We start from the raw sequence: 57,671 nt of genomic DNA on the forward strand, positions 1-57,671 counted from the left end.
GCGACCGCGTCCGCGTCGTTGCCCACGATGTCGCCGATTAGCACCATCTTCGGAAACGCGTTGCGCTTGCTCTTGGTCGCGTAGCCGACCGCGCGCAAATAGCGCTCGTCCAGATGCTCGAGGCCGGCGAGAACCGCGCCGCCCTGCTTCGACGTTTCGAACAGATAGTCCTTGATTTCGACGATGCTCGGAATCGCGTCGCGTGCCTGGCCGAAGAATTCGAGGCAGACGGTGCGCGTGTGCGCCGGCATCTTGTGCAGCACCCAGCGCGCGGAGGTGATGAGCCCGTCGCAGCCTTCCTTCTGGACGCCCGGCAGACCGGCGAGGAACTTGTCCGTGACGTCCTTGCCGAGACCTTCCTTACGGAACACGCGGCCCTTGATGTCGAGCGCTTCCGTGCGCAGCAGTTTTTCGCCCGGCGCGTAGTTGCCGTCGAACCATTTGAGCTCGAAACGCGCGACTTCGATGTCGTGAATCTTGCCCATGTTGTGCTCGAGGCGCGTGACTTCGAGCCAGTTCCCTTCCGGGTCGACCATGCGCCACCAGGCGAGATTGTCGAGCGCCGTGCCCCACAACACCGCCTTCTTGCCGCCCGCGTTCATCGCGACGTTGCCGCCCACGCAGGATGCATCCAGCGAGGTCGGATCGACGGCGAACACGAAGCCGGCCTGCTCGGCCGCTTCGGTCACGCGGCGCGTAACCACGCCCGCGCCGGAGAAAATTGTCGCGACTTTACGGTCGACGCCCGGCAATTCGGTCATTTCGACCGCGCCGAGTTGTTCGAGCTTTTCAGTATTGATGACGGCCGAGAACGGCGTGAGCGGCACCGCGCCGCCTGTGTAGCCCGTGCCGCCTCCGCGTGGAATCACGGTCAGACCGAGTTCGAAACACGCCTTGATCATGCCGGCGATCTCGGCTTCGGTATCCGGCGTGAGCACGACGAACGGGTATTCGACGCGCCAGTCGGTCGCGTCGGTTACGTGCGAGACGCGCGATAGACCGTCGAACTTGATGTTGTCCTTTTCCGTGACCTTGCCCAGAACCTTGGTCGCACGCTTGCGCAGGTCATAGGTCTTCTGAAACTCGCTGGCGAATTCGTCGACGGCGCGGCGCGCGGCCTGCACCAGCGTTTCCACGCGAGCGGCGCGGTCGATGCCCGCTTCATCGCCGTGTTCGGTCAGATCGGCGCGGCGGCGCTTTTCGATCTCGCTCAAACGGTGATGCAGCGCTTCGATCAGCATCGCGCGGCGCTTCGGATTGTCGAGCAGGTCGTCTTGCAGGTAAGGATTGCGGCGCACTACCCAGATGTCGCCGAGCACTTCGTACAGCATTCGTGCCGAGCGGCCGGTGCGGCGTTCCGCACGCAATTCGGCAAGCACAGCCCAGGCTTCGTCGCCGAGCAGACGGATGACGATTTCGCGATCGGAAAACGACGTGTAGTTGTAGGGAATTTCGCGCAGACGCGCTTCGGGATCGGTGGCCACCGCGGCGGCGGCCCCGTGCGGATCGAAAACTTGAGGTGCGTTCATGTCGGACGACTCGGTAGGTCAACCCGGCGCGCTCATCGATGAGGCGTCGGCTGACGGTGCGCGTGGCGCGCAATGCTGGAAATCTTCTTGGGGAGCGAAGCACGACCGACGGCCAAACCCACACCGGTCGCTTCGCGGCGCTCAGATATAACTACACGATCGTGCGTGGCGGACGTGACGCTCCGCCGCGGGGCAAGACTCACGCGGGGCGGGCATCAAGTGGGCGATCCGAGGCTGCCAGTGCATCTTCCGATCCTTATTCCAAAATGGAATTCTACCGCATGATCCCGCCACGCGTTGACGGCTGAAATCGGAACAGCGGCGGGGGTTTGGGCACTTTCGTGGCGAATCGTAAGGTGGCCCCCACCTGCCGGATTGACCAACCGAACGGTCGGGCGGCGCTGTACGGCGCGGCGCCAGTGCATCAGCCGAGGGCCTGAGCGTACACCGTTGGCGCTATCATTGACCCTTTCCCGTCTCACCAAGCGCTCCGCGCCGCCCGCATGGCTTCCCACGACTACCTGAAAAAAACCCTGACCGCGCGCGTCTACGACGTGGCCCGCGAGACCGAACTCGAACGCGCGCCGAATCTGTCGGCACGTCTGCGCAATCCGGTTTATCTGAAGCGCGAGGACAACCAGCCGGTGTTCTCGTTCAAGGTGCGCGGCGCGTACAACAAGATGGCGCATATTCCGGCCGAGGCGCTGGAGCGTGGGGTGATTACGGCGTCGGCGGGCAATCATGCGCAGGGCGTGGCGCTGTCGGCGGCGCGCATGGGCGTGAAGGCGATCATCGTCGTGCCGGTGACGACTCCGCAGGTGAAGGTCGATGCGGTGCGCGCGCACGGCGGTCCCACTGTCGAAGTCGTGCAGTTCGGCGAATCGTATAGCGACGCCTACGGACACGCGGTGAAACTGCAGGAAGAGCGCGGCCTGACCTTCGTGCATCCGTTCGACGATCCGTATGTGATCGCCGGCCAGGGCACCGTCGCGATGGAAATTCTCAGCCAGCATCAGGGCCCGATTCACGCGATCTTCGTGCCGATCGGCGGGGGTGGACTGGCGGCGGGCGTCGCCGCGTACGTGAAGTCGGTGCGCCCGGAGATCAAGGTGATCGGCGTGCAGACCGATGATTCGTGCGCGATGGCGGCGTCGCTGAAAGCCGGTGAGCGCGTCACGCTGAACGAGGTCGGGTTGTTTTCGGACGGCACAGCGGTGAAGCTCGTCGGTGAAGAAACCTTCCGCCTGTGCAGCGAATATCTCGACGACGTGCTGCTCGTGAATACCGATGCGCTATGCGCCGCGATCAAGGACGTCTTCCAGGACACCCGCAGCGTGCTGGAACCCGCCGGCTCGCTCGCGGTGGCTGGCGCCAAGCAGTATGCGGAACGCGAAGGCATCGAGAACCAGACGCTGATCGCGATCACGTCGGGCGCGAACATGAACTTCGACCGCATGCGCTTCGTGGCCGAGCGCGCCGAAGTCGGTGAAGCGCGCGAAGCGGTGTTCGCCGTGACGATTCCTGAGGAGCGTGGCAGTTTCCGCCGCTTTTGCGAACTGGTCGGCACGCGCAGCGTCACTGAATTCAACTACCGCATTGCGGACGCGAACTCCGCCCATATCTTCGTGGGCGTGCAGATCAGGAATCGCAGCGAGTCGGCGCAGATCGCGGGCGCGTTTGAAGCGCACGACTTCGCCACAGTCGACCTGACGTTCGACGAACTCTCCAAGCAGCACATCCGCTACATGGTCGGCGGGCGCTCGCCTTTGGCACACGACGAACGTCTGTTCCGCTTCGAGTTTCCCGAGCGTCCGGGTGCGCTGATGAAATTCCTCTCGTCGATGGCGCCGAACTGGAATATCAGCCTGTTCCACTATCGCAACCAGGGCGCGGACTACAGTTCGATTCTGGTCGGCATCCAGGTGCCGGACAGCGAGAATGAAGCGTTCAACAAGTTTCTCGCCACGCTCGGTTATCCGAACTGGGAAGAGACGCAGAACCCGGTATATCGCCTGTTCCTCGCTTGATTACTTAGGACTGAAACGCGCAGATGGCTCTTTCGCTTGTCGACAAACTGGTGGTGGCAATCTCGTCGCGCGCGCTGTTCGACTTCGAGGAAGAGAACCGCGTGTACGAGGAAGGCAACCTGCAGGCCTATGAAGCGTTGCAGCGCGACCGCCTGACCGTGCCCGCCAAACCGGGTGTGGCGTTTCCGCTGATCCGCAAGCTGCTGGCCTTGAACACCAGCGGTCATCGCGTCGAAGTGGTGATTCTTTCGCGCAGCGATCCGATCAGCGGACTGCGCGCGTTCCACTCGTGCCGCGAGCATGGGCTCGCCATCGAGCGCGGAGTGTTTACGCGCGGACGCGCGCCGTTCGGCTATCTGAAGCCGTTGAACGCGTCGCTGTTTCTGTCCGCGAATCAGCAGGACGTGCGCGACGCGCTGGCCGCCGGATTTCCCGCCGCGCGAGTCTTGCCCGAATCGGCGAGAATGGCGAGCAAGTATCCGGACGAAATCCGCATTGCCTTCGACGGCGACGCGGTGCTGTTTTCCGACGAAGCCGAGCGCGTATTCCAGAAGGACGGCTTGCGCGCATTCGTCGGCCACGAGATTCACAACAAGGATCTGCCGCTCGCGGACGGCCCCTTGAAGCCGTTACTCGAAGCGCTGCACCGGTTGCAAAAACTCGCGGACGAAGCCGCGCCGATGCATATTCGTACGGCATTGGTGACGGCGCGCTCGGCGCCCGCGCACGAGCGCGCGATCCGCACCTTGATGGCATGGAACATCGAAATCGACGAAGCGATGTTCCTCGGCGGCCTCGACAAGAGCGCATTCCTGCGCGAGTTCGAGCCGGACTTTTTCTTCGACGACCAAATTGGCCACTGCGAATCGGCCCGCGTCGTGACGGCGACGGGGCACGTGCTGAGTGGCATCGTGAACGCATCATGACACCCGAACAATCACCGCTGGGTAAGGCCTCCACTTACACCGAACAATACGACGCTTCTTTGCTGTTTCCGATCGCGCGAAAAAATGCGCGCGAGGCGATCGGCATCGGCGCGCAGTTGCCGTTCTTCGGCACGGACATCTGGAATGCGTACGAGTTGTCGTGGCTGAATGCGCGCGGCAAACCGCAAATCGCGGTGGCGACGTTCTTCGTGCCGGCGGATTCGCCGAATATCGTCGAGTCGAAATCGTTCAAGCTCTACCTCGGCTCATTCGCGCAGACCGCGTTCGAGTCGATGGAGGCGGTGCGCGACACGATCAAGCGCGATGTGTCCGCGTCGTGCGGTGCGAGCGTGTCCGTTCATCTGGCCGCGCCGTATGAGTTCGGCAAATTGCAGATGGAAGAATTCGAGGGTTTGTCGCTGGATCGGTTGGATCTCGATACCGACGTTTATCAGCCGGACGCGTCCTTGCTGAAAGCGGCGCTGGATGAGGCACCGGTCGAAGAAACGCTGTTCTCCAACTTGCTGAAATCGAATTGTCCGGTGACGGGGCAGCCCGATTGGGGTAGCGTGCAGATTCATTACGTGGGCCCGCAGATCGATCACGCGGGCTTGCTGCGCTACATCATCTCGTATCGGAATCACACTGGTTTTCACGAGCAGTGTGTCGAGCGGATTTTTATCGATGTGCTGAAGGCCTGCAAGCCGGTGAAGCTCGCGGTGTATGCGCGTTATACGCGGCGCGGCGGGTTGGATATCAATCCGTTCCGCACGAATTACAACTTGCCGATGCCTGACAATATGCGGCTGGCGCGGCAGTAAATAGCAGCGTGTTCGCCGCGGAATCCGATGCGATTCCGCGGCGAATGAAACTGGCTAAGTATTCAGAGCTAGGCCGTGGGCTTCTTATAAGCCACACAGTCCACTTCAACGCGACAGTCGATCACCATCGAAGAAACGACACAGGCGCGCGCCGGCGGGTTCTCGCCAAAATACTCGCGGAACACCTTGTTGAACGACGCGAAGTCGCGCGGGTCATCCAGCCACACGCCGCAGCGGACCACATGCTCCGCGCCATAGCCGGCTTCCTTCAGGATCGCGAACACGTTCTGAATCGCCTTGTGCGATTGTTCGACGATGCCGCCATTGATCACTTCGCCGTTTTCCATCGGCGTCTGTCCGGACACGAACAGCCAGCCGTCCGCTTCGACCGCACGCGCAAACGGCATATGCTGACCGCCCGTTCCCTTCCCGCCTTCAACACCATATCGCTTCATCATCACACTCCTCAAAAAGTCCGGCACGCGTCCGGCAGAATCGCCGCGCGCGCCGCAATCAATCAATTAATCATTCAATCGGGCAAATAATCAGAACGCGCCGTGCGCGTCACCCTTCGATGCCGCGCCGCGCGCCACGAAGTGCCCGGCGCGCTCGCCCGTCACTTCGCCATTGCGATACGTCAAGACGCCGTTCACCCACACCGCGTCGATGCCGTCGGCGGCCTGCTGCGGGTTCTCGAACGTCGCCGCGTCGCGCACCTTGGCCGGGTCGAACAGCACCAGGTCGGCGTGATAGCCGATGTGCACCTCGCCGCGCTGCGCCAGACCAAAGCGACGCGCCGACAAGCTGGTCATCTTGCGCACCGCCTCTTCGAGCGGCAGCAAGCCCGCGTCGCGCGCGTAGTGGCCGAGCACACGCGGAAACGCGCCCCACAAGCGCGGATGCGGCAGCGGATCGTTCGGCAGCCCGTCTGAGCCGACCATGGTCGCGGGATGCGAGAGGATGCGCCGCACGTCCTCTTCGGACATGTTGTGATACACCGCGCCCGCCGGTTGCAGACGCTTGCCCGCTTCCTGCTGCGAGACGCCCCACTCCGCCGCGATCTCCTTCACGAGCTTGCCCGCCATCTCCGGATGCGGCTCCGACCACGTAATCGTGATGTCGATATCGCCCGTCACCTGCTTCACGTCGAGCGTCGACGAACTGCGGTTGTACGGATAGCAATCGCAACCGATCGGCTGCAGACGGCGCGCGCCTTCGAGCGAATTCAGCACTTCCTCGCTGCGTCCCCAGTTCGACGGACCCGCGCACTTCAGATGCGAAATCACCACCGGCACGTGCGCGTGACGGCCCACGCGATACGCCTCGTCCATGGCGTCGAGAATCGCGTCGAATTCGGTGCGCATGTGCGTGGTGTACAACGCGCCGGCCGCGGCGAGCGGTTCGGCCAAGGCCATCACTTCTTCGGTCGGCGCCGAAAATGCCGAGCCGTATGCGAGCCCTGAACTCAGACCCAGCGCGCCGTTGGCCAACGCTTCTTCGAGCTGTGCGCGCATGCCGTCGATTTCCTGCGGTGTCGCCGCGCGGTCGAGCCGGTCCATCTGGTTGCTGCGCAACGCCGTGTGCCCGATCAACGCGCCGACGTTCACCGCCGGCCGCGCCGCGTTCACCGCTTCGACATACGCGGCGAAGGTCGGGTACTGGAATGCGTCGCGCTCGCCGAGCAGGTTCATCGGATCGGGCGGATCGCCCTTCAGCGCAACCGGCGACGCGCTGATGCCGCAATTGCCGACGATCACCGTCGTCACGCCTTGCGTGATCTTCGGCAGCATTTGCGGCGAGCGGATCACGTGCGTGTCGTCGTGCGTGTGAACGTCGATGAAGCCCGGCGCCAGCGCGCGGCCTTCGGCCTCGATCACTTCTTCGGCAAGCCAGTTCGACAGATTGCCGATCGCGACGATGCGGCCGTCGCGAACCGCGACGTCGCGTTCGACAGGCGGCGCGCCCGTGCCGTCATACAGTTGCGCGCCGACGATCAGCGTATCAGCGGCTTCGGGATGCGAGTGCATGGATCAGTCTCCTAACGGTTGTCGATCGCCGCCGCCGCGGTGCGTGTCGAGTGCATGCTTCATGCGGCGCAGCAATTCGCGGCTCTCGTCACCCTGACTGACGGCAAGTTCGGTGACGAGCACATCGAGCGCCATCATCATCGCGTAGCGCGACGACGACGGCTTGTAAATGAAATCAGTTTCAAAGGCCACGATCGGAATCACCCAATCGGCGAGTCGCGCCAATGGCGACGCCGGCGCGGTCAGCGCGATCACGGTTGCGCCGTAGCTGCGCGCGATCTTGCAGTTCTCGACCATCTCGGGCACGCGCCCGGTGGTGGAGAGCGCGATCACCACGCATTCGCGCGACACGGTGCTCGCCACCATGCGTTGCAGCAAGCCGTCCTGATAGGTCGCCACGGGCCGCCCGAGACGCACGAGCCGGAAGCGCATCTCGTCGGCGAGCGCGGTCGAGCCGCCGCCCATGCCGAACACGTAGATCATGCGCGCGCCGCGCAAGGCGGCGGCCGCGTCGCCGAGCGGCGCCTGGCGCAGCAATTGATGGTTGTGCGCCAGCGCGGTTTGCAATTCGTCGAACACGCGGGTCGCGATCGGCTCGGGCGCGTCGTTCGGACCGCCGGCCTTCAGGAAACGCTGCCCGACGGCGGCCGCCTGCGCGAGCCGCAGTTTGAGCTCGCGCACGTCGCGGCAGCCCACCGCCTTGGCAAAGCGCGTCACGGTCGCGACGCTCACCTCCGCCTGCTGCGCGAGCGCGCCGATGCTGGCGCGCGAGGCGCCCGTCAGATCGTCGAGAATCAGCGCGGCGACCTTGCGTTCAGCCGAGCGCAATTCCGGCGCGCATTCGGCAATGCGCGCGACGATGTCGAAAGCCAGCGGTTCGGCGGTTAAGTTCATTGCAGACTGTGGGAGGCCGCGCGAAGGCTTATAACCCGCCTCCGCCCAACCGTGGTACTAAATAACATTTCTTCATCCATCGTACTTTCGGTAACATGGTAAAGTCAACTTTGATTCAATTTAACTGGACGATGGAGCAGGGAGACATGAAAGTTACAAACTATCAGGGCGCAACGATTGATCCTCATAGCAAGGGCTTGGGCATGGTTCCGGGCACCAGTATCCAACTCACGGATGCCGCGCGCCTCGAGTGGAACCTGCTGAACGAAGACGTGAGCCTGCCGGCCGCCGTGCTGTACGCGGACCGCGTGGAGCACAACCTCAAGTGGATGCAGGCATTCGTCGCGGAATACGGCGTCAAGCTCGCGCCGCACGGCAAGACCACCATGGCGCCGCAGCTGTTTCGCCGTCAGCTCGAAAACGGCGCGTGGGGCATCACGCTCGCCACCGCGCATCAGGTGCGCGCGGCTTATCACGGCGGCGTTTCGCGTGTTCTCATGGCCAACCAGCTAGTCGGCCGTCACAACATGATGATGGTTGCCGAGTTGCTGAGCGATTCGGATTTCGAATTCTTCTGCCTCGTCGATTCGGTTGAAGGCGTCGAGCAGTTGGGCGAGTTTTTCAAGTCGGTGAACAAGCAGTTGCAAGTGCTGCTCGAACTCGGCGTGCCGGGTGGGCGCACGGGCGTGCGCGACGCGGCGCAGCGCAACGCAGTGCTCGAGGCGATTGCACGCTATCCGGACACGTTGAAGCTCGCCGGCGTCGAGTTGTATGAAGGCGTGCTCAAGGAAGAACACGAAGTGCGCGAGTTTCTGCAAAGCGCGGTCGCGGTCACGCGCGAACTCGTCGAGCAAGGCCGTTTTGCGCGTACGCCGGCGGTGCTGTCGGGCGCGGGTTCGGCCTGGTACGACGTGGTCGCGGAAGAATTCGTGAAGGCGTCGGAGACCGGCAAGGTCGAGGTCGTACTGCGTCCCGGCTGCTATCTGACACACGACGTTGGCATCTATCGCAAGGCGCAGACGGAAATTTTCGCGCGCAATCCGGTCGCGAAGAAAATGGGCGAAGGGCTGCTTCCCGCGCTGCAATTGTGGGCGTATGTACAGTCGATTCCCGAACCGGATCGCGCGATCATCGGTCTCGGCAAGCGCGATTCCGCGTTCGACGCCGGCATGCCGGAACCGGCGCGCCACTATCGTCCGGGCACCGAAGCACCGCGCGATATCGCTGCGAGCGAAGGCTGGGAGATTTTCGGCTTGATGGACCAGCACGCGTATCTGCGGATTCCCGCAGGCGCTGACCTGAAAGTGGGCGACATGATCGCGTTCGACATCTCGCATCCGTGTCTGACGTTCGACAAATGGCGTCAGGTGCTGGTGGTCGATCCGGCGTATCGCGTCACGGAAGTGATTGAAACGTTCTTCTGATGGGTTTTGCGAACGGCGCGTTCTCGGGCAACGAGGCGCGCCTTTCGTGGTGTTGCGGAAGGGCGGGTTTTTCGCGCCGCTCCGACGAGGTGACTTTGTTTAACCGTGCCCGTCCGGCAGATCAAGGCTGGCGCGGCGCTTCATTGCCCACTATCTCGGATGTTTGAGCGACAGCCTCAACTGCGCTAGCCGTCGCCGCCACTTCGCTGATCCTCGCCTCAAGCATCTTCAATGCACCCGACAGCGCGTTCAGCGCGTCGTCCGGCAACACGGCTATCGTGTCATGCATAAACGCGTTGCGACGCGGCAAGCTGGCTTCCGTTGCCGACTGCCCCGCTTCGGTCAGGCGCACGTTGGTCACGCGGTTATCGCGCGTATCCATGCTGCGAGCGATCCAGCCCATACCTTCCAGCGTTTTCAGTTGCCGTGTCAACGCGCCCGGATCGACGCGCAAGCGCTCCACCAGCCGCTTCTGCGACGACTCGCCTGCCTGCTCGTGCAGCGCGAGCAGAATGCGCCAGCGCGGCAACGGATGGCCGACGTGCGCCTCGAAAGCCGACATGAACGCCCGATATGTGCGGCCGAATTGCTGCATGACGGCGACGCGGTCCTGTTCTTCCATGATCTGTCTGTAAAACGGTGAGTCGAAAAATCAGTCCGCGTGAATCACGGGTTCGAGCTTGCGCTGGAGTTTGATCGGCGGCACACGGCGGCTTTGCCAGACCGACACCACGGCGATGATCGCCGCCATGGCGAGACCCAGATGAATCGCTGACACGAGCGCTTCTCGCGCGCTCTCGAGCAGCATCGCGCCGTTGTGGCCCGCATGCGTCAACTGGCTGAGCAAAGTGGCTTGCGCATCGCGATTGATGAGAATTTGCGGGTCGCCGAGATCCGCGAACCAGTGCGACGCATGATCGTTGTCCAACGCGCTGCGCACGCCGCTCGCGTACATATGGCTGACCAGCGTGCCGGTCAGCGCCGTGCCGATCATGCCGCCGATCATCCGCAGCGACTGCAGCAGCGCTGTCGCGATACCAAGGTGTTCGCGACCGGCCGTTTGCTGCGCGAAGATCGTCAGGTTCGGCATGACGAAACCGAGCCCCAAGCCGCCGACGATCATGAACGACATCAACAGCCATTGCGGCATGGCGCGCGTCGCAACGACCACGCCGAGGCACGCCAGCGCGAGCAGCGTAAAGCCGATATACAGCATCAGATTCGGATTGCGCACGCGCGAGACGATGCGCCCATTGGCGATACTGCCGATCGTGATGAACACGACCAGCGGCGTGATGACGAGGCCCGCTTCTTTCGGCGACATGCCGAAGCCGCCCTGGAACAGCAACGGCGCGTAGAACAGCAGCGAGAACATCGAAAAGCCGCCCAGCACGGCCAGCGTGAAGAGCGCGGCGAGACTGCGGTTGCGGAACATGTCGACCGGCAGGATCGCCGTCGGGCAGCGCTTTTCCCACTGCCACAACGCGTAAGCCGACGCGACGCTCAAGATGAGCAACGCCAACGCGCTCAAGGTCACGCCATGCTTCGGCAGCAATTCGACGAACAGTTGCAGTGAGCCGAGCGCCACGGCGATCAACACGGCGCCGGGCCAATCGAGGCGCATCTTGCCTTCGTGTTCGACATGACGCAGATGCGGCAGGAAGCGCCAGACAAAGAACAGCGACAGCAGGCCGACAGGCAGATTCACATAGAAAACCGAGCGCCAGCCGTAATACTGCGTGAGGAAACCGCCGAGCGACGGTCCCACAGCGTTCGCGATACCGAACGCCGAACTCATCAGCACTTGCCAGCGCAGACGCACGACCGAGTCGGGAAACAGATCAGGAATGCAGGCGAATGCGGTGCCGACCAGCATGCCGCCGCCGATGCCTTGCAGGCCGCGCGCGAGCACGAGGAAGAGCATGTTGTTGGCCGCGCCGCACAGCACCGACGCGCCCGTGAACACGACGATCGACGCGATGACGAACGGCTTGCGCCCGTAGTAATCGCCAAGCCGGCCGAAAATCGGCACGGTGATCACCGAGGTCAGCAGATACGACGTGGCGACCCACGCGTACAGCTCGAAACCCTTGAGTTCGGCGACGATCGTGGGCAACGCGGTGCCGACCACGGTCTGGTCGAGCGCGACCAGCATCGTAACGAAGGAGATGCCGAGCATCGCCAGTAGCGATTCACGGAACGGTAAAACTTGCCCACTCGAGTGGTGGGCCGCGGTATGGACAGCCATTTTTGATGGAGCAACAGTTGACACGTCAAACGATTGGGAATCATACCACGCTGCGACGCTCTAAGCGGGACAAGCCGTCGTGGTTCGCCGCATCGGCAGTCGACTGAAGAATGGATATCACATGACGCCAGGGAGGCACATGGAGCCGAGTTCGCTCGCAACACAATCGTTATCGGACGACGACCTGAAAGCGCTGCGCCGCGCAAAACATGAACTGGAGAGCCCCGCTCTGGCGATGAAGCTGGCGAGCATCGTCGGCGCGCCGCTGGAGAAACTGCTCTCGCGCATGCCGGCGTTCGCCAACGAAAAAGTCACCGACGCGACGGAGCTGGCCTTGCGCAAGTGCCTGTCGATCGCGCTGCGCACACTGGGGCGGCAGGACGGCGCGACGCCGCTCGTGGTGCCCGACAAGCCGAGCAACTTGCTGCACAAGTTCGCCGTGGCGACTACAGGCGCGGCCGGCGGCGCATTCGGGTTGTTCGCGCTACCCGTCGAGTTGCCGGTCACGACCACGCTGATGTTCCGCTCGATCTGCGACATCGCGCGCAGCGAGGGCGAGGATCTGACGTCGATCGACACGCAGCTGCAATGTCTGACGGTGCTCGGCATGGGCGGCACGTCGAGTTCCGACGACGACGCCGACTTCGGCTACTTCATCATGCGCGGCGCGCTCGCGCAGGCGGTGTCGAAAGCGTCGTCTGAAATCGCGACCAAAGGCTTCACCGCGCACGGCTCCGCGGCCTTGCTGCGCCTGCTCAACACGATCGCCGCGCGCTTCTCCGTGCAGGTGAGCGAACAGATCGCCGCCAAATCCATCCCGGCGATCGGCGCGGTGCTCGGCGCGATGGTCAATACGGTTTTCATCGACCACTTCCAGCAGGTCGCGCACGGTCACTTCACCGTGCGTCGACTGGAACGGCAGTACGGCCAGGAAACGGTCGAAGCCGCCTATCAGGCGATCGACATCGCGCTCGACGGCTGAGCCGCGCGGCTCGTCACGCGCCGCACGAAGGCCGCGGCGCGGTCGAGCGCGCGATTTCCTTCGGGGATGAACGGCGCGAAGATCGGCCAGACGTGCGGCATCTTGTTCCACACTTCGAGTTCGCAGTCGACACCCGCCGCCCGCGCGTTGTCGGCCACGCGCCGCGAATCGTCGAGCAACACCTCGGTGCTGCCCGCCATGATGAAGAGCGGCGGCAAGCCGCGCAGGTCGGCATAAACCGGAGAAGCGTAGGGATGCGTTGCTGGCATGTCGCCGAGGTAGACCTTTCCCGCTAGGGCGATCGCCGAGCCGCTGAACATCGGATCGAGACCGTCGTTGGTGCGGATGCTGGCGCCGGTCGCGGCCAGATCGGTCCACGGCGAAAATAGCAGCCCGCCTGCCGGCATGGGATCGCCGGCGTCGCGCAACGCCACCAGCGTGGCGAGCGCAAGACCGCCGCCCGCTGAATCGCCCGAGATCACGATCGACTCCGGCGCGATGCCCCCGGCGATCAACCGACGGTACGCCGCGGTCGCGTCGTCGAGCGCCGCCGGGAAGCGATGCTCTGGCGCGAGACGGTAGTCGAGGGAAAAAACTGGCGCATAGGCGCGCGTCGCGAGACCGAACACGATCGAACGATGGGTACGCGGTGAACAGAAGTAGTAGCCGCCGCCGTGGCAATACAGCACGGTCGGTCCGGCGTTTGCGGCTGGCGCACCGTCGGCGCGCTCGATCCACTCGCCGCGCAAGGGCGCATCGTCCGCGCCGTACAACTCACGCAGACGCCAGCCGCCCGGCACTCGCGGCGACCAGACCCGCTTGGCGGTCAGCGCGCGCGCTCTTTCGACATCGATGCGTGGCTTGAGGGTCTCCGGTCGAAACTGTCTACGCAGATACCAGCACGCGAGTGCACTTTGCCAACTCATCGGGACACGCTCCTTCGATTGTGTCCTGTCATGTTACGTGCGTTCACTACTACGCCGGTGGATGGCCGCTTCTAATCTCAAAAGCGCCCGCGTCGCCGCGGTAAGGCTTTCCGGTCGCCTAGTTCGCCGGCAAAACCTGCCCGCGAATTTCACCCATCGGGTTCTGTGCGGTATGGACGTTGAAATACCACTGCCCTGCCATCAGATCCGTCACCTGCTGTTCGGTCAGCGCCGCCGAGCCTTTGATCGGGCTGGCGAGGGCACCCTTGTCGATCGGCACCTGAATCTTGGCGTTCTGGCCCACCGGCGCGGGGCCGTGGAAATGCGCGGCGGTTGCCGGGCCGCTCAAGCCTTCGTAGCTGACTGTCCATTGCAGGGATTTTGTCGACGTGTCGAACGTGGCGTCCAACATGCCGTGCCCGTGGCTCACGCGAGGCGGCACTTCGCTCGAAGGCTCGAGATCCGCCTTCAACGCCACCGTGTCCGCGAAGGCAACGCCCGACGCCAACGCCCACAGCACCACGGCAAGATTCAGTTTTCGAAGCGCAATCATGGTCTTCTCCAGACTTGATGCACCGCCGCACCGACACTCGGCCGCGCGCGAAGCCACCACATACTAGTGCAAATCCGCCGAACCTGTTTTTGCTGGGGAGCGCGAGGCCATCGCGCCTTTTTAGTCAGTCACTTTCGCGCACTGCACCGCGTTTGCGGCAACCGAAACCCGTGGCACTTTGTAGTTGTCCGTAGTGATCCCGGGCTTTTTTCCGACGCACAAACGGGCTTGCGATATCGCTCCGAAAGCACCTCGACGGCGTTTTAATCGATTTCCTCAAACAGTTAATTGCGCATTTTGTAATGAATAACCGGCAATATCCCGGTTATGCTTCTTCTCGCGAGAAGTGACTCCTTCATCGAGGGAAGTCTCCAAATCTTTAACGCGGCTTCGGCCGCGTTTTTTTTCGTCTTTTTGTCGCGCCCCCTGCTCACACAGGCGCTGTAGCGCTTTGATGCGGTCACATCTGCGAAAGCGGTTTTTTATACGAGCAACGCGGCCTGCTGTTCGATTCCGTCCAGCATGGCATTGCATTTGTCGATTAAAACCATCCCATCGTCGCGCACCCGTTCCGGCGGCTTGACCGTGATTTCGCGGCGATAGTCTTCAAGTGCCTTGAGCAGCGGTGGATATTGCAGGACGCTCGCCGCCCCCGCCACGCGATGAAGCCACTCGCGCACGCGGTCCACCTCGATCCGCTCCGTCTCCACGCGCTCGAGCAACGGCGACAAGGACAGCACATCCTCGCGAACGGACGACACGAACGAGTCGAGCAACGCCTTGACGGTCGATTCACTACCCCACAGTTGCGTCATGTGCCCGAGATCGACCGGGACGAACGGCTCGGCGCCACCATGAACATCCGGCACTGCGACTGCCGGCGTGTTGACGGCCTCCGAAGGCGCGGCTTGCCACGCGCTGTCGGTGCCGAACCAACGGCTCAGATAATCACGCAGCGTGGCGAGCCGTGTCGGCTTCACGAGGCTGTCGTCCATGCCGGCGTCGCGGCACAGATTCAGGTCTTCGGGCGCGGTGTTCGCCGTGATACCCAGAATGGGCAGGCGATAAGCGCCGCCCTGCTCGCTTTCACGAATGCGCCGCGTGAGTTCGTAACCGGACACCTTTGGCATGTGGCAATCCGTGATCAGACACCCGTAGCTCGTATGTTCCAGCGCGGCCAGCGCCTCGGCGCCATCGTTCGTGACGTCGCACGCGAAGCCGAGCAACGCGAGCTGGTGACGGATCAACTCCTGATTGACCGGATGATCTTCAGCGACGAGGATCAGCCGGCCACTGGCGATGGCCCGCTCGCGGTCCGGAGGCGAAGTGGCGCCCTCGGGCGTACGCGAGATACCTGCCAATCGCGGCGTCACCGATGGCAGCCCGGTCATCGCGGCGGCGCACGCGGCGCCGAGGCCGCGCCACGAAATGGGATTGATGCTGACGCGCACGTTGTCGTCGAGAATGCGGTAGCCCGTCGGCTTCGGCTTTTCGGTCAGACAGATGACACGCGTGCGCGGCCTGATGTCCGCGGGCAAGTCCACATCTTCATTCACGAACAGCAAATCCACGTCGGCCAGTGCGGCGCGATCGTGCAGTTCGGGTGCGTCAGGGGAAACGCGGCGCAATTCGAGGCCGAGCGCTTCGCCGAAGTGCATCAGCGCCTGGGCGATGCGCGCGTCGCCGGTTGCCACGATTCCGCGCTTGCCACGCAAGCCGTTCACGGAATAGTGCTGAGTCTCGAACGGCATGGCAAGCCGCACGGTCATGCGCGTGCCGCTACCCGGTTCGCTGTGCAACGTGAGCGAGCCGTTCATGAGGTCGATCAGCTTGCGGCAGATCGTCAAGCCAAGGCCCGTGCCGCCGAACCGGCGCGTGGTGGACGATTCCGCCTGCACGAACGGCTCGAAGAGCTTGACCTGCACCTCCGGCGCGATGCCGATGCCAGTGTCCTCGACGATCATTTCGAGCGTCTGAATGCCGTCGCTCTGCGCGACGACCGACACGCACACGTCGACCTCGCCTTGCGGTGTGAACTTGATGGCATTGCCGAGCAGATTAAAGAGAATCTGCCGCAATCGGACGCTATCGCCGCGCAGCGTGGCGGCGACGTCCGAGCCGATATCCACGCGCACTTTGAGACCCTTTTCATGGGCGCGGCCGGCCAACAGGCCGACAGCGTTGTCCACCAGGTCACGTATGTCGATGGATTCGGCCTCGATGGTCAGCCGACCCGCTTCGATTTTCGAATAGTCGAGCAAGTCATCGAGAATCTGCAGCAACGCGCCGGCCGACTCGTGGATCATGCCCAGCATTTCGCCTTGGTCCGCGTTGAGCGGCGTGCGCTCCAACACTTCCACGAGACCGAGCACGCCATTCATTGGCGTGCGGATTTCATGGCTCATCATGGCGAAGAAGTCGTCTTTGGCGCGCGAGGCCGCTTCGGCCAGGTCACGCGCGCGCGCAAGCTCGTCGGAGCGCGCGTGCTCCACGCTGGCGTCCACCCAGTAGCCGCTCCAGACGACGCTGCCATCCGATTCGCGATGCGGTACCAATTCGGCACGCGCCCACTTGATGTCCTCATCGCCTGCGAAACGGAACTCCATGTCCACCGGCGTTTCGCAGTGCGCCGAGCGCTCGAGTTCAGCCAGCACGAACGCCCTATCCTCTTCGCACACGCGCTGGAAATCAACGTGATCGCTGCTGCTCTGCGAACCGTCTCGCACGCCCAGCAGATGACGCGTGTCGCCGCCGATATACGGAAACGAATACACGCCATCCGCAGTGCGGCGCAGTTGAAACACCACCGCCGGCAGCGATCGCGTCACGTCGAAGAGGCGCCGCTCGGTTTCGCGCGCGAGCATTTCGGCGCGCCGGATATCGGTGATATCGACCACCGTGCCGAGCACGCAAACGGGCTGACCGTCACTGCCGCGGCAGATGCGGGTCCAGAAAAGACCATGCCGCACATTGCCCGCGCTGCGCTCGAACTGCAACTCCACCTCCGCAGTCTCGCCGCCGTTCAGCATCTCGCGTGTAATGTCGTCCAGGATGCGGCTATTGGCCTCGCCCCATGTCCGCACTTCGATGGTGCTTCGTCCGATGATCGCCTCGCGGCCCAACCCGCAGGCTTGCTCATAGGCCTCGTTGACGGCGATATACCGGCCATCGAGGTCCTTGGCGACGAGCGGATAGGGCACCGTCTTCATCAAGGTTTCCTGGAAGTTCAGTTGCAGTTCCAGTTCACGCTCGGTTTTCTTGCGCAACCTGACTTCCCGCTGCAGCAACAGATAGGCGCGCAAGGTGATCAACAGCGCGACGCCGATGCCGATCAGCACCGGCAGCAGACGCACCGCGGTCACGCTCCACATGCCCGACTCCGGCGCGTTGCCGGTGACCCATTTCTGCCGGATGCGCTGCTTTTCCGCGGGCGGCATAGCCAGCAGCGCACGGTCGATCAGCCCAGCGAGCGGGCTCAGGTCGGGGCGTACAGCGAAGTCGAGCGCGTCGGAGTCGCCCACCGTGCCGAGGATCTTGAGGACGCCGTCGTACCGTTGCTTGAGCAGGATATCCACGGCGGCCACGTTGCCCACCAGAACGTCCGCCTCGCCGGACTCCACCATCCTGAGCGCGTCGTCGAGACTGGGCGCGACCACGACGTGGTCCGCCGGAATTCGCTGGAATGCGAGCGTGACCGAACCGGCGACATGCGACGAAACGACGATGCGGCGCGACGCGAAATCGTTCAGCGAGCGAGCGGCCGGTTCGTCCTCACGCCCGACGATCACCAGCGGATAGCTCTCGTATGCGCTGGTATGCCGCGCCTTCGTGAGGCGTGGATCGTGACTGGAAGCTGTGGCGAGAATTGCCAGTTCGCCGCGCTGGAAAGCTTCGATCGTGGCAGGCCAATCGGCGGTTTGGGCGCGGTTGAAGACGACGCCTAGAGTGCGGCTCAGATACGTCAGATAATCGGCGGCGATGCCCGCAGGTCGGCCGGAGTTGTCGACGTAGCTGAAGGGCGGCCAGCGATTATCGAAACCAACCTGCAATGGTGGCAGCGAACGAAGCCAGGCCTGCTCTTGCGGCGTCAGCGCGAGACTCGGCGCGGCGGGCACAGGCTTCGCGTCGAAGTTGCCGGATAGCCAGCGCATGCGAATCGCCACTTCGTCGGCCGGGTTCATCGACGCGAGCGCCTGGTCGAGCTGGTCCCGCAATGCAGTCTGTTTGCGGGGCACCGCGAAGCGCAAATTGGAGGTTTTGCTGTTCTCCTCGAAGGCCACTCGCAAGCCGCGAAACTCGTCGGTGGACAATGCATATTGCACGACAGCAGTGGAGCCGAGATAAACATCGGCGTCGCCCTGAATAACTGCGGCGAGTGCGGCGTGCGTCGCGGTGAACGTGGTGATCTGGGCGTGTGGGAAGCGTTCGCGTGTCACACGCTCGAGCGCAAAACCTTTCTCCAGCGCGATACGCGCTCCCGCCAACTGGGCGGGACTTCCATAACTGTTACTGTCCCGGCGTACCACGACAGACGTGGAAGAGCGGAAATAAGGCGCGGTGAAACTCAAGCACCGCTCGCGCTCGGGCGTGCGGGCAAAGCTCATCAGCAGATCGACATTTCCGGCGCATGCTGCGACAAGCAGTTGCGGCAGGTCCGGGAACGCCTTGGCTTCGATGACGACGTTCGGCCCGACGAGGGCGCGCAGATAGTCGACACTCATGCCGGTGAGCTGTCCGTCTTGCAGAGCGTCGAACGGCAGCCAACTGTTGGCGAGCACGCCGACGGTCAGTTTCGCGGGGAAACTGGCAACAACCTCAGTGTTCGAGCGATTGTCGAACGATTGAGCAAACGCTGTTGTTTGTGCGGCGAAAAATAAGAGCCCTGCGAGCAGACCCAGCGAGAGGCGTTCAAGCGCACGCCTCATTGCAACGCCTGGCATGAAATTGACGGCAGACACGGTAATGGCACCCGGCGACGCTCAGGCAACTTCGCCACGCCCGCCGGCGAGCGTCGCGGCAGCGTGGTCGGCCTTGCCGTGCAGAAACGAGAACAGCGCACCGGCCATGACCCCGCCTGACAGAGGCGCAGCCCAGAACAACCACAGCTGGTCCAGCGCCCAATCGCCGACGAGCAATGCCTGGGCCGTGGAGCGGGCGGGATTCACCGAACCATTGGTAACCGGAATCGACACGAGATAGACCAGCACCAGACAGGCGCCGACGACCAGCGGCGCGATCGACGCCATGTCTTGCCGGCGGGCGATCAGCAGGCTGGCCATGACGAAGCCGAAGGACAGCACGAACTCGATGGCCAGCGCTGAATGCATCTGATAGTCGGCAGGAGAATGGTCGCCGAAGCCATTTGCCGCGAACTCGCTCGCGCCAAGATCGAACCCGGGACGGCCGCCCGCCACGTAAAGGAGTAGCGCAGCGGCCACGATCGCGCCGAGAATCTGCGAGGCAATGTAGGGAAGCAGATCCCTGACCGGAAAACGTTGCGCGACAGTGAAGCCCACTGTGACAGCGGGATTGAAATGACCGCCGGACACGCCGCCGAAACAGTAAGTGGCCGTGGCGAGCGCGAGACCGAACGCCAACGCCACCTCCAGCACGCCACCTGCCTGCTGGACCGCACCGACGTTCAACACAATGCTGCCGCAGCCGACGAACACCAGCCACGCCGTTCCAACACCCTCGACCAACAACCGCTTAACTAACGCATCCATGCCGCCTCCTGATTCTGCTCCCAGGCAGACGGCATCGCACGATTGCCATCAGACATCTGCCTGAATTCTCTCGGCCCGGGAATCGCTCAGCTTGACGAAATGATCGATTTCGTCAGGAGAGTACGGAATAAAGCCGTAGTGAATTCAGAACTATGAGACGCCAACGTCCCGCAACCAATCAGAAGACTCCTAAATTTCTGGTTCGCCAAGATCATCCGCGCGACGGCGCAATGCAATATTGCTCGCCAGTTGTCAGGCCAATCCGATCTGCCGCGCATAGCCGATCAGGTCAGCTTCCGTTTCCAGCCCGAGCTTGCGCATCGCACTACGTTTCTGGGTACTGATGGTCTTGCCGCTGCGCTGCAAGCGTACCGCGATTTCATGGACGGCAAGGCCTTGCACATAAAGCTGAAAGACTTCCCACTCGCGCGCGCTCAGCATGCCGGCGCGCAACTGCAACGGCGTGTCGGCCGCCTCCATCGCGACACGCGCGTGTTGCGACAGATAGACGCGCCCGGCAAACGCTGCCTCGATCGCATCGATCAACGCCGTGACGGTCTCGCGTTTATCGACGATGCCGCCCACGCCGATATGCAGAAGACCGGACAGCATGTGAGCGTGGCAGATCATGGTGAGGACGACGACGCAAGGACGCGACTGGCCCCGCAACAGACGGCGCAGAAACGACACCGCGTTGCTGCCGCCATGAATGCCCGGCATGTTGATATCGGAAACGACGACGTCGCACGCGCAGGCGTCGAGTAATTCCGCCAGTCCGTGAGTGTCGGCCGCCTCGCCGACACATTCGATGTGCGGCGCGGCTTGCAACACGCGCTTGACGCCGACGCGAACGCAGTCGTGATCGTCTGCGATGATGACGCGGATCTTCTGTCTCATTTTCTATTGTCTTATCGATTGGTATGCCCTGCACAGGATGTGCGTCCCCGGGCGATGCCAATACATCTTCTATTCGTCGCGCGACGGCGCGACACGTGGCCGACTTATCGCCGGCTCATTGTCGCTTCGGCACGCGCTCCTCAGGAATCACACCGTACTCGACGGCGAAGCGAAACAGTTCCGCGTCGCTGTGCAGGGCCAGCTTGCGCATAGCCGTGCACTTCTGCGCGCTGATCGTTTTGACGCTGCGTTCCAGACGCGCGGCGATCTCGGTCACGCCATACCCTGACGCATATTGGGTGAACACTTCGAGTTCGCGGCGCGAGAGAATCTTCCGGACGTAATCGAGCCGCTGGGTCGCCGATGCGTCGGCGATCAATGCGCGCACGGCCGGCCCGACATAGCACTCGCGTGCCAGCGCCGTGATGACGGCCACATGGATCAGGTCGATCCGGTCCCGCTTGCTCACCAGTCCCTCGACGCCGAGCGAAATGACCTTTTGAAGTTCGGCCGCCTCGGTTTCCATGGTGAGCACGACGAGCGCGATGTCGGGGTAGCGCGTCTTGAACTGCCTGACGACTTCCAGTCCGCTGCCATCCGAACCGCCCGGCATGTAGAGGTCCATGAGCACGAGGTCGCATGAACCGCGATCGACTTCTGCGAAGAGTTCGGTGGCGTCGGCTGCACGGCCGACGATCTCCATATTCGGATAGCCGCTTATCAGGTTTTCGATTGCCAGCAGCACCAGTGGATGATCGTCCGCGATGATCGCGCGAACGGGTGTGCTTACCTCAGCGGTGTCGCGCATCTTCTACTTCTCCTCCGTACCTTGAATGATTGCCGCCCTCTTTCGTCAACCCTGCTCCTATCACGATGATTAAATATTTTCGCGAGAATAAACATAAGATCGGTCCGAAACAACCTCAGTCAATTCAAAAAGTAAATTGCTTAGATATGCGATTCAAAATTAAGAATCCCATAAGCGCGCACATAAGAGAAAAGACCGGGATCGTTGGTGACACCGAGTTTGGCCATCGCTTCGCGTTTTTGCCGCGTGACCGTGCGACGATCGCAGCCGAGCACCGCAGCAATGTCCGATATCGACTGGCCACTTACCAGCAGCCTGACGACTGCGGCCTGTTTGCCCGTTAAACGTGGCGCCGGCGGTTGTTCGCACTCGGGATCCTGTGGTTGCGCCAGCGCTTCGATGATGGAACGGCCGAGGTAGGTTTCTCCGTGCCGAGCTGCGAGAATCGCTTGCCAGAGCTCGTCCATCGACTCCGCCTTGCCGACCATGCTCACGGCGCCGTCCGACACTATCGCGCGAAGAATCGCGGCGTTTGCCAGAGTTGTCATCACCACGACGCGCAATTGCGGCCAGCCGGTTCGGATTCGTCGCACGAGATTCAGGCCGTCGTCGATGGCGAATGAGTGTTCCGGCATCGCGAGATCGGTGACGAGCACATCGCAGGGCGTGCTCCGCAGGCGTTCTATTAGCGAAAAGGGATTCGTCGCCTCGTCGACGACAGTCACGCCGGCATGCATTTCCAGTGCGGCGCGGATGCCAAGGATAACGAAGGGATGATCGTCCGCCAGGATAATTCGAAGATTCACTGGGATTGTCTCTCGTTTGTTGTAGGAGTGAATGCGCATACGCAGAAAAATCTGAACCACTCTGCGCATGCTTTAACGGCCCCTCGGCAACGCTCAATGTGCCAAGGCGCCCATAAAATCACCGCCACAACTTCACGAAAATCGGAGCGCTCCGAATCCTGCAGAGAAACTAATAGTCCATTGCGGATTGATTAGAAATAGAAAACATAATTACGCGGAATGGATATTTTCGAGTTTCTCGAGCGGCGCATTTTCGGCGGAAACTCAACGACTCGACCATTCATCGCAGAAGTTTCGGCACGGCGCGCCGTATCGCCCGCAGCATCGTCGACAACGGGCACCGTGATCCATATCAAGTTGCATCGCAAGCGCGCGCCGCGCTCACCTTGCCCTCACGCGCGGCACGAGGAAACACCGGCAACGCGATCAATGCGCACACGCTGGCCACGGCCCACACCATCGGCCACGAACCGACCGACAACAGCGGCGGAATCGCCAGCGGCGTCAGGAACAGCGTAAGAAACACACAGGTGTTGCCGATCGCCAGCGCGGTGCCCGCGCGGCTCGTCCCTGCCAGCGTGGCGAGTTCCGTGAAGGCCACGCCGTGCCATGCCGACGCGCTCACGCCGCCCACCACGACCGTCAGCGCGAATACCGCGGTCATCGCCGCGTGATGCATGCCGACGAGGCCCGTCAGCAACGCGAGCGATGCGAACAGCACCGCGGTCAGCAGACTACAGGCGCGCATGTAAGCCCGGCGATTGCCGCGCCGGTCAGTCCAACCGCCGCTCCAGACCCGCGCGATCGCGGCACCCGTTTGCACCGCGGCCATGGTCACGCTGATCGCCAGCACGCCGGCGCGGCTGAAATCGTGAAGAAACACCGTGCCGAACGTCACAACGGCGAGTTGTGGCACGCACAGCGCGCCGGCGCCGAGCGCCACGCGCCAGATGCCGATGTCGCGCAACGGTGAGACCTTGGCGGGCACGCCGCTCGCAGCCGCCGTGTCGCGCACCTCACGCGCGCCGTCCGCCTCGATATGGGAAGGTTCGTGCAACCAGCGCCACGCGAACACCGCGGTGATCGCGCACGCTAGCGCCAGCACGGTATAGGCGCTCGCAAAGCCGAAACGCGACGCGAGCACCGGCAGCAGCAATGCGCCAAGGCCGCCGCCCGCGGGCACCGCGGTCTGGCGAATACTCATGGCCAGGCCGCGCTCACCCTCACGAAACCAGGCCATCACCGCGCGGCCGCTCGATCCGTTGACGCTGCCGCCGAGCAGTCCGACCAGCAACAGGCCGAGCGCGAGCATCGTCACGCTCGGGACATGCGCACCGGACGGCACGACGAACAGCGCCAGACCAGCCAGCGCGGCCGCGGTCGAAAGCAGTCCGAGCAGCAAGACGCGCCGGTCGCCCCAGCGGTCGGTCAGCAACCCCCACGGCAATTCGCTGACCGCGATGCCGAGGCCGAGCATGCCAAGCACGAGGCCTAGCCCGTCATTGCCCAGGTGATAGCCGGAGCGCAAGAACACCGCCGTCGTCGGAATCCCCGAGAACGCCGCCGAAAAACTCGCGTTGGCGGCGAACCCGACTCCCAACACCTTCCACCGATGACTCGCCGTTCGGCCGCCGGATAACCCTAAGCCCGCAATTGATTCGCCTCCCATGACACCCTCCGCAAAGAATTTGGGGGTATCCTACGGCGGAGGCTTCCATCGGAAAAGCCGGAAAAGCAGATGACTTCCATCGGATATACCGAATCATGAGCCAACGCGGATTTGACCTGACGCAGTTGCGGACCTTCGTCGCCGTCGCCGAATCGGGCAGCGTCTCGGCGGGCGCCGAGCGCGTGTTCCTGTCGCAGTCCTCGGTCAGCGAACAGTTAAAGAAGCTCGAGGAGCGCGCCGGCCAGCCGCTTTTCGTGCGCAGCAAGCAGGGCGTGAGCGCCACGCCCGCCGGCAGCCGGCTGCTCGAGCACGCGCGGCGCATCATCGCGATGAGCGAAGCCGCGTTCGAAGACCTGCAAGGGCGCTCGCTCGACGGCGAGTTGCGCATCGCTATCACGGACTACTACCGCCCGCACGACATCGCGCGCATTCTCAAGACGTTCTCGGAACAGCACCCACGTCTGAAGCTGCACGTCACCGTGCTGCCGAGCGCGGTGATCGACAGCAATGCGGGCGACGATGCGTCGTTCGACATCGGTCTCTCGCTGCGGCTCGTCACGGACAACACGCGCGCCGCGAGCCGGCGCACCGGCGCGCAAAGCACGGTTGTGCGCCGCGAGAAACTGCTGTGGGTCAGCGCGGCCGATTCAAGTCCACGGCCGGCCACGCCCTATCCACTCGTATTGCTGCCGTCGAGCTGCCAGTTGCAGCGTTTCGTCGTGAAGCTGCTGGACGAGCACAAGGTACCGTATGTGGTGTCGCACTCCGCTTCCGGCGTAGCCGGCCTGCAACTCGCGCTGAAGGCCGGGCTCGGTATTTCCTGCCTGAACGAATCGTCGATTGGCGGCGGTGTCGTGGCCTGTCCCGCAAGCGTCGGTTTGCCCGCGTTGCCCGCCGTGGAATTTCATCTCTTGCCTGGGCGAATCGGCGAAACCGAACTTGTCAGCAACGCTCGCACGGCCTTGATGCGGCTCTTCAGTTGACTCATGGAAGATGGGCTCACGCCGTCTCATGGAAGCCCGAGGCTGATCATCAAAAGATCACATTCGCGCGATAGCGTCGACACGCGAGACGATTCGCAATGGAAATGTTGAAAGCCCCCTGGTCGACGCCTATCATGATCAGGTGTCCCGTCGAATGAGCTTGTGTTTGCTATTGACGCGTCGACTAATTTCCTGCAACCTCGTAGACGCTGCTGAACGTTTCAAGCGTCAATTCCCGCAGCCCGAAACCGCCACCCGCCGGCGCATTCAGGCCGATCATTGTTTTAGCAAAGCAATCGCATCGCCGTAGCGAATCATCACTCGCCATCCAGAATAAGTCCGTTTCGATTTGCTGTTCTTGCAGTCGTTACACAAGAAAAACCGGCAGAGTTGACATGCGTCATCCGTCGGCTTCATAAGCGAATCCACCTGAGAATGCGCGAGAGATAATCGAGAACAAAGAACGTTCCCAATCGAGGCCTGGCGTGCATCGTCGAACTATCGGATCGTCGGTTCTGTTTGTGCTTTACGTCATGTGGAGCGGTGCGGCGCTTGCCGCCACCGAGGCGTCCGGCGCCATGCCCTCGGCCATGGACGAGCGCGTGCGCGCTTGCACCTCATGTCATGGCGTGCAGGGCCAGGGCCTGAACAACGATTACTTTCCGCGGATTGCGGGCAAACCGGCCGACTACCTGTTCAATCAGTTGACCGCGTTCCGCGACGGCGGCCGCACCTATCCGCCGATGGGTTACCTCCTCGCCTTCCTGCCCGACGACTATCTGCGCAAGATCAGCCAGTATTTCGCCGATCTGCAACCGCCCTACCCCAACGCCGATCAAAGCAACGTCGCACCCGCCGTGCTCGCCGCCGGACAGCGCCTCGTCACACAGGGCGACCCGGCCCGCAAGATACCGGCGTGCATCGCGTGCCACGGTGCGCGGATGACCGGCACGCAGCCGGGCATTCCCGGCCTGCTCGGTCTGCACGCGAGTTATATCGCCGGGCAGATGGGCACCTGGCGCTCGGGCACGCGGCACGCGCTCGCGCCGGACTGCATGCACTCGATCGCGGTCAAGCTGACCGACAAGGACATCACCGCGGTATCGAGCTGGCTCGCGCGCCAACCACGTCCGGCCGATCCGCGGCCCGCGCCGGCGTCCACGGAGCGGCTGCCTCTCGCCTGCGGGAGCCAACCGCAATGAAGCCGACACTTCGCACTTTGGGCTACTTCCGCGCAGTGCGCGCCGCTTTGATCCTCACGATGAAGCGCCTTCGCGTGCCGGCGTCGCTCGTATCCAGTCTGTTGATTGGCGGCCTGATCGTGGCCGGCAGCGCCGCGCTTCTGCACGCATCGCCCACGCCGCTGCTGATCGCCGAAGCACGCGCCGCTGAAACCAGCACGGCGTCCGCGCCGGGCGCCGACACGCGCCCCGACATCGTCAAACGCGGCGAGTATCTGGCGCGCGCCGGCGACTGCGTTGCTTGTCACACGGCGCCGCGCGGCAAACTGTTCGCCGGCGGTCTCGCGATGGAAACGCCGTTCGGCACGCTGTATTCGCCGAACATCACACCGGACGCCCAGTACGGCATCGGCACCTGGAGTCAGGAGGCGTTCTTCAACATGATGCGCACCGGCCGCACGCCGGACGGCACACTGATCTACCCTGCGATGCCGATCGCGCAATACACGAAGGTCACGCGCGAAGACTCGGATGCGATCTTCGCCTATCTGAAGACGGTCGCACCGGTACGTGAGCCGAATCACAAACACACGCTGCGCTTCCCGTTCAACCAGCGCAAGCTGCTGTACGGCTGGCGCACGCTGTATTTCCGCGAGGGCGAGTTCCAACCCGATCCGACCAAATCGGTCGAATGGAACCGCGGCGCATATCTGGTCGAAGGGCTCGGGCACTGCACCATGTGCCACACCAAGATCAACATGCTCGGCGGCTCGTCGCAGAGCGAGCAGTTCGCGGGCGGCCTGATTCCGGTGCAGAACTGGTACGCGCCGTCGCTGACCTCGGACAAGGACGGCGGCCTCGGCGACTGGAGCATCAAGGACATCGTCGATCTGCTGCAAGCGGGCATTTCCGATCGCGGCGCCGTGTACGGTCCGATGGCCGAGGTCACGTATCACAGCCTCCAGTACATGACGGAAGAAGACGTCAAGGCAATGGCCGTCTATCTGAAGACCTTGCCGGACAAGAGCGGCCGCAAGTCCGGGCCGTCTGCGCCGACCAACACCAACGTGTTCGCGCTCGGCGAAAAAATCTACGCCGACAAGTGCGCGCTCTGCCACGGCGCGAAGGGCGAAGGAAAGTTGCAGCATTACCCGCCGCTCGCGGGCAACCAGTCGATCGAAATGGACTCCGCGGTCAACCCGATCCGCATCGTGCTCAACGGCGGATTTCCGCCGGGCACCATGCGCAATCCGGAACCGTACGGCATGCCGCCTTTCGGCCAGGAACTGAACGACACCGACGCCGCTGCCGTGGTCACCTATATCCGCACTGCGTGGGGTAATCACGGCCAGCCCGTGACATCCCGCGAGGTCAACGAGTTGCGCAAGGCGCCGCTGCACTGAAGCGCCGCACTGGAGAACTTCTAGATGGAAGCGAACGATACTCGCAGCGCGACCCCGCCTACGGATGACGAAGTGGAACGCGTCGTCGCGGCCGGCCCGCATGGCGCGATCGCCGTGGCCGGTGTCGCCACGCTGATCGTGATGGCGATCTGGTTCGGCTTCTACTTCGTCGTGTTTCTGCCGCGCGGCGTCGTTCACTGATCATGTCGACCGATTCCAATCATCAACCGGGCGGCGGCCACGCGGTCGCGCTACGCGCCGAGCGACGCTGGGCCATCTTCGCCGTCGCGCTGATCGTGCTGATGCTGGCGGTCATCGTCTTCTCCGGGCTGCATTGGGCGATGATGCCGCCCTCGCGCGTCGAGACAATCGATCCGTCGCGCCTGCAACTGTCCGGCGAATTCGTCGAAGACAATCTCGGCAGCGCGGTCGAACCGGACGGCTCGGTGGTGGTGCGCTTCATCGCGCAGCAGTACTCGTTCACGCCGCAATGTCTGCTGGTGCCCGCCGACACGCCGATCACGATCCGCACCACCAGCGCCGATGTCGTGCACGGCCTGCTCGTCACCGACACCAACATCAACACGATGGTCGTGCCCGGCTATGTCGCCACGCTCAATACGCGTTTCGACGCGCCCGCCGATCACACCATGCCGTGCCACGAGTTCTGCGGCTTCGGCCACCAGACCATGTGGGCGCACGTGAAAGTCATCGACAAAGCCACCTTCTTCGAGCAAGCCCGACAATCACGGAGGCTGAGCTGTGTTTCACGCTAAGCGACTCGTTCTCGCGCATTTCTGGCTCGCCTTCATTGCGTTTCTGATCGCGCTGCTGCTCGGCGCCTGGCAGATGCTGGTGCGCAGCCCGCTCGTGCCATGGGTCGGCGACCCCGAGCTCTACTATCGTTCGGTGACCGCGCACGGCTCGGTGATGGCGTACGTACTGCCCACGCTGGTGTCGATGGGCTTCGGCTACGCGATCGTCGAACTCGCGCTCGCGCAGCGTCTCGTCGGTCTCAAATGGGCATGGGCCGCGTTCATCATGCTGGCGATCGGCGCGGTGATGGCGATGGTGCCGGTGGCGCTCGGCCAGGCGTCGGTGCTATATACCTTCTATCCGCCGATGATCGGTAGTCCGTTCTATTACCTCGGCGTGGTGCTGGTAGTAGTCGGCTCGTGGATCTGGGTCGCGCTGATGCACGTGAACCTGCGCATCTGGAAGAGCGCCAATCCCGGCAAGCCGGTTCCGCTCGCGATGTTCGCCAACGTGGCGGGCGCGTATCTGTGGGCATGGACCGCCGTCGGCGCGGCGCTGGAGATCCTGTTCCAGATCCTGCCAGTCGCGTTCGGCCTCACCAACACGATCGACGCCGGCCTCTCGCGCATCCTGTTCTCGTGGACGCTGCACGCGATCGTCTACTTCTGGCTGATTCCCGCTTATATCGCCTACTACACGCTGGTGCCGCGCGCGATCGGCGGACGGCTCTATAGCGATTCGATGGCGCGCGTGTCGTTCATCCTGTTCCTCGTCTTCGCGATGCCGATCGGCATCCACCATCTGTTCGCCGATCCGCAGGTCGGCTCCGGCTTCAAGTTCCTGCATGCGGTGTTCACCGGCATGGTGTCGGTGCCGACGCTGCTGACGGTGTTCACGATTTGCGCGTCGGTCGAAATCGCCGGCAGATTGCGCGGCGGCAAGGGCGCGTTCGGCTGGCTCACCGCCCTGCCTTGGCAGAACCCGATGATGCTCGTGATCGCGTTTTCGTTCGTAATGCTCGGTCTCGGCGGCGCGGGTGGATTGATCAACATGAGTTACCAGTTGAACTCGACCGTGCACAACACCCAGTGGGTAACGGGGCACTTCCATCTGATCTTCGGTGGCGCGATCGTCATCATGTACTTCGCGATCGCCTACGAACTGTGGCCGCAACTGACCGGCCGCGCGATCGCATCGGTGAAGCTGGTGCGCTGGCAACTGTGGCTATGGTTCATCGGCATGATGGTGGTGACGCTGCCGTGGCACTACGTCGGCCTGCTCGGTGCGCCGCGCCGCATGGCCTATTACGATTACAACGCTCTCGGCTTGCAGTCGCAGGCGTTCTGGGTCGGCATGTCGGCGGTCGGCGGATTGATCCTCGTGGTGTCCGGCGTGCTGTTCATCTACATCCTGGCGAAGTCGCAATTCGGTCCGGTGGTTGAGCAACAAAGCTTCCGCTTTGCGAGCGCGGCGCAGCCGGTGGTGCGCGTGCCGGCCGCGCTCAATAGCTTCGGGTTATGGGTGGCGCTGATGATCGGACTCACAGTCGTCAACTACAGTGTGCCGATCGTACAGTTGCTCAGATTGCCGCAGACGTCCGTGCCGGCAGTCGTCGTCGGAGCGCAGCGATGAATCAGGAACGCGTCTTCAGCTTGCGCAACCCTTGGTTCACGGTGAGCGTGGGCGGCATCATTGCGATTGCCGTCGTATCGATACTGATCGGCTTCATCTGGCTGCCTTCGGCGAACAGCGCGTTCGCCGGACGCGGCTTGTGGGCGACGATCTGCAGCGCTGCCGGTGCGCCGTCGAGCTGGTACGGCGGCGCCAATCTCACTGGTCCGGCGCCTAGCGACGTGGTGGTCTTGCCGCCGTTACGGCGCGCGCGAGCCGACGCGAATTCGATTGGCCGCGGCGCGACGATCGCGACGCAAAATTGCTCGATGTGTCACGGCGTACTCGGCACGGTGCAGGTGACGGCGCCCGCGTTGGCCGGGCAATATGCCGACGTGATCTATAAAGAGTTGCGCGACTACCAGAACGGTGTGCGTCAGAACGCGATCATGCAACCGATCATCGCCGCGCGCAGCGATCAGGATCTGCACGATCTGGCGGCTTACTACGCGTCGCTGCCGAGAGCGCCCGCGGCGGAGACGCTGCCCACAGGCGTGGGACCGGATGCGAATGCGGTGAAGCTTGCCATGCAGGGCGATCCGCAGCGCAATATCGCGCCTTGCGCCGCCTGTCACGGGCAACTCGATCGCAAGGGCGCGGCGCCGTGGCTGGGCGGACAGTCGTCGATTTATCTCGCGGCGCAGATGCGCGCCTTTGCTTCCGGCGCGCGGCATAACGACATCAATGAGCAGATGCGCAACGTGGCGCGGCAAATGACGCCGGCCGAGATCGACAGCGTCGCCAAATACTATGCGGCCATGCAGTAGCGGCCGCTTTGTCAGCGCGGCGCCGTTTGTCCCGAAGAGTCAGCGCGCCACCGTGCGAAACATCCGCCGATATCAAGCCGTTGCAAACCCGTTGGCATCGGCCGTCTTCGGTGCGGCAATCGAACCGCTACGCCGCCCGGCAAACGAAGACGAAGTCGCCGCACCGCTCCCAGTCTGGAACACCGACACCGCGGACGTCAGCCGCCGCGCCTGCTCTTCCAGCGAACTCGCGGCCGCCGCGGCCTGCTCCACCAGCGCGGCGTTCTGCTGCGTCACCTCGTCCATCTGCGCGACCGCGAGATTGACCTGATCGATGCCCGTACTCTGCTCGAGCGCGGCCGCCGCGATTTCACCCATGATCGAACTCACACGCGCAATCGCGTTCACGATCTCGGTCATTGTCGAGCCCGAGCGTTGAACCAGTTGCGAGCCGGCCTGCACCCGCGCGGTCGACTCGTCGATCAAACCCTTGATCTCCTTGGCCGCTGCCGCGCTGCGTTGCGCGAGCGAGCGCACTTCGCTCGCCACCACTGCGAAACCGCGGCCCTGCTCACCGGCGCGCGCGGCTTCGACTGCCGCGTTCAGCGCCAGAATATTGGTCTGAAACGCGATGCCTTCGATCACGCCGACAATGTCGGCAATCCGCCGCGAGTCGTCGACGATGCCATGCATCGTGCCCACCACCTGCTCCGTCAGATCGCCGCCTTGTGCCGCAAGCGTGGATGCGCCCTGCGCGAGCGAGCTGGCCTGTTTCGCGTTGTCCGCCGTTTGCTTGACCGTCGAGGTGAGCTGTTCGATGCTCGCCGCCGTTTCTTCGAGCGACGCGGCCTGTTCCTCGGTACGTTGCGACAGATCGGTGTTGCCCGCGGCGATCTCGCTCACGCCGGTGTCGATGGATTCCGTGCCTTGACGCACCGAGTTCACCGTCGTGATCAGCGATTCCTGCATCTTGCGCAACGCGGCCGCGAGACGGCCCATTTCGTTATTGCTGGCCACGACGATCTGGCCGGTCAGGTCGCCGTTGGCGATGCGCTGAAACTGCGCGATGGTGGCGTCGACCGGACGGACGATCGCGCGCACCAGCACCGCGCGGCCGATCCACGCTCCCAGCAGCGACGCGACGATGCCGATCGCCACCGCGATGCAGATTGCATAGAACAGATCCTGCGCGTCCTGATAGCGTTGCGCGCCGTGATCGAGCTGCAACTGTTCGAGCGCGAGCATCGCCTTTTCGTACGCGCTGTAGAGCGACGGCAGCTTGTGAGCCTGCAATTGCTGGAAGGTCGTCTTGTCGCCGGACTTGAGCGCGGCGAGAGCCGGATCGACGCCTTCGTGCAGGAAGGTGTCGCGCTTGTCCTGCATGTCCTTGATGAGACGCTGCTCGTCGGCGTCCGCGCTCGCGCGGCTCACATAGTGGGCAAGACGGTCATTGGAAGCTTTCTGGTACTGATCAAAACGCTTGAGCACGGCATTCGCGCCGTCCTGGTCGTTCAGATCGACGAGCGATGCGTACGTCGCCAGCGCGAGGCGCAGGCGCAGCAACTGTCCGGCGCTGCCTTCGAGGTCGGCGACAGCCGGCGTATCGACGGTGTACATCTGTTGCAGCGAAGCGTTGCTCGAGCGCAGCGACAGCAAGCCGGCGGCGGCGCCGAACAGCAGCACGACGCCGAAGAACAGGATCATCAGGGTAAGGCAGGTGCGAATCGACAGATTTTTCAACATCGGGCTTGTCTCCGTTGGGCTGCCTGACCGAATGTTCAGTGAAAGCCTCGGCCACGCGTGCTGCGCCCAAGCCCGTTCGGCCAGGTCCGCAACTCTTGTATAAATTTAAGCGAACGCCACATATAAGGACTACGGCTTAATAACGAAAAACTTTATGGCTGATGGCGCATGTGCTTGCGATACATCAACATACGAGCGCATATGAAGGGTGATTAGCGCCGGGCGTTGCGGGACTACCCGGGTTCTCGGCGGGCGGCGGTTGATGGAAAGTGTCGAGGATGTGTCTACGGAGCATTGCGATGTCGGAAGTGGGCTCGGCTCTGCTGGTTTTCGCTCTATTGCTCGCCGCGACCGGAGTCGGCGTGTGCGTGCGCCCGCTGCTGCCCGAAGAGCACAAGGCGCATGAGACGGTGCAGTTAATCCAACTGGTGATCGGCATGCTGGTGACGTTCGCCGCGCTGGTACTCGGCTTGATGACGGCGTCCGCGAAATCCAGCTTCGACACCGCCTCGAATGATTTGCGCACCTACGCGGCCGATCTGATCGAGTTCGACACGACGCTGCGCGAATACGGCACGGAAACCGAGCCGGCCCGGCAGTTGTTGCACCGGTACACCGCGGCGGCGATCGCATCGACGTGGCCTGGCGAAACACCGCCCACCGGCGACTATCCGAAAGACATCGGATCGCAGGACAACTCGCAGAAACTGGAGAGTGTGCGGCTCGGCGACATGCTGACCGCCGTGGGCCGAGAGTTGCGGACGCTGCGGGCGCGCGACCCGTTACAACAGCGCGCGCTCGACGATGGGTTGAAGCAATACCGCCGCGTCGTGGATGCGCGGTGGAAGCTCATCGAGGAAGCGCACAGTTCCATTTCCCGACCTTTCCTCACGACATTGACGTTCTGGCTGGGCGTAATCTTTCTAAGTTTCGGCTTGATCGCGCCGCGCAACGCGCTGGCGCTGGTCACGATTTCGCTGGGCGCGGTGTCGATTGCTTCGGCAATCTATGTGATCGTCGATCTGGATACGCCGTTTACGGGCCCGATTGTCATCTCCAGTGCGCCTATGCGGGATGCTCTGGACCATTTGAGACGGTGAGCACCGCACAGCATCACCGGATGCGCGCGTCGAACTCCGCAATCCGCTTCGCCCGCTCGATGACCGGCCGGTCGACCAGTTTGCCATCCACCGCGAACGCCCCTTCCGGATGCTCGCGAGAAGCCGCCAAGACGCGCGCCGCCCAGCGGCGTTCGTCCTCGCTGGGTGCGAAGCCGCTGTTGACCGGTTCCACCTGTCTCGGATGAATGCACAGCTTGCCGCCAAACCCGAAGCGCCGCGCAGTGGCCACATGCCCGGTCAGGCGCGCGAGAATGTCGAGTTCCAGCGTCACCCCGTCGATCGGCGCGGGCAGGCCCGCATAGCGCGATTCGATCACCATCTGCGAGCGCACGTAGTCCAGTTCGACGCCGAGTCCTTCGATGCCGGCATCGCCGCAAAAATCCACCGTGCCGAAGGCAAGCCGCATGACCGACGGCGCGCCGGCAATCTCCCGCATCGCCACCACGCCCGCCACGGTTTCGATGAGCGCCACGATTCGGATCCGCGACGGCAGCCGCGCGGCGACATCGGCGAGTTGCTGCGCGCTGTCCGACTTCGGCAGCATCATCGCGGAAACGCCGGACGCGCGCACCATGTCGACGTCGTCGACATGCCACAGCGTGCCCACCGCATTCACGCGGACCATCAGCCGCGCAGGGTCCGCGGTCGACAGCCAGCGTTGCAGGCCCTCGCGCGCGGCTTGCTTGGCCGCCGGCGCGACCGCGTCTTCGAGATCGATCACCACCGCGTCGGCGCCGCTGTCGAGCGCCTTCGTGAAGCGCTCGGGGCGGTCGCCCGGCACGAACAGATAACTGCGTGCGTCCATCCTGTTCTCCTGAACGGCACGCTTCGCGATGATGCTAGTTCGCGTGCCAGTCGCGTTGAAACGTTTCGGAATAGCTGTAGCGATCCGCCGGATGCACGCTGATGGTCAGCTCGACCACCTGCGCGCGCCGGTTCAGATAGCGGCGGCACAACCACAGCGCGGGCGAGCGCGGCTTCGCGTTCAAACGCTGCGCCAGCTTCGCCGGCAACGCGACCGCGCGGATTTCCTGCTGCACTTCGGCGATCTGCTCACCGAACTGCTTTTCGATCATCGTGTAGATCGGCACGTGCGTCCGGCCACTCAGGCCCGTCAATGAGCGAAACGCGGGGTGGATATACACCTCGGTGTGGCAGATCGGTTCGACACTCTCCGGCGACAGGCGAATGCCCTCGGCCAGCAGCCAGGTTTCGCCCGGCTTTGCGCCGAGCCGCTCGATCAGATCCGGGTCGTCGATCTCGACAGTCTGCGTCGACGCGATCTCCAATTCCGTGTCGGTCGTATAACGGTGCAGATCGCTCAGGCGCTCCATCACCTGACGGTACGCGGTCTCGCTTTGCGTGGCTTTCACGCGGGTGCCGATGCCGGGCCGCCGGTCCACCAGACCACGCTGCTCGAGTTGCTTGATCGCCTGCCGCACCGTGAAGCGGCTCGCGCCGAACTGCTCGCACAGCTCGAACTCGGTCGGCAGCAACGTGCCGATGGGAAACTGCCCGCCCTGAATCTCGTTCAGGAGCGTCTGTGCCAGTTGCATGTAGCGCGGCTGTTGCCCGAGGACTGTCGTGGCCATCTGGATGTGCAAAAAAGTGAAAGGGCGGACGGTTGCCCGCCCGGCCTTATTGCACCACACCCGCCTCCCTCAGCAAAGCGATCCTTTCCGCGCCGTAGCCCAGTTCGTCGAGCAAACGCTGCGTGTCCTGCCCGAGATCCGGCGCGGCGCGCGTCGGCAGGGGCTCGTCGATCCGCACCGGCGCGGCCACGCCGCGTACCTTGCCAAAGCGCGGGTGCTCGGCATCCACCACGCATTCGCGTTCGGCGACGAAGGGATTCTCCAGCGCCTCCTTGACGTTGAACACCGGCGCGGCCGGCACGCGGCCGCCGAAGCGTTCGAGCCATTGCGCCGTAGTGGCGGTCGAGAGTACTGCGTCGAGTTCGGTCTGCACCAGCTCGCGATTCGCGAGGCGCGCCTGGAAGTTGCAAAAGCGCGGATCGGTTACCCACGATGGTTTGTCGATCACTTCGGCGAGCACGCCCCAGAACTTCTCTTTGTTGCACATCAGGAAGATCCAGCCGTCCTGCGTCTTGTACAACTGACTCGGCGTGAGCGACGGATGCGACGAGCGGTTCTCGCGCCCCGTCACCACGCCGCCGTTCAGATACCACGTCGCGACATAGGCGAGGTTATGCAGCGCGACGTCGAAGAGACTCACGTCGATATCGCGTCCTTTGCCCGAGGTCTTCGCATCCACGAGACCGGCGAGGAGCGCCATCGCCGCGGTCGTGCCGGTCATCAAGTCGATGATCGACAAGCCGAAGCGCGCCGGCGGGCTATCAGGCTCGCCCGTGACCGACAGATAGCCGGCCTCGGCTTGCATCAGATAGTCGTAGCCCGGCCATGCCGCGCGGCTGCCGCTGCGTCCGTACGCGGACAGATGCCCGCACACGATCTTCGGATTCGCCTCGCAAAGCTGCGCGTAAGTGAGCCCGAGTTTCGCTGGCAGATCGCCGCGCAGATTGTTGAACACGGCGTCGCTCTTCGCGACGAGGTCCAGCAGCACCGCGCGCGCTTCGGGCTTCTTCAGGTCGAGCGTCATACTGCACTTGTTGCGATTGAAGGCTTCGAAGAAGTGACTGTCGCCTTCGCCGAAGAAATATGGGCCGACCGCGCGGCCGACGTCGCCGCCATTGCTCGGATGCTCGATCTTGATGATCTCCGCGCCGAGGTCCGCGAGATGCTGGGTGGCGAAAGGCCCGGCGCCATATTGTTCGATGGCGAGCACGCGCACACCGGAAAGGGGCAAACTCATACCGGACTCCTTTCGATCAACTGTTTGGCGATGATGATCCGTTGCATCTCGTTAGTGCCTTCGCCGATTGTGAGAAGCGGTGCGTCGCGATACAGGCGCTCGACGTTGTATTCCTTCGAATAGCCGTACGCACCGTGAATGCGCATGGCCTCAATGCTGTTTTCCAACGCGGCTTCGGTCGCGAAGTATTTCGCCATACCCGCTTCCATGTCGCAGCGCTCGCCGCGGTCGTACTTCTTCGCGGCGGCGTCGACCAGCAGGCGGCCCGCTTCGACGCGCGTCGCCATTTCGCCGAGCTTCAACTGGATCGCCTGGTGCTCGCAGATCGGCTTGCCGAAAGTTTTGCGCTGCTGCGAGTAGCTGACCGATTCATCGAGCGCGGCTTGGGCCACGCCGACACCGCGCGCCGCGACATTGATGCGGCCGAGTTCGAGCCCGCCGAGTATCTGCTGCAGGCCTTTTCCTTCCACGCCGCCAATCAATGCATCCGTCGATACGTGATAGTCGTTGAACGACAACTCGCAGGTATCGATGCCTTTGTAGCCGAGCTTTTCGAGTTGCCGGCTGACCTCGAACCCCGGCCCTTTCTGCACCAGCAACAAACTCATCCCACGATGACGCGGCTGCGCGGTCGTATCCGTCTTCACCAACAGCGCCAGCGTGTTACCGTGCTTGCTGTTGGTGATCCACGTCTTGTTGCCGTTCACGACGTACTCGTCGCCGACGCGTTTGGCGCTCGTGCGAATGGCCTGCAGATCGGTGCCACAATCGGGCTCGGTGAGACCGATGCCGCCGCGCCATTCGCCAGTGGCGAACTTCGGCAGATATTTGCTTTTCTGCTCGGGCGTGCCGTTGCGTTGCACCAGCATCGCGAGAATCAGATGCGAATTGATGATGCCGCTCACCGACATCCACACCCGCGAGATGCGCGCGATGATCTGCGCGTAGGTCCGGGTCGACAGACCCAACCCGCCATACTCGGGATCGATGATGCAGCCGAATAGGCCCATCTCCTTCATCTTCTCGACGATCTCCGCCGGGTAGATATCGTCGTGATCGAACTTGTGGACGTAAGGACGCACCTCGGTTTCGAGAAAGCGGTCCAGCATGTCGAGAATCAGTTGATCGTTTTCCAGCGTGTCGAGTTCGGTTGCGGTCATGATGACGTCCTTAGGATGCGGTGTGTCCGGCAAGCGTGTCCGCGAACGCGCGGGCCGGCCGTTCGTCGAGTTGCAATACGGCTTGGGCAATCTGTTCGGCGGTGCTGCGCGAGACGCTGCGCTGCGCGTTCGCGTAGAACTTGGCGACGATGTCGTCGTTGCTGACGGGCCGATCCGCGCAACCGCGATTGATCGCCTCGCGATGCGCGACGCGCGAGCCGTCGCTGCGTTCCACCACGACCTCGCCGGTGTAGTGGCGCGGGAATGTCGTGTCGGGGTCGATTTCGTAATCGACTTTTTTGGCGAGCGCCAAAACCGCCGGATCGGCAAGCGCGGCAGGTTCGAGTTCGTCGAGCGTGAAGCGGCCTTTGAGCAATGCGGTGGCGACGATGTACGGCACACTGAATTGCGCGTCGTAGGCAGTTACCGGTTTGCGCTTCGCGTCGACCGGTTCGCATACGATCTCGACCGTGCCGCGTGGTACTTTGGCGACCACATGTCGGATCGAATCGAGCTTTTCTGCCGAGAAGCGATGCTCGCGATGCAGCGCGATCGCCGCGTCGGCGACTGCATGCGTGAAGTGACACGCCGGCAGCGGTTTGATTGCGACTTCGTCGATCTGCCACGTACTGCCGAGGCCTTCTGTGGCGAGTTCACGATCAGCCACGTCGAGCGGCTTGCCGAGGTGGCTAGCGTATAAACCGAAGCGCCCTTCGTAGGCCAAACGCGGCCCGGTGAACCCGTGCTTCGCGAGCGTCGCGGCGGTGATGCCCGAGGCCGCCGCGAAACCGGGATGGGCGCGCTTGGTCCACGCGCCGTCTTCGAGGAATTCGAGGCTGCCGGCCGCCATCGACAGAACGATGCCTTGTGCGTGCGCTATGCGGGCTTCGTCGAGTTGCAGCAAACGCGACGCGGCAACCGCGCAACCGAACGCGCCGACTAGACCCGTCGGATGAAACCCGGCGTCGTGGAATCCGCCCTTGGCCGCCGATGCCACGCGCGTCGACACTTCCATTGCGACGATGTACGCAGCCAGCAAGTCCGCGCCGCTCAGCCCGTCACGGTCGGCGAGCGCGAGCACGCACGGCAATGCGCTGGTGGTCGAGTGAATGACGCCGCGTGAATGCGTGTCGTCGAAGTCGAGTCCGTGAATCAGCACGCCGTTCATCATCGCCGAGTCGCGCAAGGCGAGCCGCCGGCCGTAACCGATCACCGGCGAGGCACCGCTGCCGAGCTCGGAGAAAGCAGCGAGCGAGACATCCGCATACGGATAACCACGCGACGCGAACGCAATGCCGACAGCGTCGAGAATCAGATGCTTGGCGCGCGTCTGCACGGCGCGCGGCACGTCGCGCAATTGCAGGCCCAAGCCGAAGCGCGCGTACTGATCGGACAGCGTGACGGAGGATTCGAGTGAAGTCATGGGTTTTTAACCTTGCTGGGTAGCGGGTAGCGAATCAGAGTTGGTGTCGAGGCTCGGCGAGATCCGCTCGAGCGCATGCTGATTGGTTTCCACACGCAGCAGCAGAATGCCGAACACCAGCAATGCGAGGACGCCGCTCACCATGGCCAGCACGCCGGACACGCCGAACGAGTTGTAGAGCAGCACCGCGAGATACGGCGTGGTCATCGAGGCAGCACGGCCACATACACCTGCCGTGCCGGTGCCGCGCAGACGTAGTTCAGTCGGAAAGAGTTCGGGGATGTAGGCAAACAGACCGAGCGTGGTGACCGTGTAAATGCACGTGATCAACACGAAGCCGACGCTGCTGATCGCCCAGCCCGCATGCATGTTCGGATAGATGAAGCCGACCACGATCGTGGCGATCGCGAAAATCACGAGACCACGCGCCCGGCCGATGCGGTCCGCGCAGAAGAAGCCGACCAGTGCGCCGCCCGGCGCGCCGAACGCCATCAGCGTCGTGAAGCCGAGCGATTGCACGATGGTGAGACCTTCCTTGACGAAGAAGGTCGGCAGCCACGCAACAAAGCCGTACACCGAAATATTCACGGCGACCGCCGTGAGAATGGCGACCAGCGTGCGGCCGAGCATGGCCTGTGAAAACAGGGCGGAGAACGGCGCTTTCGGCACTTCGAGACTTTCGGTGCGTTCGACCGGCGGCAACGGACCTTTCTGACGCTGGACCTCGTGCTCGATGGCGGCGACAGTGGCCTCGGCTTCTTCGCTGCGTCCGACCGATTCGAGCCAGCGTGGCGACTCCGGCATCCGGTGCCGCAGCACCCACACGATGATCGCGCCGACGCCGGCAATCGCGAACATATAGCGCCAGCCCAGATGCGGAATCACGACGTAGCCCACCGCCGTCGAGACCAGCAAACCGGAATTGATGATGAGCGCGAGCAGAGCGGTCCAGCGTCCGCGCGATGCGGGCGGGATGAACTCGCACAGGGTGCCCGCCGCGACCACCAGTTCGGCGCCGAGGCCGACGCCCATGATCAGCCGCAGCACGATCAGCCACATCATGTTCGGCACGAAGCACGCGGCAATCGACGCGAGGCCGAAGATCAGCAGGTTGGTCTGGTACGACGAGCGGCGGCCGAAGCGGTCGCCGAGATAGCCGGCAAACCCCGCGCCGATCAGCATGCCGAGAAACGTCACCGAGATGAATAGCGCGTTCAGCTTCAGATCCGAGAAGCCCGCTTTCACCATCGCGCCGAGCGCGCCGGCGGCGAGATAGATGTCGAAGGCGTCGAGAAAGGCGCCCGCGCTGATGAGCCCGAGAACCTTCCAGTGAAAGGACGCGATGGGCAGGCGATCGAGTCGCGCGCCCGAGTTGACGATACCGATAGCCACCTTTGTCTCCTTGGTGTGCATGCGGCCGCGCTAACGCTCGCCGCATCGTGACGCCTGTTCGGGCGTCGCCGGAATCCGCGCGCTGGCTGCTCTTGCCGGCAGGTGGGCGCTGTTTTGCTGCTTGTCGTTCTCAGACTGTGCGGGCGTTCGCCCCGGACATGCGGCGGTTTGCGCCGGACAACGCGTCAATCAATCGCCGACGCCGTGCCCGCGTGCCGGCACCAGCGCGCTGCGCACGAAATCCATGATCGGCGTGCCGTCCTGCTTGAACGCGCGGGTTTGCACGGTGACGATGCCCTGCCCCGGACGCGACTTCGACTCACGCTTTTCCAGCACTTCGGATTCCGCATAGATCGTATCGCCGCAAAACACCGGGCCGGTCAGACGAATCTCTTTCCAGCCGAGATTGGCGATGGCCTTGCCGCTGACGTCGTTCACCGAAAGACCCAGCACCACGGCCACCGTCAGACCGCTATTGACGAGCAGGCGGCCGAACTCGCTTTTGGCCGCGTAGGCGGCGTCGCAGTGCATCGGATGGAAATTCATCGTCAGCAGCGAGAAGTGGATGTTGTCGGCTTCGGTAATAGTGCGCCCTGGCCGGTGTTCGTAGATATCGCCCACCTGAAAATCTTCGAGGTAGCGGCCGTAGCTGGCGCGAATGCGCGTTTTGACTGCGACGTCGGACTCCATGCCTGTCTCCTGTCGACCAGAGTTGGCGCTTTCGCGCCTTACTCTGGTCCCATGCAACTTGGTTGCGGTTTCCGAGTGACTTATCGGTCTTTGTTACTTTGTCCGTACAAAGTGTGATTCGAGTATTGTCGGCGGACGGGTGAATGTCAAGGCGACATTCCTGGAAAGGCCGATGATTGGCGGCAAATGCGCCGCTGAGGCACGCCAGGACTCATGACCAGGTTTATCCCTGGCCCGTGGTCATGGGTGGGGCGCGACGTGTTGTCGGCTGAACTGTCTTATGGATGCGCCAATAAAAAACCCCGCTGGTTGAGCGGGGTTTTTTTGCATCGATTCGGTGCGAGTGCGGATGATTTAGAACGGAATATCGTCATCCATCTCATCGAACCCGCCGCCGGCCGGCGCGCTCGGACGGCTTGCACCACCACCGCCACCACCGCTGCCACCACGCGCACCACCGCCCGACACCGCGCGGCCGCCACCACCGCCACCGCCGCTGCGCTCCGACGGTTCGCCACGGCTGTAGCCGCCTTCGTCGCCACCGCCACCCATCGAACCGCCACGGCCACCCAGCATCTGCATCTGCTCGGCGACGATTTCCGTCGAGTAACGGTCGGTGCCGTCTTGCGCCTGCCACTTACGGGTGCGGATGCGCCCTTCCAGGTAGACCGACGAGCCCTTCTTCAGATATTCGGACACGATTTCCGCGAGGCGGCCGAAGAACGACACGCGGTGCCATTCGGTCGCTTCCTTCATTTCGCCGGACGCCTTGTCCTTGTACCGATCCGTCGTTGCAAGGCGGATGTTCGCCACTGCGTCGCCGCTCGGAAGATAACGGACTTCCGGATCGGCTCCGAGATTGCCGACGAGAATGACCTTGTTCACGGATGCCATGAGTTTCTCCTGTTGATTCCGTTACGGGCGGCGCGGCAATACACGTTTTCGCGTTTCAGGGCCGGCAGGCCCGAGACCGGAACTGCGCCTCTGCCCGCCGCCGGGTGAGTTCTGGGTGTGTTCGGGATGCGCCGTATTACGCTTTGCGCGGCGGCTGTTTCATCTGTGCGGCGATTATAAGCCAGCACAAGACGAGCCCCGAACACGTAAAAAAGACAGCGCTCTGACCATCCACTTTCAGCAGCCAACCGCCGACCACTCCGCCCAGCGCAAGACCGATCGATTGCGTGGTGTTGTACACGCCGGCGGCCGCGCCCTTGCGGGTGCCGGGCGCCAGTTTCGACACCAGCGAAGGCTGCGAGGCCTCAAGAATATTGAAGCCCAAAAAGTACACAAAAAGAATCGCCGCCACACTCAGAATCGTATGCGGAGCGACGCCCAATAACAACTGTCCGATCAGGATAAGACCAATCGCGGACAGCAGCACGATCTTCATTTTGCCGCGCTTTTCGGCGGCGATGATCGCGGGCACCATCATCACGAACGAGAGGCCCATGACCGGCAAATACACTTTCCAGTGCGACGCGACCGGCAGGCCGCCGGCTTCGAGAATGCGCGGCACGACGAGGAACAACGCGGTTTGCGTGGCATGCAGCACCAGCACGCCGAAGTTAAGACGCAGCAGTTCGACGTTGTGCAGCACTTCGGCGAACGGCGCGCGCACGTGCACCGGCTTCGGCGCATCGGGCACGATCCACAGCACCACGCCGATCGCCAGAATCGAGAAGATGCCGACGAGCGTAAACAGCCCGCTCATGCCGACCCAGTGGAACACGATAGGCGCACCGACAATCGCCACCGCGAACGACACGCCGATGCTGCCGCCCACCATCGCCATCGCCTTGGTGCGATGTTCCTCGGCAGTCAGGTCGGCGATAAACGCGATCACCGCCGACGACACCGCGCCCATGCCCTGAATCACCCGCCCGACGATGATCCACGTCATGTCGTGCGCGCCCGCCGCCACGAAGCTGCCGAGCGCGAAAATCAGCAGACCGGTCGCAATGACCGGTTTGCGTCCGACCTTGTCGGAGACCCAGCCATAAAAGATGTACAGCATGGATTGCGTCACGCCGTACGCTCCGAGCGCGATCCCCACCAGCAGCACGTTATCGCCGCCGGGGATGGTCTTCGCGTAGATCGAGAACACCGGCATGATCATGAAGAGACCGAGCATGCGCAGCGCGAAGATCGCGGCAAGCGACACGGTCGCGCGCAGTTCAGGCGCGCTCATGCGTGAGGAGGTGGCAGACGGATTGGACATCGGGAGCGTTCGTTGATTGAGCTGGGCGGCACACCGCGGGCGGACACAGCAGCGGAGCGGCCACGACCGCGCGGCTTACCGCAAGACGGCGGGCTCGCAGCGGCGCGGCGTTCGAGCCGACGGCCTTACTGCATGCCCGCTGGCGCCTCGCGGTGCCTTGCGGTTGCCTTGTACTCGCGGAAAACGGCCCCAGTTAGACCTCTTCCCCGCAGCGCTGGACCGCTGCCTTACAGCTCGCCTCAACGCCTCTTCAGGCTGTCAGGAAGCCGTAACGGCGGTCTTGAAAAGTCGTTATAGTAGCAGGTTTAGCCTCTTCCTCTTTCCGCCAGTTCATGGAATAAATCCGTGGAACAAATCCGTATTCGTGGGGCTCGCACCCACAACCTGAAGAACGTCAATCTCGACCTACCCCGTCACAAGCTCGTCGTCATCACGGGCCTTTCAGGCTCGGGCAAATCGTCGCTGGCGTTCGACACGCTCTATGCGGAAGGACAACGGCGCTACGTCGAAAGTCTCTCCGCCTACGCACGCCAGTTCCTGCAATTGATGGAAAAGCCGGACGTCGATCTGATTGAAGGCCTGTCGCCGGCAATCTCGATCGAACAGAAAGCGACCTCGCACAATCCGCGCTCCACGGTTGGCACCGTCACCGAGATTCACGACTACCTGCGACTCTTGTTCGCGCGGGTCGGCACGCCTTACTGTCCGGATCACGAAATTCCGCTGGAAGCGCAAAGCGTCTCGCAGATGGTCGACGCGGCGCTCGCGCTGCCGGAAGAAACCAAGCTGATGATCCTCGCGCCCGTCGTGGCGAACCGCAAAGGCGAACACGTCGAACTGTTCGAGGAAATGCAGGCGCAAGGCTTTATCCGTTTCCGCGTGCGCTCGGGCGGCGGCACCGCCAATGAAGGCGTGGCGAAGATTTATGAAGTCGACTCGCTGCCGAAACTGAAGAAGAACGACAAGCACACCATCGACGTGGTCGTGGACCGCCTGAAAGTGCGCCCCGACATGAAGCAGCGTCTCGCCGAATCGTTCGAAACGGCACTGCGTCTCGCCGACGGCCGCGCGATCGCGCTCGAAATGGACACGGACAAGGAGCATCTGTTCAGCTCGAAGTTCGCCTGCCCGATCTGCTCGTACTCGCTGCAGGAACTGGAGCCGCGTCTTTTCTCGTTCAACAATCCGATGGGCGCATGCCCGGAATGCGATGGCCTCGGCCAGATCACTTTCTTCGATCCGAAGCGGGTGGTCGCGCATCCTTCGCTGTCGCTCGCGGCGGGCGCGGTGAAGGGCTGGGACCGGCGCAACCAGTTCTACTTCCAGATGCTGCAGAGTCTCGCGGCGTTCTACGAGTTCGACATCGACACAGCGGTCGAAGATTTGCCGGAGAAAGTGCGCAAGATCCTGCTGTTCGGTTCGGGCAAGCAGGAGATCCCGTTCTCGTACATCAACGAACGTGGCCGCACTTCGGTGCGCGAGCATGTATTCGAAGGGATCATCCCGAATCTGGAGCGGCGTTACCGCGAGACCGATTCGGTCGCGGTGCGCGAAGAGCTCGCCAAGTATCAGAACAACCAGCCCTGCCCGGCCTGCGCCGGCACGCGGCTGCGCCGCGAAGCGCGCTTCGTGCGCATCGGCGCGGATGGCGACGCGCGCGGCATCTTCGAAATCAGCGGCTGGCCGCTGCGCGACGCGCTCGGCTATTTCCAGACCCTGCGCCTGGAAGGCTCGAAGCGCGAGATCGCCGACAAGGTGGTCAAGGAAATCGTCGCCCGGCTGATGTTCCTGAATAACGTCGGGCTGGATTACCTGTCGCTCGAACGCAGCGCGGAGACGCTGTCAGGCGGTGAGGCGCAGCGGATTCGCCTCGCGTCGCAGATCGGCTCGGGCCTGACCGGCGTGATGTACGTGCTGGACGAGCCGTCCATCGGCCTGCATCAGCGCGACAACGACCGGCTGATCGCCACGCTCAAGCATCTGCGCGACCTCGGCAACTCGGTGATCGTCGTCGAACACGACGAAGACATGATCCGCATGGCCGACTACGTGGTCGACATGGGCCCGGGCGCGGGCGAACACGGCGGCATGGTGATCGCCGAGGGCACGCCCAAGCAGGTGCAGGCGAACGCGGCGTCGATGACCGGGCAGTATATGTCCGGCGCGCGCAACATCGAGTTCCCGGACGAGCGCAAGGAGCCCGACGAAAAGCGCCTGCGTATCGTCGAGGCGTACGGCAACAATCTGCAGCACGTGTCGCTGGACTTGCCGGTCGGCTTGCTCACCTGCGTGACCGGCGTGTCCGGCTCGGGCAAGTCCACGCTCATCAACGACACGCTGTACCACGCGGTCGCGCATCACCTGTATGGCTCGGCTACGGAGCCGGCGCCGTACGAATCGATCGAGGGCCTCGAGCACTTCGACAAGGTCATCAACGTCGACCAGTCGCCGATCGGCCGCACGCCGCGCTCGAACCCGGCCACCTACACGGGCCTCTTCACGCCGATCCGCGAACTGTTCGCGGGCGTGCCCGCGGCCAAAGAGCGCGGCTACGAAGCCGGCCGCTTCTCGTTCAACGTGAAGGGCGGACGCTGCGAATCCTGCCAGGGCGACGGCGTGCTGAAGGTCGAGATGCACTTCTTGCCGGACGTGTACGTGCCGTGTGACGTCTGTCACGGCAAGCGCTACAACCGCGAAACGCTCGACGTGCAGTACAAAGGCAAGAACATCAGCGAAGTGCTCGACATGACGGTGGAGAACGCCTACGAGTTCTTCAAACCGGTGCCGGTCGTCGCGCGCAAGCTGAAAACCTTGCTGGACGTGGGTCTAGGCTATATCCGCCTGGGTCAGTCGGCCACCACGCTGTCGGGCGGCGAGGCACAGCGCGTCAAACTATCTTTGGAACTGAGCAAGCGTGACACGGGTCGCACGCTATACATACTTGACGAGCCGACCACCGGCCTACATTTTCATGACATCGCTTTGTTGCTCGAAGTGATTCATCGATTACGCGACCAGGGTAATACCGTCGTGATCATCGAGCATAATCTCGATGTAATTAAGACTGCGGACTGGGTCATCGACCTGGGTCCTGAGGGCGGGGCCGGCGGCGGGCAGATCATTGCCCAGGGCACGCCGGAGCAGGTGGCGAAGTCAAAGGCAAGTTTTACCGGTAAGTACCTGGCGCCTCTGCTGAAACGCGCGGCCAGTAAAAAGTAACGCTGCACAACTCAGGTTGGAGACGGAATAAGCCATGGCCAAGCGGAATCAGGCGCGCGACGACGGGCAAGTGCAGGACCTACGCCCACGCCCGGTCAGGCTGACGAGCGACATGAGCCTGCCGAAGCTGTCGGCGGTCGAAATCGGCAGTTATATCGTGATGCTGTTCGGCATGTGGGCGGTCATCGAACTTCGTCTGCTCGGCGCGTTGCTCGCCGGGCTGCTGGTGTTCCAACTGGTCCACACGATCGCGCCGCGCATCGAGCGCCACATGTCGAGCAAGCGGGCGCGCTGGCTCGCGGTGGTGATCCTGGCTACGGTGATCGTGGGCGCGCTGACGGGGCTCACGCTCGGTATCATCGAGCATTTCGAGAACGACGTGCCGAGCGTGCAGAAGCTGCTCGACCAGGCCATGCAGCTGATCGACCAGGCGCGCGGCCGGATTCCGCAATTTGTCGCCAACTATCTGCCGGTCGACACCGAACAGATGAAGACCAAGGCGGCGGAACTGATGCAGACGCACGCCAACATGCTGCAGCAAAGCGGCAAGACCGCGGCGCGCGCGTTCACGCATATCCTGATCGGCATGATCATCGGCGCGATCATCGCGGTCGGCGCGCAAAAGCATATGCAGCGGTTGCCGCTGTCCACGGCGTTCGTCACACGCGTGACACGTTTCGCCGATGCGTTTCGCCGCATCGTGTTCGCCCAGGTGAAAATTTCCGCGATCAACGCGGTCTTCACCGGTATCTTCCTGCTGGTAGTCCTGCCGATCTTCCACGACACACTGCCGTTGTCGAAGACGCTGGTGCTGGTCACGTTTATCGTCGGCTTGCTGCCGGTGATCGGCAATCTGATCTCGAACACGATCATCGTCGCGGTGGCGCTCTCGGTGAGCTTTCCGGCGGCGGTCATGTCGCTCGTGTTCCTGATCCTGATTCACAAGCTCGAGTACTTCCTGAACGCGCGCATCGTCGGCGGACAGATCGAGGCGCGCGCGTGGGAATTGCTGATCGCCATGCTCATCATGGAAGCCGCGTTCGGTCTTCCCGGCGTGATCGCGGCGCCGATTTTTTATGCGTACATCAAGCGCGAACTGATTTACTTGCGGTTGGTTTGAGGCTGCGGCGAGCGGTCTGGAACGCGGGTCGGCGGGTAAGAAAAAGCGGCACTTTCGGTGCCGCTTTTTTCATGCTCAGAAGTCGATGCGCGCATTCAGTGACAACGTGCGCGGGTCGCCCGGCGTCACATAGTCCGCGTATTGGTACTCCCAGTAGCGGCGATTGAGCAGGTTGTCGATCGCCGCGCGGAACGTCACATCGTAGCCGCCTATGCGCGTCGCATAGCTCGCGCCGAGATTGACCAGCATGTAGCCCGGCGTATCCAGATTGCCGGACGGGCGCACGTTGGTGTTGCCCGTGAACTTCGCGTCGGCGCCGATGCGCAGCCCCGGCACATACGGCACCGAGTACGTCGCATGGCCCGCTACGACGAACTGCGGCGCGCCGGCCACGCGATTGCCGTTATTGGCCGAGCCCTTCTCGTACTTCGTGTTGATCCACATGAGATCGCCACCGACGTTCCAACTTGCGCCCAGACGAACATCGCCGCCGAACTCCACGCCCTGGAAGATCGACTCGCCGTCCTGCGTGTAGACGTTAGCGCTATTCGCGTAGGCCGAGCCGCGCTCGATCCGGAACAGCGCGGCCGTCGCGCTCCAGCGCTCATGCTCGCTCTTGATCCCGACTTCGTACTGCTTGCTGCGCAACGGGTTGAGGAGTTCGCCGCGGTTCGCGTAGGTGTCGCCCACCACGGTGCCTGCTTCCAGCGACTCAACGTAGCTCGTGTAGAGCGTCGTGGTCGGCGCGAGCTTGAACATCAGCGCCACCGTCGGCGTCACGACGCCGTTCTGGCTATAGGTCGAGGTGGTCGCGCCGGTGGTCGAGTAGCCGTGCTGCTCGTAATTCGTGTAGCGCACGCCGCCGAGTACCGACCAGCGCTGCGTCAACTGGATCGTATCGTTCGCGAACAACGCTTTTTGCGTGATGTCGCTGTCGCGGTAGGTCGAGTAGTTCGACGCGCTGTAGAACGTATTGGTGTTCGGCTGGTAGAGGTTGCCGGTGCCGATCTGGCCGAAGAAGCTGTTCGCGCCGTAGTCGTTCGTTTGACGCTGATACGCCGCGCCGATCACGAGATGGTGCTGCAACGGCCCCGTCTTCACGCTGCCTTCCGCCGACACCTGCCACAAGCTCAACTGATGCCCTTCCTTGCCGGCGAAGCGGCTGTCGGTGTAATCGCCGGCGCTGTTCTGCAGATAGTAGGTGCTTTCGTTGCGATCGCGCGAGCTTTTGCTGTAGCTGTAGGTCGCGTTCAGCGTCCAGTCCGGGCTCAGGTTGTACTGCACGCCCGCGGTATAGAGTTGGACGTTCGTGTTCAGATGCTGGTCGGGACCGGAAAGGTTGCTGGTGCCGCCGCTCATCGTATGCGGCAAGACGGTGCCCGGATATTCCGCCGTCGAGATCGCGCCGGTGATACCGCTCGAATGGCGCTCCTGATACAACGCGCCGAACGTGGCCTTGAGGTCGCGCGTGATGCGCGCATCGAGTGCGACCGACACCGAGTCGCGCCGCACGTTGCCGTCGTTATAAGTCTTGCCTTCCTCGTGCGTGGCGTTCAGGCGATAGCCGAACATACCGTTCGGACCGACCCGGCCGCCGAGATCCGCATGCTCGGTCCATACGCCGTCGGTGTAATAGCCGATGTCGACGCTGCGCACGGGCGTCGTCGAGACCGGCGGCTTTTTCGTCACGTAGTTGACCACGCCGCCCGGCGCGCCGAAGCCGTACGTGAAACCGGTCAGCCCCTTGAGCACCTCCACTTTCTCGAGTTGCTCGTACGGCATCGTGACGCCGTAGCTGTTAAACGGCATGCCGTCGATCTTGAAGCCCGACTGCCAGTCGAGCTGCATGCCGCGCACCGTCAGATACGTGGCCCATGCGTTGTAGGCGTTGCCGTTGTCGGAGACGGAGGCGTCGGTGGCGAATACATCGCCGAGCTTGGTTGGCTGGCGATCCTGCAGCTCTTCACTCGTGACCACGGTGGTCGAGAACGGCGTGTCGAGTTGCGATCGTGTGCCGAGCGCGCCGCTGCTCACGTCTTCCTTCAGATGCTGCTCGGTGTCTTGCGCCGCTGTGACCTTGACGGCCGGCAGCGCTTTTTCGCCGTTATCCGTCGACGCTGCCGTGCCCGACGCCTGCTGTGCCCATGCCGCGTGGCTGGTTGCCAGCGCCAGACACACTGTCAAATGCAGCGGCCGCATCGTCAGTTTTTTCTTCGGCTCTTCTACCCCGTTTCTTACGCTCATCGCCTGATTCCGCAGTTTTTGTTTTTCCCCACCAAATGAGAATGATTCCCATTCGACAAGGTCGCGATGATGCCGAAGATTTATGCTAATTGTAAGCTTCGATATGCGACATTTTGTCGCACAGGCTGCAGCCATGTTGGCTGAAACCCTTGCTGGATGGTGCTCTCAGGGCCACGCGCAAGCAGGCGGCTGTTGTCGAGCCACGCCACATTTACGACAAACTTGCAGCGCGTGGCATGATTCCTTAAGATGCGAACAATTCCCATTTGCACCAAGCCTCTGTCGTGACACCCCTTTCGAAGTCCTGCTCCGTCGCGACGGCTCGCCCATGAGGCGCCAGTTCGTCCGTCTGCATCGCTGGTTCGGTGTCGCCACGGCGCTGTTTCTGTTCGTCGCCGGTCTGACTGGCGCGATCATCGCGTGGGACCATGAGCTCGATGCGGCGCTGAATCCATCTTTCTTCAAAGCCCGCACCGCCGGCCCGGCACTGTCGGGCCTCGAGTTGGCGCGCCGCGTTGAAGCCGCCGATCCGCGTCTCCAGGTGACGTATCTGCCGCTGGCGGCCGAGCCTGGCCATACGCTGCAAATGATGGTGCTGCCGCGGACCAACCCGGCCACGCAGAAGCCCTACCCGCTCGATTTCAATCAGATCGCCGTCGATCCCGCCACCGGCGAGATCCAGGGACGCCGCGAATGGGGCGTCGTCTCGCTCGCGCGGCTCAATCTGATCCCGTTCATCTACAAGCTCCACTACACACTGCAACTGCCGTTTACGGGCGGCGTCGATATCGGCACGTGGTTGATGGGGATCGTCGGCATCATCTGGCTGTTCGACAGCGTGATCGCGCTGTGGCTCTCGTTTCCGAGCGTCAAGGCGTGGCGCAAGTCGTTCGCGTTCCGCCTCGGGCGCGGCGGCTATGCGCTCACTTTCGATTTGCACCGCTCGGGCGGCGTGTGGATCTGGGGCTTGCTGATGATCGTCGCGCTGACGTCGGTGTCGATGAATCTGTCAGCGCCAGTGGTGCGCCCAATCGTGTCGCTGTTCTCGAAGCTCACGCCGGATCCGATCAACAACCCTGAAATCCTGCGCGCCGCGCAACCCGGCGACAAAGTGTTGAGCCGCGAGCGCATCGTGCAACTGGCAGAGCAGGCCGGCAAGGCGCAAAACCTCGGCGTCGCGCCTGGCGGTATCTATTACGCGGAATTCCTGCATGCCTATGGCGTCGGTTTCTACGCGACGGGCAACGATCACGGCGATTTCGGCCTCGGCAATCCGTGGATGTATTGGGACGCGGCCACCGGCAAGCAACTCGGCGCGCAGATTCCCGGCAAGGGCACGGCGGGCGACATCTTCGTGCAGGTGCAATTCCCGCTGCACTCGGGACGCATCCTCGGTCTCGGCGGACGGATTCTGATCAGCGCAGTCGGCGTCGCGGTCGCCGTGCTGAGCGCCACGGGGCTGCTGATCTGGCTGAAGAAGCTGAACGCGCGCCGCCGTTCGGCGCAAAACGCCAACGTGGCGCGCGACGCGGGCCAGTCCGCAGCGCGCTCATAGACTCAAATAAACAAAAAGGCGGCGCCGGGATCATCCGGCCACCGCCTTCTACTGCGCAAGCCTGCTAGCAACGGCTCTTAGCGAAACACCACCGTCTTGCTGCCGTTCAACACGACGCGATGCTCCACGTGCCACTTCACCGCACGCGCCAGCGTCACGCACTCGACATCGCGGCCGATCGCCGTGAGCTGCTCCGGCGTCATGCTGTGGTCCACGCGCTCCACTTCCTGTTCGATGATCGGACCTTCGTCGAGATCCGTCGTCACGTAATGGGCGGTCGCGCCGATCAGCTTCACGCCGCGGTCGAACGCCTGGTAATACGGCTTCGCGCCCTTGAAGCTCGGCAGGAACGAGTGGTGAATGTTGATCGCGCGGCCAGCCAGCGCTTCGCACAGCTTCGGCGACAGAATCTGCATGTAGCGCGCGAGCACCACCAGGTCGGCCTGATGTTCGTCGATCACTTCGAGCACGCGCGCTTCCTGCGCGGTTTTCGCGTCGGGCGTGGCGCCCATCAGCGGGAAATGATGGAACGGAATGTCGTAGCTGGCGGCGAGTTGGTAGAACTCCTTGTGGTTCGAGATGATCGCCGGAATCTCGATACCCAGCTGGCCGGTGCGGTAGCGGAACAGCAGATCGTTCAGGCAATGGCCGATCTTCGACACCATGATCACGACACGCGGCTTCACCGACGCATCGTGCAACTCCCAGCGCATGCCGAACTGCTCGGCGAGCGCCGAGAACGACGTGCGCAGCGCCTCCAGACCCGGATCGCCGCCCACCTGCTGGAAATGCACGCGCATGAAGAACTCGCCGGTGCGGCTGTCGCCGAACTGCGCGGAGTCGAGAATGTTGCTGCCACGCTCGAATAGAAACCCCGACACGGCGTGAACGATGCCGGGCCGGTCGGCGCACGACAGTTTGAGGATAAAGCTGTGATCGGTCGACATGACCTGGGTGACTCCCTTCTTCAATGCGTGGTTTGTTCGGTGTGTCTGGTTCGGTGAAGCGTGTTTCGGCATGGTCGTTGCGCGCGCACCGATGCGGCGCTCAGGCGAATACCGGCGGCACGAACAAGGCCTCGATGCCGGCGCACGCGTCTTCATCGATCCAGCGGCGGCGCAGCAGGCAATCCAGCGTGGCCAGGCTCGCGTCGACGGTCATCGCGCCCTCCTCGATCCAGCGCGCCGCTTCGTCGACGCGCGCGAGCCGGTGTTCACCCACTTCGCCGTCCTGATTGCGCGGCGCGAAATCGGCCGGCAGCGCAAGGTCGTAGATGAAAATCTGTTCGGCCTGTGTGCCTTCCGGCAACGATTGCAGCACATGCGCGGTGCGGCCCGCCACAGAGCGCGCGGCGATCTCCTCGGGAATGCCGGCTTCTTCCCAGCATTCCTTGATGATCGTTGCCTCGACGCCGAAGCCCCAGCCGATGCCGCCCGCCACGACATTGTCGAGCATGCCCGGGTCGGTCGCCTTGGTGTCGCTGCGGCGCGCGATCCACAATTGCGGGGCGCTATCCTCGTATTCTACGACGCCGTTCAGATGCACCGCGTAGGTCATCGTGCCGAAGAAGCGCGACGCCGCGCGTTCGATATACGCAAGCGGCGGCGCGTCGAACGCATTACGGATCGCGTAGGTCTCGTTGCGCCAGCCCGGAATGCGGCCTTCGGCGGCAAGTGCGCCGATCACGGAACCGAGCGCCGCGCTGCGTAAATCCACGGTATTGAACGCGGGCGCGAGCGTCACACGGGCGCGGTCGATCGCGAACACATCGGGCCAGCGCGCGAGCAGCGGCACATCGCTCGCGCGGATCCAGCCGACCTGTTCGGCGTCGATCCAGAACGGCACATGCGCCTGCACATCGAAGCGGCGCGCGGCGGTGATGCAAGGCAAAGTCATTTAAAGCTCCAAGCTAACTGTCTGCGGTCGCTGCCGATGAGCGCCGAGCGTCTTATCGACCCAATCCAATCAATCACGCAACGCGACGCGAATCCCGATTGCGATGAACGTGGCACCGGCCAGGCGATCAAGCCACACGCCCACGCGCGGCCGGCGCTTCAGCCAACCGCCGATCATCCCCGCGCACACGCCGAACAGCGAAAACACCACCACCGTCTGCAGCATGAACAGCACGCCGAGTTCGAGCATTTGCAGCGTGACGCTTTGCGTGCCGTGCGGCTGCACGAACTGCGGCAGGAATACGACGAAGAACAACGTCACCTTCGGGTTCAGCAGATTGCCGAGCACGCTCTGACGAAACACCGCCATCAACGGCTGCGGCGCGCGTTCGTGCGCGGTCGCGAGACCCTGGCTGCGCAGTGCCTTGATGCCGATCCAGATCAGATACGCGGCGCCCGCAAGTTTGATGACTTCAAAGGCAACCGGCGAGGAGCGCAGCAACGCGGCCACGCCGAGCGCGGCCAACGTCGTGTGAAACGTGATGCCGGCTGCAAAACCGAGCGCGGCGACGAGCCCCGCCGCGCGGCCCTGCGAGATACCGCGCGCGAGCACTTGCAGATTGTCCGGACCGGGCGCCATGGTGATAGCAATCGAGGTGGCGAGAAACAGCAGGAAGTTGGGCATCGTTCTTACCTTCTTGTGACCGGAAAGAAGTTCATAGCGGCTTGGCTGCGACTGATCAGTGACCGTCGAATCCCGTCACCGTATAGAGTGCGAGGCCGCCCTCGCGCAGCAGCTTCGAGCCGCCTAGTTCGGGCAGATCGATGATCGCCGCGCCTTCCACCACGACCGCGCCGAGGCGCTCGAGCAGAATCTTGCCCGCCATCATCGTGCCGCCTGTCGCGATCAGATCGTCGATGATCACGACGCGGTCGCCCGGCTTGCAGGCGTCCTCATGAATCTCGACGGTCGCGGTGCCGTATTCGAGCTCATACGATTGCGAGACCCGCTTGTAGGGCAGCTTGCCCGCCTTGCGGATCGGAATGAAGCCGAGGTTCAGCTCGTACGCGAGAATCGGCCCGATGATGAAACCGCGCGCGTCCAGCCCGGCAATGTAGTCGAGCTTGGCGTCGATATACCGTTGCACGAACAGATCGATCAGCACGCGCAGCGACTTCGGCTCCTGCAGGAGCGGCGTGATATCGCGAAACTGCACGCCCGGCTGCGGCCAGTCGGGTACCGTGCGAATGTGGTTTTTGATGTAATCGGCCGCATCGAGCGGCGCGCTCGCAAGCGCGTTGGACATGATGTCTCCGGATGGACCTCGACAGGTCCGATGAAAAACTCAACTAGCGGCGGCCCGGCAGGCGAACCTTGCCAGGAGCAGGCGTCAGGCCGCGGCGGCGCCCGCGCGCCGATGCTTCGAGAGCCGTTCCTCGGCCTCCGCCAACTGTTCGGGCAGACCGCGCAGCACTACGATGTCGCTCGCGCGCAGCTTGGTGGACGGGTCCGGCTCCACGCCGCGAATGCCGTGCCGGCGAATCGCCGTCACTTCGACACCCAGATCGAACAGACCGAGTTCCGCGAGGGTACGGCCTACCGCGTCCGCACTTTCGTCGACCGGCACCGATTGTAGCCGCACCTGTTCGTGGCCGTCGTCGTCGTCCACGTCGTCGGCGCCGTGGAAATAGCCGCGTAGAAGGGCGTAGCGTTCATCGCGCATTTCCTCGACCCGGCGCACCACGCGCCGCATCGGCACGCCCATCACCACGAGCGTGTGCGAGGCGAGCATCAGACTGCCTTCGACGATTTCCGGAATCACCTCGGTCGCGCCCGCGGCCAGCAGCTTTTCCAGATCGGCGTCGTCGACGGTACGAACGATCACCGGCAGCGTCGGTTCCAGTTCGTGAATGTTGTGCAGCACGCGCAATGCCGACGGCGTATTCGCATAAGTGATCGCAATCGTGGCCGCGCGATGGATACCGGCGGCGAGCAGCGACTCGCGCCGCCCGGCATCGCCGAACACGACCGATTCGCCCGCCGCCGCAGCTGCCGCGACACGGTCGGGATCCAGGTCGAGCGCGACATACGACAAGCCCTCGTGCTCCAGCATGCGCGCCAGGTTCTGTCCTGCACGACCGTAACCGCAAATGATCACGTGGCCGCTTTGCTTGAGACTCTGCGTGGCGATACGCGTCATCTGCAACGACTGCATCATCCATTCAGTCGACGACAGCCGCAGCACGATCCGGTCCGCGTTCTGGATCATGAACGGCGCGGCCAGCATCGACAGCAGCATGGCCGCGAGAATCGCCTGCAGCATGGTGGCGTCGACGAGATGCTTGTCGAGAATCAGATTCAGCAGCACGAAGCCAAACTCGCCCGCTTGCGCGAGGCCGATACCGGTGCGCATCGCGACGCCCGGCGACGCACCGAACAGCCGCGAAAGGCCCGTCACCATGACCGCCTTCAGCAGAATCGGCCCGATCAGAAAGCCGAGCACGATCAGCGGATGCTCCCAGATCACCCGCGGATTGAGCAGCATGCCGGTGGTGATGAAGAAGAGCCCGAGCAGCACGTCGCGAAACGGCTTGATGTCCTCTTCCACCTGATGCCGATAAGGCGTCTCGGCGATCAACATGCCGGCGATGAACGCGCCGAGCGCGAGCGACAAGCCGAACTTGTCCGTGATGAACGCGCAACCCAGCGTCACCAGCAACAGATTGAGAATGAACAGTTCCTGCGAACGGCGGCGCGCCACCACGTTGAACCAGCGCGTCATGAAGCGCTGGCCCACGATCAAGAGCAGTGACAGAGCCACGACGATCTTGATGGCCGCCACGCCGAGCGCGCTGACGAGATCTTCGGAGTTGCCGCCCAGCGCAGCGATGACGATGAGCAGCGGCACCACCGCCAGATCCTGAAACAGCAGCACGCCGAAGATATTGCGGCCATGCTCGGTCTCGATCTCGAGCCGCTCCGCCAGCATCTTGCTGACGATCGCCGTCGACGACATGGCAAGCGCGCCGCCCAGCGCCACGCTCGCTTGCCACCTGATGTGCACCCAGCGCTCCAGCACGAAGCCGAGCGTGACCGCCACCGCGATGGTGCCGATCACCTGCAACAGGCCGAGGCCGAACACGAGCCGGCGCATGGAGCGCAGCTTGGCGAGCGAAAACTCCAGCCCGATCGAAAACATCAGGAACACTACGCCGAACTCGGCGAGGTTCTGCGCGCCCGCCGAGTCGGGAATCAGACCGAACGCATGCGGACCGACGACGATGCCCACCGTCAGATAGCCGAGCATCGGCGGAAGATTCAGAAAGCGAAAGACCACCACGCCCGCTACCGATGCCAGCAGCAGGAACAGCGTCATTTCGAGGGGGGAAATCATCGGCAAAAACGCATCGGCAAAGCGTCCTCGTTCGTCAGCGGAACCGCGCACGCGAAACGCCGTGCGACAAGGTTGAGGGGCCGGTAAAGGCAGCGATAGAGGCAGCGGCTTGGCACAGCAGGCCCGGCGCGGCGAACAAGCGCCTTTGCTATACTTCGCGAATGATAGCGAAAATCAATGGCGACCGGGCACTCGCGCTCGCTCGCGACGTGCTCGACATCGAAGCGGACGCCGTGCGCGCGCTTCGCGATCAACTCGACGATGGTTTCGTCGGGGCGGTCGACTTCATCCTGGGTTGCCGTGGGCGCGTGGTCGTTTCCGGCATCGGCAAATCCGGCCATGTGGCCCGCAAGCTCGCGGCCACGCTCGCCAGCACCGGCACGCCGGCGTTCTTCGTGCATCCCGCGGAAGCCAGTCATGGCGACCTCGGCATGGTCACCGCCGACGACGTGTTCCTCGCGCTGTCCAATTCCGGTGAAACCGAAGAACTCGTGGCGATCCTGCCGCTCATCAAGCGGCTCGGCGCGAAGCTGATCGCTATGACGGGCCGTCCGTCTTCGAGTCTCGCACAACTGGCCGACGTGCACCTGAATTCCGGTGTGTCGAAAGAAGCCTGCCCGATGAATCTTGCGCCGACCGCCAGCACCACCGCCGCGCTCGCGCT

47 protein-coding genes (2 of these 47 cut by a window edge) are annotated in these 57,671 nt (G+C 63.1%); 17 read left to right on the forward strand and 30 right to left on the reverse strand.

Going from position 1 to position 57,671, the window contains the following annotated elements; genetic code table 11:
• A protein-coding gene (locus tag P0D73_RS14655) for a DUF3683 domain-containing protein (protein ID WP_408284235.1) crosses the window boundary here: on the reverse strand, positions 1 to 1,529 show its start. It extends 2,566 nt beyond the left edge of the window; only the first 1,529 of its 4,095 coding nucleotides appear in the window; it begins with the start codon at positions 1,527 to 1,529; its stop codon lies off the left edge, out of view.
• 503 nt (positions 1,530 to 2,032) lie between these two features.
• Between P0D73_RS14655 and ilvA the strand changes: the two genes are divergently transcribed.
• Genes ilvA through queF form a run of 3 tightly spaced genes read left to right on the forward strand, consistent with a single transcriptional unit; the run spans position 2,033 to position 5,303 of the window.
• Positions 2,033 to 3,556: a threonine ammonia-lyase, biosynthetic gene (gene ilvA, locus P0D73_RS14660; protein WP_408431774.1), complete on the forward strand. Its 1,524-nt coding sequence runs from the start codon at positions 2,033 to 2,035 to the stop codon at positions 3,554 to 3,556.
• A 23-nt stretch (positions 3,557 to 3,579) separates the two neighbouring features.
• Entirely contained in the window at positions 3,580 to 4,482 is a 903-nt protein-coding gene (locus P0D73_RS14665; RefSeq protein ID WP_132376077.1) for a 5'-nucleotidase, read from the forward strand.
• A complete protein-coding gene (gene queF, locus P0D73_RS14670) occupies positions 4,479 to 5,303 on the forward strand; it encodes an NADPH-dependent 7-cyano-7-deazaguanine reductase QueF (protein ID WP_408178310.1) in 825 nt (274 codons plus the stop codon). Before P0D73_RS14665 ends, queF begins: the two co-directional genes overlap by 4 nt.
• A gap of 68 nt (positions 5,304 to 5,371) precedes the next feature.
• On the opposite strand, the gene P0D73_RS14675 is transcribed toward queF, so the two are convergent.
• From P0D73_RS14675 to P0D73_RS14685, 3 genes are all read right to left on the reverse strand, one after another.
• On the reverse strand, positions 5,372 to 5,758 hold the full coding sequence (locus P0D73_RS14675) for a RidA family protein (protein ID WP_007179354.1): 387 nt from the start codon (positions 5,756 to 5,758) through the stop codon (positions 5,372 to 5,374).
• Between the two features lie 90 nt (positions 5,759 to 5,848).
• On the reverse strand, positions 5,849 to 7,330 hold the full coding sequence (locus P0D73_RS14680; RefSeq protein WP_408178309.1) for an N-acyl-D-amino-acid deacylase family protein: 1,482 nt from the start codon (positions 7,328 to 7,330) through the stop codon (positions 5,849 to 5,851).
• Between the two features lie 3 nt (positions 7,331 to 7,333).
• The gene (locus P0D73_RS14685; protein ID WP_132376080.1) at positions 7,334 to 8,224 is read right to left on the reverse strand and encodes a MurR/RpiR family transcriptional regulator; all 891 of its coding nucleotides are present in this window, start codon (positions 8,222 to 8,224) and stop codon (positions 7,334 to 7,336) included.
• A gap of 146 nt (positions 8,225 to 8,370) precedes the next feature.
• Here P0D73_RS14685 and P0D73_RS14690 point away from each other — a divergent pair, with 146 nt between their 5' ends.
• Positions 8,371 to 9,648, forward strand: coding sequence for an amino acid deaminase (locus P0D73_RS14690; protein WP_408431776.1), 1,278 nt, complete (start codon positions 8,371 to 8,373; stop codon positions 9,646 to 9,648).
• 121 nt (positions 9,649 to 9,769) lie between these two features.
• Here P0D73_RS14690 and P0D73_RS14695 read toward each other — a convergent pair whose 3' ends face one another.
• Positions 9,770 to 10,270 (reverse strand): MarR family winged helix-turn-helix transcriptional regulator, encoded by a 501-nt coding sequence (locus tag P0D73_RS14695; RefSeq protein ID WP_408284224.1) that lies wholly within the window; start codon positions 10,268 to 10,270, stop codon positions 9,770 to 9,772.
• Positions 10,271 to 10,300: 30 nt separating this feature from the next.
• Positions 10,301 to 11,896 carry an MDR family MFS transporter gene (locus P0D73_RS14700; protein WP_408284222.1) on the reverse strand — a complete coding sequence of 532 codons (1,596 nt, stop codon included), beginning with the start codon at positions 11,894 to 11,896 and terminating at the stop codon, positions 10,301 to 10,303.
• A 139-nt stretch (positions 11,897 to 12,035) separates the two neighbouring features.
• Here P0D73_RS14700 and P0D73_RS14705 point away from each other — a divergent pair, with 139 nt between their 5' ends.
• Entirely contained in the window at positions 12,036 to 12,878 is an 843-nt protein-coding gene (locus tag P0D73_RS14705) for an EcsC family protein (protein ID WP_132376984.1), read from the forward strand.
• Here the strand turns inward: P0D73_RS14705 and P0D73_RS14710 are convergent.
• The 8 genes from P0D73_RS14710 to P0D73_RS14745 form a co-directional block, all read right to left on the reverse strand.
• A complete protein-coding gene (locus P0D73_RS14710) occupies positions 12,848 to 13,804 on the reverse strand; it encodes an alpha/beta hydrolase (RefSeq protein WP_408431778.1) in 957 nt (318 codons plus the stop codon). The genes P0D73_RS14705 and P0D73_RS14710 overlap by 31 nt on opposite strands.
• Before the next feature lie 118 nt (positions 13,805 to 13,922).
• A complete protein-coding gene (locus P0D73_RS14715) occupies positions 13,923 to 14,357 on the reverse strand; it encodes a CHRD domain-containing protein (RefSeq protein ID WP_132376085.1) in 435 nt (144 codons plus the stop codon).
• A gap of 482 nt (positions 14,358 to 14,839) precedes the next feature.
• A complete protein-coding gene (locus tag P0D73_RS14720; protein WP_408431780.1) occupies positions 14,840 to 19,282 on the reverse strand; it encodes an ATP-binding protein in 4,443 nt (1,480 codons plus the stop codon).
• Between the two features lie 54 nt (positions 19,283 to 19,336).
• The gene (gene aqpZ / locus P0D73_RS14725) at positions 19,337 to 20,083 is read right to left on the reverse strand and encodes an aquaporin Z (RefSeq protein ID WP_408431782.1); all 747 of its coding nucleotides are present in this window, start codon (positions 20,081 to 20,083) and stop codon (positions 19,337 to 19,339) included.
• Positions 20,084 to 20,335: 252 nt separating this feature from the next.
• On the reverse strand, positions 20,336 to 20,980 hold the full coding sequence (locus P0D73_RS14730) for a response regulator (protein WP_408178302.1): 645 nt from the start codon (positions 20,978 to 20,980) through the stop codon (positions 20,336 to 20,338).
• 115 nt (positions 20,981 to 21,095) lie between these two features.
• The gene (locus P0D73_RS14735) at positions 21,096 to 21,788 is read right to left on the reverse strand and encodes a response regulator (protein WP_408178301.1); all 693 of its coding nucleotides are present in this window, start codon (positions 21,786 to 21,788) and stop codon (positions 21,096 to 21,098) included.
• Between the two features lie 140 nt (positions 21,789 to 21,928).
• Positions 21,929 to 22,633, reverse strand: a complete 705-nt coding sequence (locus P0D73_RS14740) for a response regulator (RefSeq protein ID WP_408431861.1) — start codon at positions 22,631 to 22,633, stop codon at positions 21,929 to 21,931.
• Between the two features lie 313 nt (positions 22,634 to 22,946).
• Positions 22,947 to 24,263, reverse strand: a complete 1,317-nt coding sequence (locus P0D73_RS14745; protein ID WP_408312951.1) for an MFS transporter — start codon at positions 24,261 to 24,263, stop codon at positions 22,947 to 22,949.
• A gap of 95 nt (positions 24,264 to 24,358) precedes the next feature.
• Here P0D73_RS14745 and P0D73_RS14750 point away from each other — a divergent pair, with 95 nt between their 5' ends.
• The 7 genes from P0D73_RS14750 (at position 24,359) to P0D73_RS14780 (ending at position 31,024) form a co-directional block, all read left to right on the forward strand.
• Positions 24,359 to 25,246 carry a LysR family transcriptional regulator gene (locus P0D73_RS14750; RefSeq protein ID WP_408431784.1) on the forward strand — a complete coding sequence of 296 codons (888 nt, stop codon included), beginning with the start codon at positions 24,359 to 24,361 and terminating at the stop codon, positions 25,244 to 25,246.
• A gap of 485 nt (positions 25,247 to 25,731) precedes the next feature.
• Positions 25,732 to 26,448 carry a c-type cytochrome gene (locus P0D73_RS14755; RefSeq protein WP_132376092.1) on the forward strand — a complete coding sequence of 239 codons (717 nt, stop codon included), beginning with the start codon at positions 25,732 to 25,734 and terminating at the stop codon, positions 26,446 to 26,448.
• The gene (locus P0D73_RS14760; protein ID WP_408178298.1) at positions 26,445 to 27,830 is read left to right on the forward strand and encodes a c-type cytochrome; all 1,386 of its coding nucleotides are present in this window, start codon (positions 26,445 to 26,447) and stop codon (positions 27,828 to 27,830) included. Before P0D73_RS14755 ends, P0D73_RS14760 begins: the two co-directional genes overlap by 4 nt.
• Before the next feature lie 24 nt (positions 27,831 to 27,854).
• On the forward strand, positions 27,855 to 28,031 hold the full coding sequence (locus P0D73_RS14765) for a hypothetical protein (RefSeq protein ID WP_165923876.1): 177 nt from the start codon (positions 27,855 to 27,857) through the stop codon (positions 28,029 to 28,031).
• A gap of 2 nt (positions 28,032 to 28,033) precedes the next feature.
• Entirely contained in the window at positions 28,034 to 28,606 is a 573-nt protein-coding gene (locus P0D73_RS14770; RefSeq protein ID WP_106282064.1) for a cupredoxin domain-containing protein, read from the forward strand.
• A complete protein-coding gene (locus P0D73_RS14775) occupies positions 28,593 to 30,218 on the forward strand; it encodes a b(o/a)3-type cytochrome-c oxidase subunit 1 (protein ID WP_408312942.1) in 1,626 nt (541 codons plus the stop codon). Before P0D73_RS14770 ends, P0D73_RS14775 begins: the two co-directional genes overlap by 14 nt.
• Positions 30,215 to 31,024, forward strand: coding sequence for a c-type cytochrome (locus tag P0D73_RS14780; RefSeq protein ID WP_132376095.1), 810 nt, complete (start codon positions 30,215 to 30,217; stop codon positions 31,022 to 31,024). Before P0D73_RS14775 ends, P0D73_RS14780 begins: the two co-directional genes overlap by 4 nt.
• Positions 31,025 to 31,096: 72 nt before the next feature.
• On the opposite strand, the gene P0D73_RS14785 is transcribed toward P0D73_RS14780, so the two are convergent.
• A complete protein-coding gene (locus P0D73_RS14785; RefSeq protein WP_408431787.1) occupies positions 31,097 to 32,746 on the reverse strand; it encodes a methyl-accepting chemotaxis protein in 1,650 nt (549 codons plus the stop codon).
• Between the two features lie 299 nt (positions 32,747 to 33,045).
• Here P0D73_RS14785 and P0D73_RS14790 point away from each other — a divergent pair, with 299 nt between their 5' ends.
• Positions 33,046 to 33,846, forward strand: coding sequence for a bestrophin-like domain (locus P0D73_RS14790; protein WP_408431788.1), 801 nt, complete (start codon positions 33,046 to 33,048; stop codon positions 33,844 to 33,846).
• A gap of 13 nt (positions 33,847 to 33,859) precedes the next feature.
• On the opposite strand, the gene P0D73_RS14795 is transcribed toward P0D73_RS14790, so the two are convergent.
• The 9 genes from P0D73_RS14795 to P0D73_RS14835 all read right to left on the reverse strand — a co-directional run bounded on the left by P0D73_RS14795 (position 33,860) and on the right by P0D73_RS14835 (position 43,579).
• On the reverse strand, positions 33,860 to 34,672 hold the full coding sequence (locus P0D73_RS14795) for an HpcH/HpaI aldolase/citrate lyase family protein (RefSeq protein WP_408284206.1): 813 nt from the start codon (positions 34,670 to 34,672) through the stop codon (positions 33,860 to 33,862).
• Positions 34,673 to 34,706: 34 nt separating this feature from the next.
• A complete protein-coding gene (locus P0D73_RS14800; RefSeq protein ID WP_012431680.1) occupies positions 34,707 to 35,459 on the reverse strand; it encodes a GntR family transcriptional regulator in 753 nt (250 codons plus the stop codon).
• 46 nt (positions 35,460 to 35,505) lie between these two features.
• Entirely contained in the window at positions 35,506 to 36,696 is a 1,191-nt protein-coding gene (locus tag P0D73_RS14805) for a CaiB/BaiF CoA transferase family protein (protein WP_408284203.1), read from the reverse strand.
• Complete coding sequence (locus tag P0D73_RS14810) at positions 36,693 to 37,856, reverse strand: acyl-CoA dehydrogenase family protein (RefSeq protein WP_408178292.1); 1,164 nt, start codon at positions 37,854 to 37,856, stop codon at positions 36,693 to 36,695. The genes P0D73_RS14805 and P0D73_RS14810 overlap by 4 nt, the downstream gene beginning before the upstream one ends.
• 10 nt (positions 37,857 to 37,866) lie before the next feature.
• Positions 37,867 to 39,279, reverse strand: coding sequence for an MmgE/PrpD family protein (locus P0D73_RS14815; protein WP_408178291.1), 1,413 nt, complete (start codon positions 39,277 to 39,279; stop codon positions 37,867 to 37,869).
• A gap of 6 nt (positions 39,280 to 39,285) precedes the next feature.
• A complete protein-coding gene (locus P0D73_RS14820) occupies positions 39,286 to 40,692 on the reverse strand; it encodes an MFS transporter (protein ID WP_408178290.1) in 1,407 nt (468 codons plus the stop codon).
• 168 nt (positions 40,693 to 40,860) lie between these two features.
• Entirely contained in the window at positions 40,861 to 41,361 is a 501-nt protein-coding gene (locus P0D73_RS14825) for a MaoC family dehydratase (protein WP_132376103.1), read from the reverse strand.
• Positions 41,362 to 41,715: 354 nt separating this feature from the next.
• A complete protein-coding gene (locus P0D73_RS14830) occupies positions 41,716 to 42,255 on the reverse strand; it encodes a single-stranded DNA-binding protein (protein ID WP_012431674.1) in 540 nt (179 codons plus the stop codon).
• 136 nt (positions 42,256 to 42,391) lie between these two features.
• On the reverse strand, positions 42,392 to 43,579 hold the full coding sequence (locus tag P0D73_RS14835) for an MFS transporter (RefSeq protein ID WP_408284196.1): 1,188 nt from the start codon (positions 43,577 to 43,579) through the stop codon (positions 42,392 to 42,394).
• A 345-nt stretch (positions 43,580 to 43,924) separates the two neighbouring features.
• On the opposite strand from P0D73_RS14835, the gene uvrA reads away from it, so the two are divergent.
• Both uvrA and P0D73_RS14845 read left to right on the forward strand, forming a co-directional pair.
• Positions 43,925 to 46,798, forward strand: coding sequence for an excinuclease ABC subunit UvrA (uvrA, locus tag P0D73_RS14840; protein WP_408178287.1), 2,874 nt, complete (start codon positions 43,925 to 43,927; stop codon positions 46,796 to 46,798).
• A gap of 34 nt (positions 46,799 to 46,832) precedes the next feature.
• Positions 46,833 to 47,918, forward strand: a complete 1,086-nt coding sequence (locus P0D73_RS14845; RefSeq protein ID WP_408178286.1) for an AI-2E family transporter — start codon at positions 46,833 to 46,835, stop codon at positions 47,916 to 47,918.
• Positions 47,919 to 47,993: 75 nt separating this feature from the next.
• On the opposite strand, the gene P0D73_RS14850 is transcribed toward P0D73_RS14845, so the two are convergent.
• Positions 47,994 to 50,162 carry a TonB-dependent siderophore receptor gene (locus P0D73_RS14850; RefSeq protein WP_408431789.1) on the reverse strand — a complete coding sequence of 723 codons (2,169 nt, stop codon included), beginning with the start codon at positions 50,160 to 50,162 and terminating at the stop codon, positions 47,994 to 47,996.
• A 328-nt stretch (positions 50,163 to 50,490) separates the two neighbouring features.
• Between P0D73_RS14850 and P0D73_RS14855 the strand changes: the two genes are divergently transcribed.
• Entirely contained in the window at positions 50,491 to 51,717 is a 1,227-nt protein-coding gene (locus tag P0D73_RS14855; RefSeq protein ID WP_408431790.1) for a PepSY-associated TM helix domain-containing protein, read from the forward strand.
• 77 nt (positions 51,718 to 51,794) lie between these two features.
• Here P0D73_RS14855 and purU read toward each other — a convergent pair whose 3' ends face one another.
• The 5 genes from purU to P0D73_RS14880 all read right to left on the reverse strand — a co-directional run bounded on the left by purU (position 51,795) and on the right by P0D73_RS14880 (position 57,007).
• Positions 51,795 to 52,664, reverse strand: coding sequence for a formyltetrahydrofolate deformylase (purU, locus tag P0D73_RS14860; protein ID WP_408431791.1), 870 nt, complete (start codon positions 52,662 to 52,664; stop codon positions 51,795 to 51,797).
• A gap of 100 nt (positions 52,665 to 52,764) precedes the next feature.
• Complete coding sequence (locus tag P0D73_RS14865) at positions 52,765 to 53,613, reverse strand: NUDIX hydrolase (protein ID WP_408431792.1); 849 nt, start codon at positions 53,611 to 53,613, stop codon at positions 52,765 to 52,767.
• Positions 53,614 to 53,682: 69 nt separating this feature from the next.
• Positions 53,683 to 54,297, reverse strand: a complete 615-nt coding sequence (locus P0D73_RS14870) for a LysE family translocator (protein WP_106282098.1) — start codon at positions 54,295 to 54,297, stop codon at positions 53,683 to 53,685.
• A 55-nt stretch (positions 54,298 to 54,352) separates the two neighbouring features.
• Complete coding sequence (locus P0D73_RS14875; RefSeq protein ID WP_132376111.1) at positions 54,353 to 54,919, reverse strand: adenine phosphoribosyltransferase; 567 nt, start codon at positions 54,917 to 54,919, stop codon at positions 54,353 to 54,355.
• Between the two features lie 84 nt (positions 54,920 to 55,003).
• Positions 55,004 to 57,007, reverse strand: a complete 2,004-nt coding sequence (locus tag P0D73_RS14880; RefSeq protein WP_132376112.1) for a monovalent cation:proton antiporter family protein — start codon at positions 57,005 to 57,007, stop codon at positions 55,004 to 55,006.
• A gap of 161 nt (positions 57,008 to 57,168) precedes the next feature.
• On the opposite strand from P0D73_RS14880, the gene kdsD reads away from it, so the two are divergent.
• A protein-coding gene (kdsD, locus tag P0D73_RS14885; RefSeq protein WP_132376113.1) for an arabinose 5-phosphate isomerase KdsD crosses the window boundary here: on the forward strand, positions 57,169 to 57,671 show its 5' portion. 481 nt of this gene lie beyond the right edge of the window; only the first 503 of its 984 coding nucleotides appear in the window; it begins with the start codon at positions 57,169 to 57,171; its stop codon lies beyond the right edge, outside the window.

Source organism: Paraburkholderia sp. RL18-101-BIB-B (genome assembly GCF_046026985.1).
Taxonomy (GTDB): domain Bacteria; phylum Pseudomonadota; class Gammaproteobacteria; order Burkholderiales; family Burkholderiaceae; genus Paraburkholderia.

Coding starts and splice junctions, on each gene's coding strand:
- ilvA (WP_408431774.1), top strand. CDS start 2,033: ATGGCTTCCCACGACTACCTGAAAAAAACCCTGACCGCGCGCGTCTAC.
- P0D73_RS14665 (WP_132376077.1), top strand. CDS start 3,580: ATGGCTCTTTCGCTTGTCGACAAACTGGTGGTGGCAATCTCGTCGCGC.
- queF (WP_408178310.1), top strand. CDS start 4,479: ATGACACCCGAACAATCACCGCTGGGTAAGGCCTCCACTTACACCGAA.
- P0D73_RS14675 (WP_007179354.1), bottom strand. CDS start 5,758: ATGAAGCGATATGGTGTTGAAGGCGGGAAGGGAACGGGCGGTCAGCAT.
- P0D73_RS14680 (WP_408178309.1), bottom strand. CDS start 7,330: ATGCACTCGCATCCCGAAGCCGCTGATACGCTGATCGTCGGCGCGCAA.
- P0D73_RS14685 (WP_132376080.1), bottom strand. CDS start 8,224: ATGAACTTAACCGCCGAACCGCTGGCTTTCGACATCGTCGCGCGCATT.
- P0D73_RS14690 (WP_408431776.1), top strand. CDS start 8,371: ATGAAAGTTACAAACTATCAGGGCGCAACGATTGATCCTCATAGCAAG.
- P0D73_RS14695 (WP_408284224.1), bottom strand. CDS start 10,270: ATGGAAGAACAGGACCGCGTCGCCGTCATGCAGCAATTCGGCCGCACA.
- P0D73_RS14700 (WP_408284222.1), bottom strand. CDS start 11,896: ATGGCTGTCCATACCGCGGCCCACCACTCGAGTGGGCAAGTTTTACCG.
- P0D73_RS14705 (WP_132376984.1), top strand. CDS start 12,036: ATGGAGCCGAGTTCGCTCGCAACACAATCGTTATCGGACGACGACCTG.
- P0D73_RS14710 (WP_408431778.1), bottom strand. CDS start 13,804: ATGAGTTGGCAAAGTGCACTCGCGTGCTGGTATCTGCGTAGACAGTTT.
- P0D73_RS14715 (WP_132376085.1), bottom strand. CDS start 14,357: ATGATTGCGCTTCGAAAACTGAATCTTGCCGTGGTGCTGTGGGCGTTG.
- P0D73_RS14720 (WP_408431780.1), bottom strand. CDS start 19,282: ATGAGGCGTGCGCTTGAACGCCTCTCGCTGGGTCTGCTCGCAGGGCTC.
- aqpZ (WP_408431782.1), bottom strand. CDS start 20,083: ATGGATGCGTTAGTTAAGCGGTTGTTGGTCGAGGGTGTTGGAACGGCG.
- P0D73_RS14730 (WP_408178302.1), bottom strand. CDS start 20,980: ATGAGACAGAAGATCCGCGTCATCATCGCAGACGATCACGACTGCGTT.
- P0D73_RS14735 (WP_408178301.1), bottom strand. CDS start 21,788: ATGCGCGACACCGCTGAGGTAAGCACACCCGTTCGCGCGATCATCGCG.
- P0D73_RS14740 (WP_408431861.1), bottom strand. CDS start 22,633: ATGCGCATTCACTCCTACAACAAACGAGAGACAATCCCAGTGAATCTT.
- P0D73_RS14745 (WP_408312951.1), bottom strand. CDS start 24,263: ATGGGAGGCGAATCAATTGCGGGCTTAGGGTTATCCGGCGGCCGAACG.
- P0D73_RS14750 (WP_408431784.1), top strand. CDS start 24,359: ATGAGCCAACGCGGATTTGACCTGACGCAGTTGCGGACCTTCGTCGCC.
- P0D73_RS14760 (WP_408178298.1), top strand. CDS start 26,445: ATGAAGCCGACACTTCGCACTTTGGGCTACTTCCGCGCAGTGCGCGCC.
- P0D73_RS14765 (WP_165923876.1), top strand. CDS start 27,855: ATGGAAGCGAACGATACTCGCAGCGCGACCCCGCCTACGGATGACGAA.
- P0D73_RS14770 (WP_106282064.1), top strand. CDS start 28,034: ATGTCGACCGATTCCAATCATCAACCGGGCGGCGGCCACGCGGTCGCG.
- P0D73_RS14780 (WP_132376095.1), top strand. CDS start 30,215: ATGAATCAGGAACGCGTCTTCAGCTTGCGCAACCCTTGGTTCACGGTG.
- P0D73_RS14785 (WP_408431787.1), bottom strand. CDS start 32,746: ATGTTGAAAAATCTGTCGATTCGCACCTGCCTTACCCTGATGATCCTG.
- P0D73_RS14790 (WP_408431788.1), top strand. CDS start 33,046: ATGTCGGAAGTGGGCTCGGCTCTGCTGGTTTTCGCTCTATTGCTCGCC.
- P0D73_RS14795 (WP_408284206.1), bottom strand. CDS start 34,672: ATGGACGCACGCAGTTATCTGTTCGTGCCGGGCGACCGCCCCGAGCGC.
- P0D73_RS14800 (WP_012431680.1), bottom strand. CDS start 35,459: ATGGCCACGACAGTCCTCGGGCAACAGCCGCGCTACATGCAACTGGCA.
- P0D73_RS14805 (WP_408284203.1), bottom strand. CDS start 36,696: ATGAGTTTGCCCCTTTCCGGTGTGCGCGTGCTCGCCATCGAACAATAT.
- P0D73_RS14810 (WP_408178292.1), bottom strand. CDS start 37,856: ATGACCGCAACCGAACTCGACACGCTGGAAAACGATCAACTGATTCTC.
- P0D73_RS14815 (WP_408178291.1), bottom strand. CDS start 39,279: ATGACTTCACTCGAATCCTCCGTCACGCTGTCCGATCAGTACGCGCGC.
- P0D73_RS14820 (WP_408178290.1), bottom strand. CDS start 40,692: ATGCACACCAAGGAGACAAAGGTGGCTATCGGTATCGTCAACTCGGGC.
- P0D73_RS14825 (WP_132376103.1), bottom strand. CDS start 41,361: ATGGAGTCCGACGTCGCAGTCAAAACGCGCATTCGCGCCAGCTACGGC.
- P0D73_RS14830 (WP_012431674.1), bottom strand. CDS start 42,255: ATGGCATCCGTGAACAAGGTCATTCTCGTCGGCAATCTCGGAGCCGAT.
- P0D73_RS14835 (WP_408284196.1), bottom strand. CDS start 43,579: ATGTCCAATCCGTCTGCCACCTCCTCACGCATGAGCGCGCCTGAACTG.
- P0D73_RS14845 (WP_408178286.1), top strand. CDS start 46,833: ATGGCCAAGCGGAATCAGGCGCGCGACGACGGGCAAGTGCAGGACCTA.
- P0D73_RS14850 (WP_408431789.1), bottom strand. CDS start 50,162: ATGAGCGTAAGAAACGGGGTAGAAGAGCCGAAGAAAAAACTGACGATG.
- P0D73_RS14855 (WP_408431790.1), top strand. CDS start 50,491: ATGAGGCGCCAGTTCGTCCGTCTGCATCGCTGGTTCGGTGTCGCCACG.
- purU (WP_408431791.1), bottom strand. CDS start 52,664: ATGTCGACCGATCACAGCTTTATCCTCAAACTGTCGTGCGCCGACCGG.
- P0D73_RS14865 (WP_408431792.1), bottom strand. CDS start 53,613: ATGACTTTGCCTTGCATCACCGCCGCGCGCCGCTTCGATGTGCAGGCG.
- P0D73_RS14870 (WP_106282098.1), bottom strand. CDS start 54,297: ATGCCCAACTTCCTGCTGTTTCTCGCCACCTCGATTGCTATCACCATG.
- P0D73_RS14875 (WP_132376111.1), bottom strand. CDS start 54,919: ATGTCCAACGCGCTTGCGAGCGCGCCGCTCGATGCGGCCGATTACATC.
- P0D73_RS14880 (WP_132376112.1), bottom strand. CDS start 57,007: ATGATTTCCCCCCTCGAAATGACGCTGTTCCTGCTGCTGGCATCGGTA.